This is a genomic window from Jiella marina (assembly GCF_024359545.1).
In the GTDB taxonomy this organism is placed as follows: domain Bacteria; phylum Pseudomonadota; class Alphaproteobacteria; order Rhizobiales; family Rhizobiaceae; genus Jiella.
This window is the reverse complement of the sequence record NZ_JAKQZG010000001.1, coordinates 624574-681916: the sequence shown is the minus strand read 5'-3', so window position 1 is coordinate 681916 and position 57343 is coordinate 624574. Positions and strand designations below refer to the sequence as shown.

The window sequence follows — 57343 nt, the reverse complement described above, 5'->3', positions numbered from 1 at the left end:
CACCTTGCCGATCCTCGACAAGACGCCGGACAAGTTCAAGGAAGCGATGGAAGGCGATGCGGGCAAGGTGATGACGCCGGCGGTTGGCGAGCCTTTCGACATGTAAGCAGCCCGCGTCGCATCCGATCCGTGAGTCAACGTCGCGCTAAGACCTGGCCGGCGTTGCCTCGCGGCGCCGCCGTCGTTATGAGAGCGGGAAACGCGAAAACCAGCCGTCAGGTTCAAGATGTCCGTCGATTCCGCCACCGTCCGCCGCGTGGCCAAGCTCGCCCGCATTGCCGTCAGCGACAATGACGTCACGGCGATGGAGGCCGAACTCAACGCCATTCTGGGCTTTGTCGAACAGCTTTCCGAGGTCGACGTGACCGGTGTCGAGCCGATGACGTCGGTCATTCCGATGGAGATGAAGAAGCGCGCCGACGTGATCGCCGATGGCGACAAGGCCGACGACATCGTCGCCAATGCGCCCGCGAGCGAGGATCACTTCTTCATGGTGCCCAAGGTCGTCGAATAGGCGATGATCTGGTCGCTCGCCGTCGAATCTCCTCTCCAAGACGAGCTCCGCGTGATGGTCGCAAGCCTCAACGCCTATCTGAAGCCGCTGTCACCGCCGGAATTCCAGTTCCAGTTGACCGTGGAACAGATGGCGGGTGCCGATTCCACCGTGATCGTCGCGCGCGATGCGGCGGGAACGGCGGTCGGGATGGGCGCGCTCAAGGTGCATGACGGCGAGACCGGCGAGGTCAAACGCATGTTCTGCGAGCCGCGCTTGCGGGGCCAGGGGCTCGGACGGCAGATCGTCACCGAGATCGAGAGCCAGGCCCGCGAGAAGGGCCTCGATCGCCTCGTGCTCGAAACCGGCAACACGCCCGGCTTCGAGCCGGCCTGGGCACTCTACGAAGGCGCTGGCTTCCGCCGCTGCGCCGCCGTCCTCGACTATCCCGATTCCGAATATAGCCGCTTTTACGAAAAGAGCCTTTCCCGATGAGCGACCTTCTTTCCCTCACCATCGCCGAGGCGCGCGACAAGCTGGCGTCGAAAGAGACGAGCGCCGTCGAACTGACCGACGCCTATCTGTCCGCCATCGACGCGGCTAACCCGATGCTGAATGCCTATGTCGCGGTGACGCCCGACAAGGCGAAGGCGATGGCCAAGGCCTCCGACGATCGGATCGCCAAGGGCGAGGCGGGCGCGCTGGACGGCATTCCGCTCGGCATCAAGGATCTCTATGCGACCGAGGGCGTCCACACCCAGGCCTGCAGCCACATTCTCGACGGCTTCGAGCCGCGCTACGAATCCACCGTGACGTCCAATCTCTGGGCCGACGGCGCGGTGATGCTCGGCAAGCTGAACATGGACGAGTTCGCCATGGGCTCGTCCAACGAGACCTCCTATTACGGCCCCGTGAAGAACCCGTGGCGCAAGGAGGGATCGAATGTCGATCTCGTGCCCGGCGGCTCTTCCGGCGGTTCGGCGGCTGCGGTCGCCGCGCATCTGTGCGCTGGCGCGACGGCGACGGACACCGGCGGTTCGATCCGCCAGCCCGCAGCGCTGACCGGCACCGTCGGCATCAAGCCGACCTATGGCCGTTGCTCGCGCTGGGGCATCGTCGCCTTTGCCTCGTCCCTCGATCAGGCCGGGCCGATCGCGAGGGACGTCCGCGACTCCGCGATCCTGCTGAAGTCCATGGCCTCCGTCGATCCGAAGGACACGACCTCGGTCGACCGCGAAGTGCCGGACTACGAGGCGGCCGTCGGCCGTTCGATCAAGGGTCTGAAGATCGGCGTGCCGAAAGAATACCGCATGGACGGTATGCCCCAGGAGATCGAAACCCTGTGGCAGAAGGGGATCGAGTGGCTGAAGGAGGCCGGCGCCGAGATCGTCGACGTCTCGCTGCCCCACACGAAATACGCCCTGCCGGCCTATTACATCGTCGCTCCCGCCGAAGCCTCGTCGAACCTCGCGCGCTATGACGGCGTGCGCTACGGCCTGCGCGTGCCGGGCAAGGACATCGTCGACATGTACGAAAAGACCCGCGCCGAAGGCTTCGGCCGCGAGGTCAAGCGCCGAATCATGATCGGCACCTATGTGCTGTCGGCCGGCTATTACGACGCCTATTACCTGCAGGCCCAGAAGGTCCGCACCCTGATCAAGCGCGACTTCGAAACCGTCTATGGCGAAGGTGTCGACGCGCTTCTGACGCCGGCGACGCCTTCGGCCGCATTCGGCATTGCCGATCAGGAAATGGCCTCGGATCCCGTGAAGATGTATCTGAACGACGTCTTCACCGTGACGGTGAACATGGCCGGCCTGCCCGGCATCGCGGTTCCCGCGGGACTCGACGCAGGCGGACTGCCGCTCGGACTGCAGCTCATCGGGCGCCCCTTCGACGAGGAAACGCTGTTCTCGCTGGGCTCGGTCATCGAGAAGGCCGCAGGTCGCTTCACGCCGGCGAAATGGTGGTGATGGCGGCAGGCGCCAACGAGCGCTGACGCGGGCGCTGCAGGCATATTGTCGTGAGGGAGAGGGCACCCGATGCGTCTTTGGCCTTTGAGTGGTTTCCTGCTGGGGGCGGCTCTCGTGTCCGTACCCGCTGCGGCGGCAAGCTTCGACTGCGACAAGGCCTCGACGCCGGCCGAAGAAACCGTCTGCGGCGACATGCTCCTGTCGGCTCTCGATGGCCGGTTGGGCAAGGCCTACGCGGCCGCAAGAAAAGCTGGCGAGTTCTCCGAGGAGGTGCGGCAGACAGCGCGTGACTTCCAGTCCAACCGGGCGAGTTGCGGGACGGACAAGGGCTGCATCCTCGCCACCTATATCGCAGTGCTCCAGAACTTCGGGAGCATGGGAAAACCGGACCCGCTGCCGTCTCTCGTCTCTGCGGACCTGATCGCGGACGGCGATGCACCGCGATCGAATGACTTGCCGAACAGGATCGGCGAGTGCGTGACGACGCAGATCGAAAGCGTCCATCCGCGCCTCGCCGGAGACGGACCGCCAACGGACGAGGATTACGACTTCGGCACGGGCGTCGAATATTCCAATGGCGGGGTTGGTGTCTCCTATGAGCGCGAAGACGAGATCATTCGCTCGAAGCCGGGCGACAGCGTGACCCTCTGCCTGATATCGATCCCCCGCAACTGCCCGCCGGGCGACGATCGCGGCCGGTTCTACACCGCCACCAACAGCCGGACCGGCGGGACCTGGACGCTGCCGGACTCGCAGCATATGTGCGGTGGTGCCTGACGGTTTACGCTGGCCGTCGCACCAGAGGATGAGAAAGCCCATGGCCGACACGTTGCGCATGGCGCTCGACGAACTCGCCGAGGGAAACTGGGACGCTGCCCACGGGATCGTCCAGGACGATCCTTCGCCGGAAGCCGCCTGGATCCATGCCCATCTTCACCGGATCGAGGGCGACCTCGGCAATGCCGCCTACTGGTATCGCCGAGCCGGCCGGCCGGTGGCGACGGAAAGCCTGGAGGATGAACGCGCCACGATCACGCGCGAATTGGGCGGGTGAGGCCGCTCGCTGCCCCATTGAATACGCAACGGAAAAGGCGCCGCAGGTTCAATCCCGCGACGCCTCATCGATACTGACTTTCCTCGATATTGGCCGCCGTGCGCCGTCCATCTGTGGACCTGCGATCGTTTCCGATTCCTGCGGCTGATATCGCTGTTTCTGCTGCGCCGGAAATCACTTCCAGTCGGAACGCCACTCGATGCGCTCGGCGGCGCGCAGCGCTTCGTCGCGCGTGACGCCGATATCCTTGAGCTGATCGTCGGTGAGGCCGAGCATGTCGTTGCGCATGCGTTCCCGGCGACCGAAGCTGCCGATGACGAACATGACGCTCGCGACAAGGCCGCGAACGGCTTCGGACAGGGTCGGCAGGGCTTCGGTGCGGGGCCGAGCGCGGCTCAGTCCCTTGACAGGTCCGTCTTCGATCATCGCGACCCTCGCATGATGCATTGTCATGGTGACATTCTCCTTTCATTGCATCGATTGCACCATTGTGTCCCTTGTATCTCGATTTTTCACTGCTACAATCGAAAAGGAGTGAGGGTGACAAAGAGAGGTGTCAGGGTGACAATTCGGTTCGACGTTTCCGACGACCAGCGGACGCCTTTCTATCTGCGGCTCGCCGACGCCATCGAGCGGGCGATCATCGACGGCGTGCTCAAGCCCGGCGACAAGCTGCCCGCGCAGCGAGACATCGCCTTCGACCTGAAAGTGACGGTCGGGACCATCGGCCGGGCCTACCAGATCGCCCGCGAGCGCGGTCTGACGACGGGTGAGGTCGGGCGCGGCACCTATGTGCGCAAGCACGAGCCGGAGACCGCGAAATCTGACGGACCGGCGCTCCTGCGCAACTCGACCGTCGACTCGATCCCCGGCCCCGAAAGCGGTGATGCCAAACTCGACTCGACGTCCGCCCCGCTTGTGGGCCAGGCCGACGAGATTGCCTCGGTCTACGCTGCGGTCTTGCGGGATTCGCCGGCCAAGGCACTCGATTATGTGCGCGGGGTTCCCGAGAGCTGGGTCGAGGCGGGGGCCGAATGGCTCGCGACCGGCGGATGGCGCCCGGTCAACGAGAACGTGGTGCCGACGCTCGGGGTCAATGCCGCCATTCAGGGGATCATTGCCACCGCCACTCGTCCGGGCGACCGGATCGTCTTCGAGGATCTTTCCTACGCGGCCGTCGCGCGGGCGGCAACGATGATCGGCCGGGCGCCGCTCGTGGTCGCCATGGACGAGGACGGCATGCTGCCGGAAGAGCTCGAACGCTGCGCAGCGCGGCAGCATCCGCGCATGATCTTCCTCATGCCAGCCGTCAACAACCCGACCGGGCGGACCATGCCCTTGAAGCGGCGCGAGGAGATTGTGTCGATTGCACGACAGTACAATCTTCTGATCATCGAGGACAATATCTACGGCAAGATCACCGATGTCGACGTGCCGCCCATCGCTGCATTGGCGCCGGAACGGACCTTCTTCGTGAGCGGATTGTCGAAGAGCGTTGCGGCGGGCCTTCGCGTAGGCTGGGCCGCTTGTCCCCGCGGGCAGGCCATTCGCGTGACGGTCGCGCACAATCAGCTGACCGGCGGGCGCCCCTATCTCAACATGGAAGTCGCCGCCCGGCTGGTGCTCTCGGGCCGGGCCGAGGCGATCCGGCAGGCTGTCATGGCGGAAATCGCCGAGCGCAGCGCATTGTTTGACCGGATCTTCAACGTGACGACCACAGGACAGGCTGCGGCAGTTCCCTATCGCTGGGTCTCCCTGCCGGCGCCCTGGACGTCTCCGGCCTTCCAACTGGCGGCCCGCAACCATGGAATCCGGATCGATGGCGAAGACGAGTTTCAGAGCGTGCGGGGCGACCGCGCCCATCATTGCGTCCGCTTCGGCCTGTCGGCAGTCGGGGAACGGGACATCCTCGCCAATGCGCTGGAGGTTTTGAAGGGGCTCATCGACAGCGGCAGCATCACCTATGTGAGCGTCGCCTGAGAAAGGCAGAGTGACTCGTCGGGTAGACCCGCGGGGCTTCCCGGGGGTTTGGCGCGCCGGCTCCCATCCGCTACGTTTCCCTCGACAACGAACCGGTCGATCGGGAGGGATATGCGATGTTGCGCCCGTGTCTGGCACTGCTTCTCGCGGCCCTGCTGTCGACAGCTGGTGCCGCACGCGCCGGGCCGACATCGGCCCCGAGCGCCGCACCGCAAAATTCGGCCACGGCCAGTTCCCCGATCGGCTTTCGCCAACTCGTCGATCCGGGGTTCGAAGCGGCATCGGGGAATACTTTGCCGGTCGAGGTGCTTGAGGTTCCGAAGCCTCGTGCCAATCCCGGGCCGCAGCCGGACATCGCCATCACGAAGATCGGCGCGGGCGACAGTCTGGCGAGCCTCGCGGCGGACAATCCCGCGCTCGCTCCGGCCATTGCTCTCGGCGAGCCCTGCCGTATCGACTGGATCGAGCGGTGCGCCTGGGTGAGCGAGAAGCTGGCCGACACGCTCTACGAGGCTTTTCGTCGGGTGGGAAGCGAACCGAGCGCCCATAGCGAGCCTTATTATTATCTGTCGCGCTTCGGTCCGCAGGACCGGCTGATCATCTCGCGCACGGAAGCTTTCGGCGAGGGGGGCGTTTCGCTTGTCAACGCTCTCGCCGATCGCGAGGGAAACGTCCTCAAGATCTTCGAAGTCCCGTTTTCAAGGTCTCGGCATGGCTTCGAGGCGGGCAGCGCGGATGCCAATGTCGCGGTCCTTTCGGCGGCAGAGGACGACACCGGTGCGGTTTACCTGACCATCGACACGCCATCACGCTGCAGCAATCGCAGCCGCAAGGCGGGTCTTCTCGTCAAGGCCGACAGCGATCTGACGAGCGTCGCCTGGGTCAGCCCCTTCAATGTCTCCGACACGAACGTCGTCTTTCGCGGCGACAGGATCTATGCGGCGAGCGGGGGAAGCTGCGAGAAGGACTATCTTTACGAACTCGACCGGCAAAGCGGCCGCGTGACCGCCCGCAACGTCTTGTCGACCGCAGCCGATTTCCTCGTCGCCACCGACGAGGTCCTGCTTGTCGATCTCTACGAGGGTGCCGAGGCCTATCGCTTCCGCTAGGGCCGGCGAGGGTCTGCCGCGCCTGCTGGCGCGGCGGCGGGCGGCGCCATCACGCACATTTTGCATCGGCACAATTGGGCAGCTTACAACACGGTTGCGCCAAGCCGCATTTTACGGTCACGTAAGGATACCGCAACGTCATTATAGACCTGACCAATGCTTCGATATATCGGCACTCTTCTGGTTCTGTGTCTCTTCGGTGTCCGCCTCGTCGTTGCGCAAGAGCTGGAAGAAAATCTGGAAGTCGACGAGGAAGTCGGCGAGGACACCGAATACTCGATCCCGATCGACCCACCGGCAGCCCTGAACGGCCGCGACGGTGAGCCTTTACCCTCGGAACCTCCAACTTCTCCGACCCTTCCAAGCGATGCCGCTCAGAGAGGCATCTCGTATCGGCAGTTCATGTCGCTGGAGTCACTTCGATCCATTTCTCAGGACCTTGGATCGAGCGCTTCGGTCCTGAACCTGCCGAAGCCGCTGCCCAACCCGGGGCCACAACGCGATATCGCGATTACCAGGATTGCCAGTGTCCCCAGCCTGGCGGCGCTCGCCAGTGAAGTCCCGACGCTCACAGTCGATCGGTCGGCCGACCAGCCCTGCCGGCTGGATTTGAGGGGGCGATGCGAGAATCTGCCGCGCCTGTTCGTCTTGAGAGTGCGGCGGGAACTCGACACCGCAGGGAAGGGCCTCGACGCCCGTGCGCAGGCGCAGCGCTATTACCTCTCGCGACTGTCCTCCGACGATCGGTACCTGCTCTCCCGGGAGACCTATTTCGGAGACGGGGAGCTTTCCATTCTCAACGCTGTCATCGACGGGGACGCGCGGATCGAGAAGATCTTCGAGATCCCGATCTCGCGCAGGTTTCACGGCGTCGACCTGGGGATCGAAAGCGCGCGCATCGCCGTGCTTTCCGCCACACTGGGCGGCGACGGCGCCTATCTGACCATCGACGGGCCCTGGCGGTGTCAGGATCGGCCGCGACAGGCCGGCATTCTCGTCAAGACCGACCGCACATTCTCCCGCGTCGTCTGGGTGAGTCCGTTCAACGTCTCGGACACCAACGTCATCCTCCACGGCGATCGCGTCTATTCCACGAGCGGCGGGAGTTGCGAGAAGGACTATCTCTACGAGATCGACACGGCGTCTGGCCGCGTGACGGCCCGCAATCTTCTGCCGAAGGCGGCTGATTTCCTGGCGGCCACCAGTGCCGGTTTGATCGTCCAGCTCTATGACAGTGTGGAGGCCTACCGGTTTCGTTAGGCGGGGGCGATCGGTTTTCCGCCACGAGCTCGTGGACTCCGCGAAAGATCTCGGCGAGCGGCAGGGTAACGTCCAGGTGCCCGAGGGCCACCTCGGCTGAGGTGGCTACCGACGGCTCATGTCGGCACGTGCGGTTCCGCTTGAACCCTCGCCATCATTCCGTTAGCGAAATCGCTGAATCGAAAAAGTCCGGACGCCCTTTCATGACCATCGTCGACACCCGTACGCCCGACCCGAAAAACTTCCTTTCCGGCGCGACCGGTGACTGGGAGATCATCATCGGCATGGAGGTGCATGCCCAGGTCAAGTCGGAGGCGAAGCTGTTTTCCGGCGCCGCCACCAGCTTCGGTGCCGAGCCGAACTCCCATGTGAGCCTCGTGGATGCCGCCATGCCTGGCATGCTGCCGGTCATCAATGAGGAATGCGTGCGCCAGGCGATCCGCACCGGCCTCGGGCTGAAGGCGGCGATCAACCACCGCTCGGTCTTCGACCGGAAGAACTATTTCTATCCCGATCTGCCCCAGGGCTATCAGATCTCCCAGTACAAGGATCCGATCGTCGGCGAGGGCACGGTGATCGTCTCGGTCGGGCCGAACAAGCAGGGCGAGTTCGAGGATATCGAAGTCGGCATCGAGCGGCTGCATCTCGAACAGGATGCCGGCAAGTCGATGCACGACCAGCATCCGACCATGTCCTTCGTCGATCTGAACCGCTCCGGCGTCGCGCTGATGGAGATCGTCTCGAAGCCCGACATGCGCTCGGCCGACGAGGCCAAGGCCTATCTCACCAAGCTGAGGACGATCCTGCGCTATCTCGGCACCTGCGACGGCAACATGGACGAGGGCTCCATGCGCGCCGACGTCAACGTCTCGGTGCGTCGTCCGGGCGGCCCGTTCGGCACGCGCTGCGAGATCAAGAACGTCAACTCGATCCGCTTCGTCGGTCAGGCGATCGAATCGGAGGCCCGGCGACAGATCGCCGTCATCGAGGATGGCGGCGTCATCGATCAGGAGACCCGGCTGTTCGACCCGGTGAAGGGCGAGACGCGGGCGATGCGCAGCAAGGAAGATGCGCACGACTATCGCTATTTCCCCGATCCGGACCTTCTGCCGCTCGAATTCGACCAAGCCTATATCGACGCGCTCCTCGAGAAACTGCCCGAATTGCCGGACGACAAGAAGGCGCGATTTATGGAGAAATTTGGTCTTTCAGAATACAATGCCGCTGTTTTAACTGCTGATCTAAAAGAAGCCATTTATTTTGAAGAATGTTTGAAAGCCGCTGAACAAGAAGGGTTGGGGTTAGCTGACAAGCAAAGCAGTGGGCATACTGTAGCGCATGGCATCTCCAACATGGTAGTAAACGAACTTTTTGGGGCGCTAAGGGGTGCTAACCTTAGTATTGCCGAGTGTCCGGTAACACCTGCTCAGTTGGCCTCCATTGTTTCTCTTGTCCGCGAAGGCACGATCTCCGGCAAGATTGCCAAGGATCTCTTCGAGATCGTCTGGAACGAAGGGGGCGACCCGAAGGCGATCGTCGAAGAGCGCGGCATGAAGCAGGTGACCGACACCGGCGCCATCGAAAAGGCCGTCGACGAGGTCATCGCAGCCAATCCGGACAAGGTCGAACAGGCCAAGGCCAAGCCCTCGCTTGCCGGCTGGTTCGTCGGCCAGGTGATGAAAGCGACGGGCGGCAAGGCCAACCCGCAGGCGGTGAATGCGCTGGTCAAACAGAAGCTCGGGGTGGAATGACCTTTTTCGTTCGCACCGCCAGCCGGAACGATCTCGAGGCGATCAGCTCGCTGCTAGGTGAGACCTGGCATGCGACCTATGACGCGATTTACGGACCCGAGAAGGTCTCGGAGATCACCACCTCCTGGCACAGCGTGAAGGCGCTGGAAACGCGGCTGACGCGGCCCGAGTCGGAATTTATCGTCGCCGACGATGCCGAGCGCATCGGCGGTGTGGCGTTTGCCGCATCCTCCGACCCGGAACGCAAGCTCGTCATGCTGCACCAGCTCTATGTCCATCCGGATCTGCAGGGGCAGGGGATCGGGACAGCGCTGCTCGAGGAAGTCATCGCGGCCTTTCCTGACGCCACGACGATCCGGCTGGAAGTGGAAGAAGCCAATAGCGGTGCCGTGGAGTTCTATCGCGCGCACGGCTTCGAGGCCATTGGCCGCACCGAGGATTGCGGCGGCGACAGCGGCATTCCGGCCGCCGTCTACGAACGCAGGCTGTCCGCCTGACATTCCGGCATGCGCCATGTGCGCTGCAAGATGGAAAGCCGTTCTGGCTACTCCAGCTTCCTGATGGTCCGTGGCGTCCATGGACGGCCGAACCGGGAGCGGTGCTGTCATGCAGTTTGTGAAGCTCTATTTCCGATTCGAACGTCTGATTGCCCATCTGTTGCTGATTGGCATGGTGGGCGTCGTGCTTCTGGCGCTCTGGAGCTTCTTGCGGGCCACCGGACTGGCTATCCTCGATTTCGATCAACAGCTGGAATACACGTCTTTTCAGACGCTTTTCGACCGCGTGCTGGCCGTCGTCATCGCCCTGGAACTTGCACACTCGATCCATCAGATGGCGACAGGCGATCATCGGCTGGCCCAGGTGAAGACGGTGATCGTCATCGGTGTGCTTGCCGTCGTGCGGAAACTCATCCTGCTGGAGGTCGATGACACGACGGGTTCTTTCCTCATCGGGCTTGCCGGTGCGATGATCGCCCTCGGTCTGTTGCTGATGATGGTTCACTGGGTGGATCAGCGCGAGCAGAGCGGAAAGACGGGAACGATCACCGGCGGCGAGCATGACCCGCGCAATTCGGACTGAAGCGAGGAGGTTGCCTGGCCCTCTCCTGGAGGATCGGCCGGGGTCGGTTCCGGGTGGACATTTGCCGGCAGCGGACGCATAACGAGCCCGGTTTTGAATGGATCGGAATCTCCATGAAGGAATGGCTTCTGCAGATCTTCACCTGGTGGAACGGTCAGACGATCGGCACCCGCTTTTCCACCTGGCGGCATGGCAAGAAGGTCGGTGAGGATGAGTTCGGCAACGTCTATTACACCAATGCCGACGGCTCGAAGCGCTGGGTGATCTTCAATGGTCCGGTCGAGGCGTCCGCCATTCCGTCGGGGTGGCACGGCTGGATGCATCACCGCGTCGACACGCCGCCGAGTGGCGAGAAATACGTCCCGCGCGACTGGCAGAAACCGTTCCAGCCCAACCATACCGGCACGGCCAAGGCGTATCGCCCCTCGGGATCGTTGCTGCGTCCGGGCAAGGAACGCCCCAGGGTCACCGGCGAATACGACGCCTGGACGCCGTGAGGGCCGATGCCCTGTCAAAGCGGCCTTCTGTTGCCCGCCCCGGCACGTCAGTCTTGCAGTGCGGGATTGAGGTGCGGCGGCATAATGTTGGCATGATCCGGATGAAGCGAAATTTGAGCCTGCTGGCGGCCTTGGCGCTTGGCGCGTGGACATGGACCTTGCCCGCCTTGTCGCAGGAGGATTTCTCGCTCGACGGCGCGACGGCGACGCAGGATCGCGTCCGCAATCCGGTCGCCGTGTTCTCCGGTCTCGACAAGATCACCGGCCGGATCACCACGTTCGACGTCTATGTGGACGAGACGGTCCAGTTCGGCTCGCTGCAAGTCACACCCAAGGTCTGCCTGACCAGCGCCGAGGGCGAGGCGGAAAGCACAGACGCCTTCGTGCAGGTCGACGAGATCACCCTCGATCGCAAGATCCAGCGGATCTTCTCCGGCTGGATGTTCGCCGATTCACCCGGCCTCAATGCGGTGGAACACCCCGTCTATGACGTCTGGCTGAAAAGCTGCAAGACCGAATCCGCCGTGCCCGCCCCCGAGGGATAGAAGGTCGCGTCCACGGACAGCGCCTCTGCGAGGCGCGACTGGTAGCTCTCCCGATCGATTTCGATCGCCCCGAAGCGCTCCAGATGATCGGTCAGGAACTGCGTGTCCAGCAGGGTGTAACCGCCGCGCGTAAGCCTCTCGCAGAGATAGACGAGCGCAACCTTCGAAGCGTCGGTCTGTCGCGAGAACATGCTCTCGCCGAAAAACGCCCCCTGCAAGGACACCCCGTAGAGCCCGCCGACGAGGCGATCGTCCATCCAGGTCTCGACCGAATGGGCGAAGCCGTTGCGAAACAGCGAAAGATAGAGGGAGCGGATCGGTTCGTTGATCCAGGTCTGGTCGCGGCCGGGAGCGGGCTCGGCGCAACCGTCGACCACGGCGGCGAAAGCCGTATCCACCCGAACCTCGAACCGGCGGCGCCGGATCACCTTGCGCAGGCTCCTTGGAAGATGAACCCCGTCGAGCGGGAGGATGCCACGTTCGGTCGGGTCGACCCAGAAGATCTCCGGATCGTCGGCCGATTCGGCCATCGGGAAGATGCCGCAAGCGTAAGCCTTGAGAAGCAGCGCCGGCGAAATTTCCGCTCCTTCACCTCCGCGCGACGCCATGGTCTCACCCCTGGGCGTCGCCTGCGAGATAATGCTCCAGCCAGTGGATATCGTAATTGCCCGCTCCGACATCGGCATTGTCCACGAGGTCGCGGAACAGGGGCAATGTCGTCTTCACACCGTCGACGACGATCTCGTCCAACGCCCGACGAAGCCGCATCATGCATTCGGTTCGGTTGCGGCCATGAACGATCAGCTTGCCGATCAGGCTGTCGTAGAAGGGCGGGATCTTGTAGCCCTGATAGACGCCCGAATCGACGCGCACGCCGAGGCCGCCCGGCGTGTGGTAGTGGCTGATCGTTCCCGGCGACGGCGCAAAGGTCTTCGGGTCTTCGGCATTGATCCGGCATTCGATCGCATGGCCGGAAAACACGATTTCGCTCTGCTTGGCCGACAATCCCTGGCCCGAGGCGACCCGGATCTGCTCATGCACCAGGTCGAGGCCGGTGATCGCTTCGGTGACCGGGTGTTCGACCTGCAGCCGCGTATTCATCTCGATGAAATAGAACTGGCCGTCTTCATACAGGAATTCGATCGTGCCGGCGCCGCGATAGCCGAGCTCGGCGACCGCATTGGCGCAGATCTCGCCGATCTCGGCACGCTGCTGCGGCGTGAGGGCGGGCGAATTCGCCTCTTCCCAGACCTTCTGGTGGCGGCGCTGCAGCGAGCAGTCGCGCTCGCCCAGATGGATCGCATTCCCGGCACCGTCGCCGAACACCTGGATTTCGATATGGCGCGGCTTGCCGAGATATTTCTCGATATAGACCGCGTCATCGCCGAACGCGGCGCCAGCTTCGGCGCGGGCCGTCTGCAGTGCGACAGGCAACTCCGCGCGGCTGCGGGCGACCTTCATGCCGCGCCCGCCGCCGCCGGCCGACGCCTTGACCAGAACGGGAAAGCCGATGTCGTCGGCGATGCGCGCTGCCTCGTCGTCGTCCGTGACGGCGCCGGGCGAGCCGGGGACGACCGGGATGCCGAGGCGCTTGGCCGTGCGCTTGGCCTCGATCTTGTCACCCATCACACGGATATGCTCGGCGGTAGGGCCGATGAAGGTGACGCCGTGGGCCGCGAGGATATCGGCGAATCGGGCGTTCTCGGAAAGAAACCCGTAGCCGGGATGGACGGCGTCGGCACCGGAGATCTCGCAGGCCGCCAGGATCGAGGGGATGTTGAGATAGCTGTCGCGCGAGGGCGGCGGGCCGATGCAAACGCTCTCGTCGGCGAGGCGGACGTGCATGGCCGCGTTGTCTGCGGTGGAATGGACGGCCACCGTCGAGATTCCGAGCTCCTTGCAGGCGCGCAGGACTCGAAGGGCGATCTCGCCGCGATTGGCGATGAGGACCTTCTTCACCATGGTTCAGCCCTTCTTACGCGATGACGACGAGAGGCTCGCCGTATTCGACGGGCTGGGCGTTTTCCACCAGGACCTTCGTGACCTTGCCGGATCGCGGCGCCGGGATCTGGTTCATCGTCTTCATGGCTTCGATGATCAGCAGGGTCTCGCCTTCCTGAACGCTCTGGCCCACCTCGACGAAGGGACGGGCCCCCGGCGCGGGTGAGAGATAGACCGTTCCCACCATGGGCGAGGGGACCGTGCCGGGCTCCGGTCCGGTGGCAGCTGCCGGAGCGGGCGCCGAAGCGGGTTGCGGCGGCGGCGGCGCGGCATGCGCCGGCTGGTGCATCGGCGCCTGCTGATAATAGGCCGGCGCCTGCATGGCGGCCGCCTCTCTCTGGCGCGACACGCGCACCTTCATCGGGCCGTGCTCGACCTCGATCTCGGTGAGGTCGGTTTCGTTCAGAATCGATGCGAGTTCGCGTACGAAGATCGGATCGACGGTCGTGTCTTCCTTGGGCATCGTCTTCCTTAGGCCGATTCGGCCAGACATTGGCAACAGGGGCAGCGGCAGACCGCTGCCATGATGCGGGAACTCGAAACCTGAATGCGGCCCGAATTCAAGCCGTAAAACGTCTGCCGACGCCCTGCGATCCGTCGTGATCGTGGTTTCTTGCGCCTGGCCGCTAGGGACAGACGCTTGAACGCGACCCTCTATCATTGCCACCGCAGGAAGCGCCGGAGCCATTCCGGTCTGCCGTCCATGGCCGGTCCCGGTTCCTCGCACCGCGACATTCGCAAACGCCTATAGGGCGCATACGCCGTCTCGCAAAGCGCTAATTGGAAAAATACCCGTTTCCTTGGCGTGTCTCAGCAGACGGCGGTGCCGCAGGTGCGGACGTTGGAAACGGCGCTGGCGAGGTTTTCAAGCCCGATCGCACCCGGCATCACCTGATTGCTGATCACGTAGCTCGGCGTGCCGCTGATGCCGAGCGCTTCGGCGATTTCGCTGTCCTTGCTGAGTTCCGCCACGACCTCCTTGGAATCCATGAGCGGCCGCAGTGTCCCTTCTTCGACGCCGAACTCCTCGGCGACGGCAAGCGCCTTGTCCGCGTCCACCATGCCGCGTGCGCTCAGAAGCTTGCGATGAAATTCGGGATAGAGGTCCGGCTTCACCTGACGAAAGGCAAGGCTGACACGCGACGCTCCGAGGGATTGGGGCCCGAGAACCGGAATTTCCTTCAGGATGAACCGCACGTCGGAATCGCTTTCCACGAGCGCGTCCATGTCGCTCAGAGCCTGCTTGCAGTAGCCGCAATTGTAGTCGAAGAACTCGACCACCGTGACGTTCCCGTCCGGATTGCCGATGACCGTGCCCTCGGGCGCGCTGAACAGAGCGTCGGAATATTTCTCCAGCGCTTGCTCCTGAGACGCGACAAGCGCTTCGGCGCGCTTGGCCTCCAGCGCGTCGATCGTCTCGACCAGGATCTCCGGGTTGGCGAGCAGATACTCGCGGACGATCTTTTCGATTTCCTGGGTTTCGGCGGCGTCGAAGCGCGATTGCGCCACCGCGGCCGGCATGGCGACGCTGGCCGTGAAGACCAGGGTGAGGGCGGCGGCGATCGATCGTTTCAGGGCCATCGGGAACTGTCCTTCGTGGGCTTAGCGGGTCTTGGTTGAGAGAATGTCCTGCGCCTTGCGCCAGGCCGGCGTGCCCGGCTTGAGCTTCTGCTGGGCGCGGGCGGCGAAGATCTTGGCGTCGCGGAACGCACCGCCGTGCCAGTAGCCTTCGGCGGTGGCGAGTTCGGCCCGCCCGACATCGCCCATCCGCCCATAGGCCATCGCGAGGAAGCGGTAGGCGAGTGCGTTCATCGGGTCGTCCTTCAGGCCGGCCTGGATGAGTTCCACCGCCTTGTCGAGGTCGGCCGGATTGCCGCTCGACACGAGGGCCTGGCCCACCTCTGCCTTCAGGATGCCGGAATTCGACCGGTCGAGGCGCATCGCCTGGCTGTAGGCGCGCGCTGCTTCCCCGCCGCGTCCGGCCGCCATCAGGATTTCGCCGCGCATTTCGTGGAACCAGGGATTGTTCGGTCGGGCGGCGATCAGCCGGTCGATCTTCTGGAGCGCGCTGGCCGTGGAGCCGGCGAGAAACGTCGCGATGGCGTCGCCATAGGCGGCAGGCAGGCCGCGCGGGTCCTTGGCGAACATGCGCCGAACCGCGCCCATGCCGCCATTGTAGGCGGCGATCTTGGCGCGCGCCATGTCGTGGCGCTCGACCAGCGCGGGCGGATCGGCCCGCCCGAAGCTCGGGCTCTTGCGGGCCGCCTCCTCGATGGCGGCGATGCGATCACGCGGCATGGGATGCGACGACAGATAGGTGCGACCCTGCGACCCGGAGAAGAGATTGCTGCGGTCGAGGATCTGGAACGTTTCGATCAGCCCGCGGGCGGATTGCCCGGTCTTGTTCAGATAGGAGATCGCCGCGCGGTCGGCCGTTGCCTCTTCGCCGCGCTGATAGGCGAGGATCGATCGCTGCGCCATGTTGGCGCCGCCGCTGAAGATGCCTGCGCCAACGCCCGGAGCGCCGTCGACGCCGGACGCGGCACCAGCAGCGGCGACACCTGCGCCGAGAAGCGCAGCGACGATCGCGATCGCCTGCGCCCCTTCGAGCTTCTCGCGCAGCCTCTGCTGATGGCCGCCGGCCAGATGGCCTATCTCGTGGGCGAGAATGCCGATCAGCTGGTTCGGGGTTTCGGTGGCGGTGATGGCGCCGGTGTTGACGAAGATGCGCCGACCCAGGACGAAGGCGTTGAAATCCCCCGAGTTGACGAGAACGGTTTCGATGCCGGAGCGGGAAAGCCCCGCCGCGTTCAGGATCGGCTGGGCGTATTCGCGGACGAGGCTCTCGATCTCGGCATCGCGGACGATGGGAAGGCTGGCCTTCTCGCGGCCCGCCGCAAAGGCGCTGGATGGTACCGCAAGGCTGATTGCGGCCGTCAGGCAGACCAGTTTTCCAAACAGGGAGAGCAGGAAAGATTGCATGTTCGGTCCTTTTTTCTCACCCGCTAGTGGACCGGAACGGCGTTTCGTATCAAGCACGCGATTTCAATCTTTCGTCAGCGTTCGCCGCCAATCGGCGCGGCGTGGATTTCGAAACACAAGTGGAAAAACGAAGCGCAAATATGGTGAGCATGAAAGCCTCCCGCCGATCCGACGTCGATCCGTTCCGCGCCATGGACGTTCTGGCCGAAGCCAATCGCATGATCGAGCGCGGCGAGCCGGTGATCTCGCTGGCGGTCGGCCAACCCGCGGCACCGGCGCCGCGGGCCGCGCGGATGGCGGCCGACGCGCACCTCACCCGCGGCCGCATTGCCTACACGGACGCTCTCGGCCGGATGGATCTGCGCGAGCGGATCGCCCGCCACTATGAAGAAGCCTACGGCGTCGATCTCGATCCCGCGCGGGTCATGGTCACGACCGGTTCGTCTGCCGGCTTCAACCTGATCTTCCTCGCCGCTTTCGATCCGGGCGCGCGGATCGCCATCGCGTCACCCGGCTACCCGGCCTATCGCAACATCATCCGGGTTCTCGGCCTTGAGCCGGTGGAAATCCCGGTCGGCGTGGAAAGCCGTTACGTCTTCACCGCGGATCATCTGGCGGCGGCCCATGAGGAGCGGCCAGTCGACGGCGTGCTGGTCGCCAGTCCGGCCAATCCGACGGGCACCGTCACGCCGCCCGAGGAACTGAAGCGCCTGATCGACTATGCCGACGAACATGGCATCCGCTTCATTTCCGACGAGATCTATCACCGGCTGGCCTATACGGGCGGGGAGGCGACGGCGCTCGCCTTTTCCGACGCGCCCTTCGTGGTGAATTCCTTCTCCAAATACTACTGCATGACCGGGTGGCGCGTCGGCTGGCTGGTTCTGCCGCCGGAGATGGTGCGCGTGGCCGAGCGGATCGGCCAGAGCCTCTACATTTCCGCGCCGGAACTCTCGCAGGTCGCCGCGAAGGCGGTGTTCGACGCGACCGACGAACTCGACCGGGTTCGCGACGGCTATGCGAAAAACCGCGATCTCCTGGTCGAAGCATTGCCGCGCCTCGGATTTCGTGACATCGCGCCGATCGACGGCGCCTTCTATGCCTATGCAGCCATTCCTGAGGGTCATGCAAGCGCGAGCGAGTTCGCCCGCACGCTCCTTGCCGAGTGCCATGTGGCGATGACGCCCGGCATCGATTTCGACCTCACGAGGGGCGAAGGCTTCGTCCGCCTATCCTATGCCTGCGACCATGCCGATCTGGTCGAAGCGGTGAGGCGGATGGAGGCGCATCTGGCCCGGTGATCCGGGCGGCGCTCACAACCAATTCTTGTAGCGGAAGAAGGCCAGCGGCACGACGGCAGAGACGATCATCACGATCAGCGCATAAGGATAGCCGAGCTCCCAGCCGAGCTCCGGAATGTGCTGGAAATTCATGCCGTAGACGGATGCGATCAGTGTCGGCGGCAGGAACGCCACCGCGGCGACGGAAAAGATCTTGATGATCGCGTTCTGCTCGATCGAGATCATGCCGACCGTCGTGTCGAGCAGGAAGGTCGTCTTGTTCGACAGAAACGAGACGAAGTCGTTGAGCGAGTGAATGTCGCGGGCCATGACCTTCACCCGCGCCCGGCCGTCCTTCATGCCGCCCTTGCGATTGTCGAGCACGAGCTGGAGGAACGGCAGCAGCCGGTCCAGCGTCGCCAGGCTTTCGCGGACCCGAGAGGTGAGATCGCCGGCCGCGCCGATCCGCTGCAGCAGCTTCTTGAAATCCGCCGTGCCGGTCGGCTTCTTCCTGGCGGAGGAGGAGAAGATGTCCTCGCCGATCCGGTCGAGATCTGCCGAGATGGTTTCCAGAAGGTCCGCCATCCGGTCCACAACCGTCTCCAGCAGGCCGACGAGCAGCGTTTCCGCCGTGGGGCGCTTGCCGGCCGCGCGGATCACCTCGTCGGCAGGGGTGTCGACATGCTGGGGCGGAATGGTCGCGGGATCCCGGCAGAGCTTCGCAACGAAGATCTTGAAGCTCCGCGGCTCGCTGTAGCGGACGGTGATCAGGCGTCCGCGCGTCAGGATGAAGGTGATCGGCGCGAAGCCCGGTTTGCCCTCGTGCATGCCGTGGACGACGCTTGCCGTCATGACGTCGGCGCCGGGCTCCGAATAGAGCCGGCTCGAGACCTCGATCTCGCTCATCTCCTCACGCGTCGGGATCGCAATGGCACACAGCCGCTCGACCGCCTTGACCTCCTCCGGGCTTGGCGAGTGGAGGTCGATCCAGATCGAGTCCTCGGCAAGATCGGAGGCATCTTCCGCGCGCTGGACGATCTTCTTGCTGTCGAAAGCGTAGGTTTCGATCATCGAGGCGTCTTCAATCCAGCTGCCGGGCCGCCGAGGGCATAAGGATCAAGCCGAAACATCGGCGCTCGGATCGGGTCGTGGTGTCACCGCCTCGGCGGGCGCCGTCAGCGTCCAGACCACGCCGGTTTCCGCATAGTCCATGTCGACGTTGCCGCCGAGGCCGCGGGCCGTCATCTTCTGCGTCACCAGCGTTCCGAAGCCGGAACGGCTCGGCGGCGTCACCGGCGGACCGCCACTTTCCCGCCAGGTGAGGACGAGGTTCTCATCGATGCTCCAGGAAATCGACACCTGTCCTTCGGGCCTCGACAGTGCGCCGTACTTTGCCGCATTGGTCGCCAACTCATGCAGGGCGAGGCCGATCGTCTGGGCCGCAGCGGGGTTCAGCGGCACCTGCTCGCCCGCGAGGACGATCTGGTCCGTTTCCACGCCGAACGCCTTGAGCTGGCTCTTGAGCAGGTCGCTCAAGGTCGCGCTTTCCCAGTTGCCGCCTGCCAGGAGTTCGGCCGAACGCGCCAGCGAGTTCAGCGCTTCGGACAAGGTGTCCAGAAATTCCGTCGTATCCGCGCTTTCCTTGGCCGCGCGCCGGGCGATCGCCGCGATCAGGGCGTACTGGTTCTTGGTGCGGTGCGACATTTCGCGCATCAGGAAGTGGTTCTGCTCCTCGGCTTCCCGCCGCTCGCGCGAGGCTTGTGCGAGAACCTTCGAGACCTGGCCGATCTCGGCGATGTCGGTGCCGATCACGGTCGCGGGCTTGCCCTTGCCAATCCGCTCGGCCTGCTCGGCGAGTTTGAGGATCGGATCGGCGAGGCGCCGTCCGAAGGTGATGCCGAGCGCGATCGAGAAGGCCAGGAGCAGCGCCCCGGCGCCCAGCAGCAGGAGCCAGGAGCGTGTCACCGGCCGGTCGATAACCGCACTCGGCACGGCGACGGTCGTGGTCCAGCCGGTGAGGTTCGACACGGTCGACGCCTCGATCAGATCGGCGCTCATGCGCGTGTCGCCGATGGTCTCGATGATCGAGGGATTGTCGTAGGACACGCTCTGGCGCGCCCGCATCCGGCCCTCGCTGGTGACCGCGGCGAAGACCCGTTTGCCATTGGCATCCTGGATGATCGCCGACCATTCGCGCGGCAGGTTGCGGTCCGCGATCACCGCCTCGAACGAGGTCGTCGCCTTCGACAGGACGAGCACGTAGCGGATCGCGTCGCCGACCTTCACCGGCACCGCGACATGATAGACGAACTGACCGCGCTCGTCCCGGAAGCTCACGCCGGAGATGGAGGCGCGCTGGGTGTCGATCACGCGCTGGATCGTTTCGGTATCGGCAAACTGCGTGCCCGGCGGCGGATAGTCCGGGCGGGTCGCCACGAGCACTCGCATCGAGGGATCGACGAGTTCCGCCTCCGTTCGCGTCCCGACCAGGGCGGCGATGCTGCGTTCGTTGAACTGCTCGAGCCGGTCGGTGCGCAATGTCGGGGAGGCCGCCAACACGCGGCCGGCGGTCAGAAGTCCGTAGATTTCCCGGTCGATGGCGTTCGACACGATCTCCGCCGTGTCATTGACCTGGGCCGCGGCAATCTCCTGCTGCTGCTGGGAGAACTGCAGGATCAGGAAGGCGCTGAACAGGAGCGCGGGGATCAGAACGGTCAACGCGAAGATGACGAGGTGCACGAGCAGGGGCGGACGCCGCCAAAGGCGCGTCAGCCTGCCGCTTCGCTTTCCAGCGGACCATTCCGAAGGACGCGCTGCGCCTCCGTGTGTCTCTGCGTGGATGATCACGTCCTGCATACCGTACGCGGTTGCGACCCTTGCGGATCGGCGCGCCGGCCCCCGATTTTGTCGATTTCCCCACTCCGACGCCATCTTACGCCAGAAGCGGGATTTTTACCATAAGTGGCGGGAGAGAAACGTGCGATCGACTCGGCCGGGTCGGGCGGAGCGAATCTGCCGCGCTTCGGCCGGATCCCGCATCGCTTGTTTGGCCCGCTGCGTGCCGTATAACCGGTGGGGTAGGCGAGAGGTGCGGTGATGGTTGGAACGAACAGGATCTTGCTGGGCGCGAGCCGCGATCCGTCCGATGTGCTCAAGAAGCAGGAGCATCTCAACCTCAAGCTCGCCAATCGCCATGGTCTCGTGACGGGAGCGACCGGCACCGGCAAGACGGTGACGCTGCAGATCATGGCCGAGGGTTTCTCGGAGGCCGGCGTTCCGGTCTTCTGCGCCGACATCAAGGGCGATCTCGCCGGCATCTCCCAGCGGGGCGAGCCGAAGGACTTTCTGGTCAAGCGCGCCGCCGATATCGGTCTCGAGCCCTACTACAACGATTTCTACCCGACCGTCTTCTGGGACATTTTCGGCGAGAAGGGCCATCCCGTCCGCGCGACGATCACCGAGATGGGACCGCTTCTCCTGGCGCGGCTGATGAATCTCACCGACGTTCAGGAAGGTGTTCTCAACATCGCCTTCAAGATCGCCGACGACGAGGGCCTGCTTCTTCTCGATCTGAAGGATCTTCAGGCGATGCTCGCGCATCTTGCCGAGAACGCCGGCGAGATCTCTCAGCTCTACGGCAATGTCGCGAAATCCTCCGTCGGCGCGATCCAGCGTTCGCTGCTCGTCCTCGAGCAGCAGGGCGCGGCGCATTTCTTAGGCGAGCCGGCGCTCAAGATCGAAGATCTGATGCGGACCGATCGTGACGGGCGCGGCGTGATCAACGTGCTTGCCGCCGACAAGCTGATGATGAGCCCGCGGCTCTACGCGACCTTCCTGCTCTGGCTCCTCTCGGAACTGTTCGAGGAACTGCCGGAGGTCGGCGATCCGGACAAGCCGAAGCTGGTCTTCTTCTTCGACGAGGCGCATCTCCTGTTCGACGACGCTCCGGACGTCCTGATCGACCGGGTCGAGCAGGTGGTGAAGCTGATCCGCTCCAAGGGCGTGGGCGTCTATTTCGTCACCCAGAACCCGCTCGACGTGCCGGAGGGCGTCCTCGCCCAGCTTGGTAATCGCGTGCAGCACGCGCTGCGAGCCTATACGCCGCGGGAACAGAAGGCTGTGCGGACGGCGGCCGAGACGTTTCGGCCCAATCCGGAGTTCGACTGCTTCGAGGCGATCACTCGGCTCGGCGTCGGCGAGGCGCTGGTCTCGACGCTGGGCAAGGGCGGTGTGCCGTCGGTGGTGGAACGCACGCTGATCCGACCGCCGTCCGCACGTCTCGGCACGATCACGGACGAGGAACGCGCCGAGAGCATGCGCCGGAGCCCGGTCGCCGGTCTCTACGATCATGCGATCGATTCCGAATCCGCCTATGAAATGCTCGTTCAGCGGGCCGAGGACGAGTTGAAGCGCGAGGAGGAAGAGCGCGCCCGCGAAGCCGAAGAGGCGGCAAGGCGCGAGGCCGCCGAACGGGCCCAGCAGGAGGCGCGGGCCGAAGCCGCGCGGCATCGGGCGGAGGAGGCGGAACGCGCCGGTTCACGGCGCACCCGCACCGGGTTTCAGATCCCGGATTTCGGCTCCGGCGGGACCGGGCGCGACGACGCGGCCGACTATGCCGAGGATTACGACACCCCGCGCCGCAGAGCACCCCGTCGCCGTGCCTCGCGCTCCACCAGCTACAAGCGCCAGTCCGTCACCGAGACCGTGATGAAACAGGTGGGCCGCACCGTCGCGTCGACCGTCACCCGCGCAATCGTCCGCGGGATTCTGGGAAGCTTGAAGCGCGGGCGGTAGTAGATACGTCTTGGGGCTTAAAAATCATACTGCAGCATGTAATAATTGCTTCGTTTTAAAAATCTAAATCTGAAGAAAACGCTCGAATTCGTCGACTGCATCGACCGATAGATAGGGATGGATGCTTGATTTGAGCGGATTTCTGGTGTTGTTCTCAGTTCTTTTCAGTGGACCGTGGTGTCGATATGTTTGCCTCAGAATAATGGCGCCATATTGAATCGGAAAAATTCCTTTTTTCATAGAAAATTCTCGAAATTTTGTGTGATCCTCCACTCCGATGCCAAAAGATTGGGCATAAATCCTGCATGGGGCATATTGTCTGAGCGTATTGGATGATGCCTGGAGGATGCCAGCCTCCCATTCGTCCTCGTCACGTTCGTATGGCTTGCCATCGTTGGCACTTTGATCAATTCCTTCTTCCCAATCCCACGAGCTCTCAAAGCCACATAACGTTCTGAGAACTTCGAGCATTACGGCTTTGCGATGACGAAGAAAATCCGATCCTTCTTTCCACGGACCGAGTTTGTATCGAACCCAGGAGTAGACATCTGGATTATCGTTATATTCGAACAAGGCGTCGGGCGCTTGTTTTGCCCAATCGATAATGAAGTCAAGAAAGGATTCAGGAGCGCGCCCTCTATTATAAACAGTCTCGCGCGTATGAACGAACTGCCTAGTCATCGCAAATTCTCCCTATCCAATCCCGGGGGATAGTCAGCGGACGGCTCAGAGTGTCAAAAAACTACTAAAACATATCAGGGTGGAGGCTTGTTTCAAGCGAAAGTTGTTAGCTTGTCAATTTTGCCCCGAAGATAGTGGAAATATCGTCAGGTCAGTGAGAACCTTTTCATAGAGTGTATCGGTCATGGAGGTCCCTGCTTTCGAGCGGTCTTTTTCAGTTTTGAACGCGCCATAGGGAGACCTGCGCGTGCATACCGTTCGCATGGGCCGGGTGCGAGTCACTTGAAGCAATTCGGAGAGCGAGGCGAACTAAGCATGTGCCGCAACTGCGACTACACGATCCACCGCCACCGGCATCATTTCGGCTGGGACAACAGCTTCGCGCCGGTCGAGCGCGTGGCACCCGGATCGACCATCGAATTCGAGTGCCTGGACTCCTCGGGCGGGCAGCTGACGCCGGAGTCGACGGTGAACGACGTGGGAAGCGTTCCCTTCGAGCGGATCAATCCCGTGACCGGGCCGATCTTCGTCGAGGGCGCGGAACCGGGCGACGCGCTGAAGGTCACGATCGAGAGCTTCAAGCCGTCCGGCTTCGGCTGGACGGCCAATATTCCAGGCTTCGGCCTCTTGGCCGAGGATTTTCGCGATCCTGCACTGACCCTTTGGAAATACGACGCGGCCACGCTGGAGCCGGCGCTCTTCGGCGAGGCCGGCAAGGTGCCGCTCAAGCCCTTCGCCGGCACCCTCGGCTGCGCGCCGGGAGAGCCGGGCCACCATTCGATCGTGCCGCCGCGTCGGGTGGGCGGCAATCTCGACATTCGCGATCTGGCCGCCGGAACGGAGCTCTATCTGCCGGTCGAAGTGGCGGGCGCGCTGTTTTCCGTCGGCGACACCCATGCCGCTCAGGGCGACGGCGAGGTCTGCGGCACGGCCATCGAAAGCCCGATGGACGTCGTCCTGACGCTCGATCTGGTGAAGGATGCCCGGCTCGCCATGCCGCGTTTCACGACCCCGGGACCAGTGACCCGCCATCTGGACGCCAAGGGCTACGAGGTCACGACGGGCGTCGGCTCGGATCTGATGGAGGGTGCGAAGACCGCCGTCCGTCAGATGATCGAGCTTCTCTCGTGCCGCTACCAGATGGACCCGGTCGAGGCCTATATGCTGGTTTCGACCTGTGGCGACCTTCGGATCTCGGAGATCGTCGACGCTCCAAACTGGGTCGTTTCCTTCTACTTTCCGCGCTGCATCTTCGAATAGCCCGTCAATTCGACAGCGGTCCGTCCCCGACCACCGCGCCTCGCATTCGGATCGTCTCCGAGGGCGATTGACCGCATGATGTCCCGGCGCGACAACAAGCGGGCGCCGGGCAAGGAGGTCGAGCTCCTCGCATTCCCCGTCACGCGCAAATGGAGCGTCCCATGACCGTGCATCCCAACTCGATCGAAGGGCGGGACATCGCCTATCACCTCCACAGCTACACCAATGCCCGCAAGCACGAGGAGGTCGGCCCGATCGTCATCGAGAGCGGCGAGGGCATGTTCGTCACCGATACGGATGGGCGCCGCTATGTCGAGGCGATGGCGGGGCTCTGGTCGGTGGCCGTCGGCTTTGGCGAGAAGCGCCTGGCCGAGGCCGCGGCCCGGCAGATGCAGAAGCTGAGCTTCTATCACACCTTCACACACAAATCGCACGGACCGGCGATCGAGCTCGCTGAGAAGCTGATCGGCATGGCGCCCGTACCCATGTCGAAGGTCTATTTCACCAATTCCGGTTCGGAAGCGAACGACACGATGATCAAGCTCGTGCGCTATCGCTCCAATGCGCTCGGCAAGCCCGAGAAGAAGAAGATCATCAGCCGCATCAAGGGCTATCACGGCGTGACGCTCGCCTCCGCCAGCTTGACCGGATTGCCGAACAATCACCGGTCCTTCGACCTGCCGATGGAGGGCGTTCTGCACACGACCTGCCCGCATTATTGGCGGGAGGGACGCGAGGGCGAGAGCGAGGAAGAGTTCGCGACCCGCTGCGCGGCCGATCTCGATGCCCTGATCCAAGCCGAGGGACCGGACACGATCGCCGCCTTCATCGGCGAGCCGGTGATGGGGGCAGGGGGCGTGATCGTGCCGCCGAAGACCTATTGGGAGAAGATCCAGGCGGTTCTCAAGAATTACGACATTCTTCTCGTCGCCGACGAGGTGATCTGTGGGTTCGGCCGGACCGGGTCGACCTTCGGCTGCGAAACCTTCGGGATCGAGCCCGACATCATGGCGGTCTCGAAAGCGCTGTCTTCATCCTATCTGCCGATCTCGGCGCTTCTCATCAACGACCGCGTCTATCAGCCCGTGGCCGACGAATCGGCCGAGATCGGCACCTTCGGTCACGGGTTTACGGCCTCCGGCCATCCGGTGGCCGCTGCGGTGGCGCTCGAAAACCTGTCGATCATCGAAGAGAAGGGGCTGGTCGATCATGCCCGTGCGATGGCGCCGTATTTCCAGGATTCGCTCAGCACCCTGGCTGATCATCCGCTGGTGGGCGAGGTTCGGGGCGTGGGGCTGATTGCGGCCGTCGAACTGGTGACCGACAAGCCCTCCAAGACGGCAATGCAGCCGCCCGGCGCCATGGCGGCCCGGGCTTTCGGGTTGGTGCAGCAGCAGGGGGTGATTTCGCGCGCGATCGGTGACTGCCTGGCGTTCTGTCCTCCGCTCATCGTCGAGCGGGAACATATCGAGACGATCGTTGCGGCGACCCGCAAGGGGCTCGACGAGCTCGCGGCCGAACTGGGGTCAGCCGCTACTGGCTGATCACCCGGCCTCCGCGCTCGCCGCCGAGCCGGTCCAAGTCGTCGGCAGCAGTCGCATTGATGGCGATCCGCTCGCCATGTCCGATCGGGGCTCCGCCCACGAAGCGGAAGCCTTGTTCGGTTGTCGAGTAATAGGCTGGGCCCGTCTCACCCTGCATGGTGACGACACGAATCATCAGCGGCGCCGGCGGTCCGGCCGGCAGCGCCATGGCGCAAACCGTGGCAATGCATGCCACTCCAAGCAGAGTCCTGCGCATCCTCGTCCACTCCAACCTGCCTGTCGGGAAGCCTGTCTCGATCATGGGGCGCCGAGACTTGTGAACTTCCCTACCGTGAAACGTCCTTAGACGTAGGCCATCGATACTAGAATGGAATATCTGGAAAGAGGTTGCACGTTATGCTTAATTTTTCGTGAGGGTAAACGAGACTGCTTAAAACCCGGGCGGGAGTGATGCGGCGAGGTCCTTGTGCTGCTGCGAAAAACCCTTTGACAGGAGGGGAGGCGGTCAACATGATCTCGGCCACGCGCTGGCGGCGGCTGAGCCCGAGGCCTTCGCGCTGCAACATTCATGAACGGCTGAGGTGCGACCCAATCCGGGGTGCCGGTCGACCAGATTCTGAAGGGACAAGATGCCGAAACGCTCACTCATTGCCGCCGCGACGCTCCTTGCAAGTGCTGCTCCCGCCTTCGCCCACCTCGATCCCGCTGCCCATGGCTCCACACTTGCCGGTGCCACCCATCCGCTGACGGGGCTCGATCATCTCCTGGTGATGGTGATGGTCGGTGTCTGGGCGGCCACTTTTCGCGGCACGACGCGCTTTGTCATCCCGGCGGCTTTCGTCGTGACGATGCTGGCAGGCTTCGGGCTCGCCATGGCAGCTGTCGCCCTGCCGTTCGTCGAACCGGCGATCCTCGCCTCGGTCGTGGCCGTCGGCCTGCTCCTGGCGACGGCGGTGCGCGTTCCGGCCGGTGCGGCGGTCGGCTTGGTCGGCGCCTTCGCCCTGTTCCATGGCTACGCCCACGGTTCGGAACTCGGCGCTGCCGGCGCGCTCGCTTTCGCTGGCGGATTCGCTGTGGCAACCGCACTCCTGCACGGGCTCGGCTTGTGGCTGGCGACGTTCGCCATGCGCCACGCCCATCCGCTGGCCCTGCGCATCGTTGGGGTCGCCACGGCGCTTGCCGGCGCGGCTCTCTACGCGGCTGCCTGACAGGCAGGTTCATTCACCCGGCGGTTTGCTCTGCCGGGTGAATCACGCTCGAGACAGAGCGCAATGCACGGCTTTTCGGTTGTCGGCCCCCAGAGGAGGTTGCTCATGATCCCCGGTGAAATCATCACGGTCGACGGCGACATCACGCTCAACGAGGGTCAGACAGCTCAGACGGTGACCGTCAGCAATACCGGCGACCGGCCCATTCAGGTCGGCAGTCACTATCATTTCGCCGAGACCAATCCGGCTCTTCAGTTCGATCGGGAGACCGCCCACGGCATGCGCCTCGACATCGCTGCCGGAACGGCGGTCCGCTTCGAGCCCGGCCAGACCCGGGAGGTGAACCTCGTGCCCCTGCGCGGCGACCGCAAGGTTTTCGGCTTCAACGCCAAGGTCATGGGCGCACTCTGACCGCATCCCCTCAGCCGGTTCACAACAATTTCCACCGGCGGCGTTCTCCCCCTTGCGAAGGCTGAGGCAAGTCAGTAGGTAGAGCGCCCACGGGGCCTCGTGGCGGAGTGGTTACGCAGAGGACTGCAAATCCTTGCACGCCGGTTCGATTCCGGCCGAGGCCTCCAATTCACTGCCAGCTCATGCCGGCTCGAGCAGGTGCTCGGCACGATTTCCGGATCACTGGGGAAGTGCCGTGATCCATGAGCACTATGGTGGTTCTTTCCGCGAAATCTCATTAGCGCAGCGTGAGATCCGGCAGACCCATCCACGCGGGCCGAATTCGAAGACCAGACATCCCTGAGATCCGGCATCCATCATGACGACGCAGGACCCGTACGAATCTGAAGGACACCGGCTTTTCGCCGTTGCGCCGATGATCGACTGGACCGATCGTCATTGCCGGTTCTTCCACCGGCAACTCAGCCGGCATGCCCGGCTGTTCACGGAAATGATCGTCGATCAGGCGATTCTCCATGGCGATCGTGAGCGTCTGCTCGGCTTCGATCCGGTCGAGTATCCCGTCGTGATCCAGATCGGCGGCTCGGACCCGGAGCGGCTTGCAAAGGCCACGGCGATGGCGGCGGCGTGGGGCTATGACGAGATCAATCTCAATGTCGGCTGCCCGTCGGATCGCGTACAGTCCGGCACGTTCGGCGCCTGTCTGATGCGCGAGCCCAACCTCGTGGGCGAGTGTCTGGCCGCGATGGTCGAGAGCGCTGGTGCCGTCCCGGTGACGGTCAAATGTCGTCTCGGCGTTGACGATCAGGACATCGAAACGGCGCTTGATGCGCTCGCTGATGCGGCGGTCTCGGCCGGCGTCGCCGGCATCTGGGTGCACGCCCGCAAGGCCTGGCTCGAAGGGCTGAGTCCCCGCGAGAATCGCGATATCCCGCCACTCGACTATGACCGTGTCCACCGGCTGAAAGCTCGGTTGGGCGGCATGTTCGTCGGATTGAACGGGGGTCTGCGCACCATCGATGACGCCCTGTCGCAATCGCACGGCCTCGATGGCGTGATGCTTGGGCGGGCCGCCTACCAGACGCCGGACATCCTTGCCGAAGTGGACGCGGCCTTTCATGGCGACGAGGCGCGTCCGATCGATCATGCCGCCTTGATCGAGACCATGATCGACTATGCGGCCGGGCACATGGCGAAAGGCGGGCGCCTCAATCAGGTGACGCGCCACATGACCGGACTGTTCTCGGGAAAGCCCGGCGCCCGGCGCTGGCGCCAGATCCTGTCGGAAAATTCCACCCGCCCGGACGCGCGGCCGGACCTCATTCGCGAGGCGTTCCAGGCTGTCAGGCTCGACGAGTCGAAGGTCGAAGCGGCCTGATCGGGGGCTTCTCTCCAAGAACACCCCTGCGGATGAATTCTCAATGCGCGTCGACCGTGTCGCTCCAGATGATGGCGATGCCTTCGGGGGCCGGGATCAGTGCGACGGATTTCTGACCGGAGAGGATCTCGACCGCGCGGCGGACGCCGTTGACGGGTTCGCCGTGGAAGCCGCCGATCTGGGCAAGCAGGAACACCGAGAGAAAGATCCGGTGGAAATTGCTGAAATGTCCCTTCATCTCCCTGCCTCCCTTGTGCCCCTCGTGGCCGCGGCCGTTCTTCGATGAGGAGACGCTAAGGCAGTGGAAGGCTTAGAGCTGTGTTCCCCGTCACAGCCCCGATGGGTCAGGAACGAGGCAGAGAGGGGAAGGCGTGGTCAGTACGCCGCTTCGGTCTTGAGCAGGCTGATCGGGGTCATCGCGATGATGTAAAGGTCGAAGAGCAGCGACCAGTTCTCGATATATTCGAGGTCGTATTCGAATCGTTTGGTGAGCTTCGCCGGATCGTCGATCTCGCCGCGCCAGCCATTGACCTGCGCCCAGCCGGTGATGCCGGGCTTCACCTTGTGACGGCCGAAATAGCCGTCGACGATCTCGGTGAAGGTCTCGTTGCGGCTCGACAGCGCATGGACCGCATGGGGACGGGGTCCGACGATCGACAGATCGCCGCGCAGAACGTTGAAGAGCTGGGGGAGTTCGTCGATCGAGGTCTTGCGGATGAAGCCGCCGACCCGGGTCACGCGCTTGTCGTTCTTGGTCACGACCTGCCTCGCGTCCGGATCGCTCATCTCGTGATAGAGCGATCGAAACTTGAAGACCTCGACCACCTGATTGTTGAAGCCGTGCCGCTTCTGCCGAAAGATGACCGGGCCAGGCGAGTCGAGCCGTACGGCGATCGCGGTCGCCAGAAGCAGGGGCGACAAGAGCACGATGGCCACCGTGGCCACAACCAGGTCGAGGACGCGCTTGGCGATGGCGTCCCAATCGGCCAGCGGCCGGTCGAACACGTTGATCAGCGGCAGATCGCCCAGGGCGGAATAGCTGCGCGGCCGAAACTTCATTTCGGTCGAATGCGCCGACAGGCGGATGTCGAGGGGCAGGATCCAGAGCTGCTTCAACAGCGTCAGCAGTCGCTTTTCCGCCGACAGCGGCAGCGTCACGATCAGCATGTCGATGCGGGTGCGACGGGCGAATTCGACGAGCTCGGCGATCGTGCCGAGTTTCGGATAGCCGGCGACCAGCGGCGGAGAGCGCCGGTCATCGCGGTCGTCGAAGATGCCGCAGATTCGGATGTCGTTCCCGGGCTGCATCTCCAGGCCGCGGATCAGCTTTTCCGCATTGGTTCCGCCGCCCACGATCAGCGCCCGGCGCTCCATGCGGCCGTTGCGTGCCCACTCCCGCAGCTTCCATTTCAGAACGAGCCGGCCAAGGGCGATGGCCGCGAGCGCGAGGGCGAACCATGCGAAGAACTCGCCTCCGGCAAGCAGTTCGGCCCCGAACAGGGCAAGTGCGGTCGTCAGAAGGCCGACCGTGAGGCCCCAGCCGAGCACGATGCGCCAGAATTTGGAGATCGGCCCGCGAAGGAATGTCAGCTCATATCCGTGAACGCCTTCGATCGCGGCGACACCCAGGATGGAACCCAGAAGCACGACGCCGATCTGGCTCAGCCGGACATCGCTCAGATCGGCTTCGCCCAGAACAAGCGTCACAAGGCCCGCGATCAGAAAAAGGCCGAGTTCCACCCCCCGCCAGATGCCGCAGAGCATTCGGGGGCTGACGAAGTCGTCGCGCAGATGCGCGATCGCGCTCAAAGCCTGGGAATTCAGTTCCACGGTCTCGGCAGCCATCGGCGTTTCCGACTGAAACCGTCTGATCGCGTCTTTGGAAAAGGGCAGGGCGTGATCGATATCGCTCATGTGCCTCACGTCCAAGCCGGGCCAAGGTGTCGTTGGTGCCCGGCCGTTTCTGGGGTCCGCCAGGGGGCAGGCGGGCCGGATGATCGGACCGGACAGGCCCAATCCTACGCCGAAGGCTCTAAGAATCGGTTGCCGCAAAAGATCAGGCGCCGTGCATGCCGCCTCACGCATGGCTTTCAACCCTCATCTGTCGTAAGGTCAGCGCACATTCGATGTGCATGGCGGGGCGCCAACGGCTCTGGAGAATTGATGGTGTCTGGGATCTGGTACGCGAGGCTTTTGAAGATTCGCCGCCTCATGGCGCGACCTGCTGTGATGGTGGCGATCGCGGGCGCGCTTTTGGCCGCGTCGTCGTTTTCGGCTCCGGTTCGCGCCCAGGAGATGCCGGGATGCTCCTTGACCACCGCATCCGACCCGGAGCGGCAGGTGTTCGACTGCGGGAACGGCCTGATCATCGAGGCCGAGGCGGCGGAAGCCGTTTCGGGGTCGGACCCCTCCCAGTCGGTGACGGTGACAGATCAGGCGATTCTGATCGATGTCGAACCGCGTTCCTCCTTTCAGATTCTGACGCCGCATGCGATCGCGACCGTGCGCGGCACGACTTTTCTCGTGGATGTGGACGAAGGCTCAACCTCGGTGTTCGTCGTTGAAGGGTCGGTCGACGTTTCGCGGCTCGACGGCTCGGATACGGTCGTCTTGAATCCAGGCGAGGGGGTCGACGTCGCGCCCGGCGAGCCGATGACGGTGCGGCAATGGCCCCAGCAGCGGGTCGACGCGCTCCTGGCTCGCTTTGCCCGCTAGGCGACCGAGCCGGCAGACCGCAAGACTGCCCTGGCTGATCACCCTGCTCCTTGCCCTAGTGGCGGGGGGTTGGGCCGGCTGGCTGGTGCTCGGTCATGTCGAAGGGGTGGGAGGACAGCTCGATCGGCTGGAGGCGACCAGTTTCGATTGGCGGCTCTTGATGGCAGGGGAGTTGCCGCCGCCCCAGAATATCGTCGTCGTGGCGATCGACGATGCGACCGTCCATCAGGAGGGGCGTTACCCGATCGATCGCGGCCGTCTCGCCCGGATCATAGACAATGTCGGCGCGAGCGGTGCGCGGGCGGTGGCGATCGACATGCTGTTCCTCGAAGCGGGCGAATCCCCTGCGGATGCGGCTCTGGCTCAGGCACTGGCGGGATCGAACGCCGTCGTTGCCCAAGCCGCCTCCTTTCCGCGCGGTGCTGCCAGGCTGGTGCCACGCGCGGCCAGTGTCCTGTCGCCTCTGCCGATGTTCAGCCAGTCGGCCAGAACCGGCCTCGTCAATCTTTCCAGCGACCGGGCCGGCACGCCGCGCCACATTCCTCTGTTCGTCCTGACCGCGGAGGGGCCGACGCCGTCACTGGTCTTGCAGGCTGCCGGGCTCTTCGTGGGCAGCGATCCTGTCCTTTCGCGTGAATCGGTTCGGCTCGGGGAAACCGCTCGGGCTCTCGACCTCGGATGGCACTTGCCGCTGCGCTTTTACGGCCCGAGCGGGCAGATCAAGACGGTCAGCGCGACTCGACTGTTCGACGCAAATGTGCCCGAGCTTTCCGGCAAGCTGGTCTTTCTGGGCGTTACCGCCACGGCCGTTGGCGACAGCTTTTCGACTCCGTTCGACCCAGGCCTGCCGGGTGTCGAGGTTTTGGCCACGGCTGCGGCCAATCTGCTCGAAGGCACGTCACCGCTTCGTACGAACTTCGTGCGCAAGGTCGATGCCGTCGCGGCCCTTTGCCTGGCTGTGATCGGGGTGCTGATCGTTGGTCTCGTTCCCTTGCCTTACGGCCTTCTGGCGGCGATCGGGCTGTTGCTGGTCTGGCTGGGCTTCGTCATCTTGCAGTTTTTTCAGGGCGTCTGGTTCGCCGCCGTCCTGCCGGTCGCGGCCTTTGTTCCGCCGGTCGCGCTGGCCGGGTCGATCCGGCAGTTTCAGGACCGGCGTGTCGCGAGGGCGCTCGCCGAATCCGAAGCGGCCTTGCGCCGGTTCCAGCCGCGGGCGCTGGCGGTCCATATTGCGGCCAATCCTGATTTTCTGATGGTACCGGAAGAGCGAAACGCGGCGATCGTGTTCATCGATCTGGCAGGCTTTACCGGCATGAGCGAGCGGCTCGGCGCGTCGGGCACACGAGAACTCCTGAAGGAATTCCACACGCTCGTCGTCGAGGAGATCGTGCCGCGGGACGGCGTGGTCCTGAGCTTCATGGGCGATGGTGCGATGGTCGTCTTCGGCTTGCCAGAAGCCCATGACACGGACGCCGCCAACGCAGTCGCCGCGAGCTTCGGCATGATCGAGACCGTGCGCAAATGGATCGCCGAGCGGGGCAGCGAGACGCGCCTCACCGGCGTGCGTGTCGGCGCGCATTACGGCCCCGTGGTGATGTCGCGGCTCGGCCATGACGAGCAGCAGCACATCACCGCCACCGGCGACAGCGTGAATGTCGCAAGTCGTCTGATGGAGGTGGCCAAGGAGCATGGCGGCGCGAGCATGGCGATTTCGGAGGAGCTGTGGGCTGCGGCCGGCCCGCTCAAGGGCCGAGAACCCGAGCGCTGGGAGGTGGTCTCGATTCGTGGTCGGGAGAAGGCAATGAAGGTGGCGCTCTGGCGATAATTCTCGGGCCGTCGGAATTGCCATGATCAGTGAAAATTCCGCGATTTCACCCGGATCGTGTTGAGAGGCAGGTCACGGATATAGATATCGCGGGTGCGCGTTGCCTTTTGCGCCTTGTCGCGCGGATCCGGCGTCGGCGAGCCGTGGTGGAACTCGTCGCCGCGCCCATGTGGCAGGGGAAAGGCCGGTGGCGGCGCGACGCCGCCGCGATCGCCGACAGAGGCGAGGTCTCGTGAGAGATCGGCGAGCCTGTGCACCACGAGATGCACCACATCGCCCTCGCGCTGAATGCGCCCGGTCGCCGCGATCATGCTGGCGGTCAGGACGATGCGGCGGTACTTCTCGAACACTTTCGGCCAGATCACCAGATTGGCGATGCCGCTCTCGTCCTCCATGGTGATGAACATCACGCCCTTGGCGCTGCCGGGCCGCTGGCGCACCAGCACCAGCCCCGCCGCCTCCACCCAGCGCCCGCCCGGCGCGGCCATCGCCTCGGCACAGGGGATCATCCGGCGCTTCTTCAGATCCTGGCGCAGGAAGCTCACCGGATGTTCGCGGAGCGACAGGCCGACATGGCGGTAGTCGCCGACGACCTCCGCCCCTTTGGTCATCGGGCGGAGGCTGACGGTGGGTTCGGCGAACTCGTCGGTTCGGGTTTCCGCGCTCTCTCGCTCCTCCCGCTCCGCCGCCGCGGCAAAGAGCGGCAGCGGCGCATCGCGCAGCGCCTTGACCGCCCAGAGCGCCTCGCGGCGATTGAGCCCGAGCGCCGAAAAGCCATCCGCTTCGGCGATTTTCGTCAGGGCGGCGACGGGAATGCGGGTGCGACGCCAGAGAGCTTCGGGCGATGAAAACGGCGCGGTCTCACGCGCCGCGACCAGCGCTGCCGCGTCTCGTTCGGACAGCCCTTTCACCATGCGCAGGCCGAGCCGGACGGCTAGGCGATGATCGTCTCCGTCAGGTGATTGGTTGAAGAGAGCAGCGCTAGGCGATTGGCCTGATCTCCCCCCTTGCGGGGGAGATGCCCGGCAGGGCAGAGGGGGGTACCCTAGTGGCAGGTCTCCAACCGATGGCGCTGCACCCCCCTCTGGGTTGCCACCCATCTCCCCCGCAAGGGGGGAGATCGAAGCGTCGCTGCCGGCTCCTACCCTCAAGCAGTCGCCTTGACCGTTACCGAGCTGCTCACAGGGCTCCAAAGTGCAGTCCCATTGCGAATTCACCACGCAGACCGGCCGGATTTCCACGCCATGCTCCTTCGCATCGCGGACGATCTGGGCGGGGGCGTAGAAGCCCATGGGCTGCGAATTGAGGAGGGCCGTGCAGAAGACGTCCGGGTGTCGGCATTTCAGCCAGGCCGAGGCATAGGCGATCTTGGCGAAGGAGGCGGCGTGGCTTTCGGGAAAGCCATAGGAGCCGAAGCCTTCGAGCTGGCGGAAGGTGCGCTCTGCGAAGTCCCGCTCGTAGCCGTTTTCGACCATGCCGGCGACGAGCTTGTCGCGAAAGGCCGAAACGCCGCCGGTCATCTTGAAGGTCGCCATGGAGCGGCGCAGACTGTCGGCTTCGGACGGGGTGAAGCCGGCGCATTCGATCGCCACCCGCATCGCCTGCTCCTGAAAAAGCGGCACGCCGAGCGTCTTTTCGAGAACCTTCCGCAATTCCGGCTTCGGATAGTCCGGCTGTTCCAGGCCCTCGCGGCGACGCAGATAGGGATGGACCATGTCGCCCTGGATCGGCCCCGGCCGCACGATCGCGACCTGGATGACGAGGTCGTAATAGGTGTCGGGCTTGAGACGCGGCAGCATCGACATTTGCGCCCGCGATTCGATCTGGAAGGTGCCGAGCGTGTCGGCCTTCCGGATCATCGCATAGGTCTTCTTGTCCTCGTCCGGGATCGAGGCGAGGCTAAGCTCGACGTCCTTGTGCTCGGCTAGAAGATCGAGCCCGCGCCGCATGCAGGAGAGCATGCCCAGCGCCAGGACGTCGACCTTCATGAACTTCAGGATATCGATGTCGTCCTTGTCCCATTCGATCACCTGGCGATCGTCCATCGCCGCCGGCTCGATCGGCACCAGATCGTCGAGGCGGTCGCGGGTGAGTACGAAGCCTCCGGGATGCTGCGACAGGTGGCGCGGGGCGCCGCGAAGTTCGCCCGCAAGCTCGAGCGCCAGCCGGAGCCGGCGATCGTCGAGATTGAGGTTGACCTCCTTCAGGTGCTTCGGGTCGATGGGCCCCTCGGACCAGCCCCAGACCTGGGCGGAGATCGTCGAAATCACGTCCTCCGGCAGGCCGAGCGCCTTGCCGACATCGCGTAGCGCCCCCTTGGTGCGGTAGCGGATGACGGTCGCGCACAGGGCGGCCCGGTCCCGCCCATAGGTGTCGTAGATCCACTGGATGACCTCCTCGCGCCGCTGGTGTTCGAAGTCGACGTCGATATCAGGCGGCTCGCGCCGTTCCTCCGAGACGAAGCGCTCGAACAGGAGATTGATGCTCTTGGGGTCGATCGCGGTGATGCCGAGCACGAAGCAGACGGCGGAGTTCGCCGCCGAGCCGCGCCCTTGGCACAGGATCTGCTGCGACCGTGCGAAGCGGACGATGGAGTGCACCGTCAGGAAATAGGGGGCGTATTCGAGCTTGGCGATCAGCGCGAGCTCGTGTTCGAGGCTCTTGCGGACCTCGTCCGGCACCCCCTCCACATAATGCTCGGCCGCTCCCGCCCAGGTGAGCTTTTCCAGCGTTTCTTGGGGCGTGAGCGCCGGGTCTTCGCGCTCCTCCGGGTATTGATAGGCAATGTCGTTTAGCGTGAACCGGCAGCGCTCGACGATCTCCATCGTGCGGTTGAGGGCCTCCGGATGCTGAGAAAACAGCCGGTGCATCTCTTCCGGCGGCTTCAGATGCCGGTCGGCATGGCGCTCGCGGCGAAAGCCCAACTCGTCGATCGTGACATTGTGGCGGATCGCGGTGACGACATCCTGCAGGATGCGCCTTGAGGGCGCGTGAAAGAGAACGTCGTTGGTGACGATCGTTCTCACCCGCCTTTGGGCTGCCAGATTGGACAGGCGATGAAGCCGCAGCCGGTCGCCCGGTCGCCGGCGGAGCGTCAGCGCGAGATAGGCCCGGTCGCCGAACGTTTCCGACAGGCGGTCGAGTTCGCGTATGCAAGTCTCATTCGCCGCGTCGGGTAGGAGCACGGCGAGGAGCCCGCTCTCGAAACGCGCAAGATCCTCCCATTCGAGATGGCACGCGCCCTTGCCGGCGCGTTTCTTGCCCAGCGACAAGAGCCGGCAAAGCCGGGCATAGGCGGCGAGATCGGTTGGGTAGACGAGGAGCGGCAGGCTGTCCGCCAGATCGAGCCGGCAGCCGACGACGAGGCGCACCCCGGTGTCCTTCGCCGCCTGATGGGCGCGCACGATGCCGGCGAGCGAATTGCGATCGGTGATTCCGAGCGCCCCGATCCCCATCAGCGCGGCGGTGGCGAAGAGTTCCTCCGCCGAGGAGGCGCCGCGCAGAAAGCTGAAATGCGAGGTGACCTGCAATTCCGCGTAAGCCGGTTGACGCCGCGAAGGTGCGATCATGCGAAGAGGCCATGCAGAAACCAGCGCTGCGAGCCGGTCACCTGATCTTCGCCATTGCCGGAGCGAAAGATCCAGAAGCGCTCGCCGCCTTCGTCTTCGACATGGAAATAGTCGCGCACGGCGGCGAGTTCGGCGTCGCGCTTCCACCATTCGCCGAAAATGCGTTCCGGCCCGTCGGCGACGCGCACCCGCCGCCTAACGCCGCGCCAGGTGAAGAAGGCCGGCGGATGGTCGGGCAGGAGCGCCATGGTCTCAATGGGCTCGGGTCGGCCGAGAAGGCGCGAGGGACGGGGCCAGTCCATGCGCCAGCTTTGCCCGGTTTCCGGTGCCAGTGCCGGAACGCGCCGAACCGCGCGCTCGGGCACGTCGCTTTCCACCGGCGCCAGACGATAGAGCCGCTCTTCGCCCACCCGGTTGGCGAGCGTGTCGATCAGGCTGTCGACATCGGGATGGATCGCATCGGCAAGCGGCGCGAGCTTCTGTTCGGGCGCCAGCGGTTCTGCCAGCGTGGCCACGAGTGACATCGTCTCGATGCCAAAGCCAGGCGCGATCGTCTCGATCTTGTCGCAAAGCAGCCGGGTGAGCCGCCCGACATCGCGCACCGGCCGCGCGGTGGTGACGCGCACCGCCTCGTTGCGATTGTCGACGCGCCGGCAGATCAGATCGAGCCGGCGGACGCCGAGGGACTTTCGTTCCAGATCCGCGCAAAGCGTCACGACCAGCTTGCCGACATAGCGGGCGATGGTTTCGGCGGCGCCGATCGGTTCGGCGAAATTCCGCAGGGCCGAAACCGTCTCGGGCGGGCTCAGCGGCGTGATCGGCTCGGCGAGCCAGCCGGCTGCCTGGCCCAGCCTTCTGCCGAAGGTTTCGCCGAAACGCTTGACGAGCGGTGCGCGGGGCTGGGCAAGGCAGTCGCCGACCGTCTGAAAGCCGAGATCGCGTAGCGCTCCCGCCGTTTCGCCGGGAAGGCGCAGAGCTTCGACAGGCAGGGGGGCAAGGATCGCCGATCCGTGGCCGGGGGGCGCGACGAGGCAGGGATCGGCCCTGTAACGGGCGAGCGCATAGGCTGTGGCACGATTATCCGCGATCGCCGCGCGGGCCGTTATGCCGGCTGCCGCAAGCCGGGTGACCAGCGTGTCGAGCATCGCCGCCTCGCCGCCATGAAGATGGTCGGCACCGGTGGAATCGATGACGATCCCGTCCCGCCCGTCGACGGCGACGATCGGAGCGAAGCGTTCGCAAATCCAGATCGCGAGGCGCTCGAGCGCCTGGCCGTCACCCGCCGCGTCGAAAGGGCGAAGGGCAAGGCCCGTCATCATCGCCTCGGCCTTTGCCGCCGGCATGCCGATGCGAACGCCTTGCGCCTGAGCCGCGCGATCGGCGGCCATCACCACACGGGTGTTCTTCTCCCGCCCGACCAGGACGAGCGGTTCGTCTGTCCCCGTGCTCCCGGTGCCCGGATCATCCGCTGGCGCGGCGTTTGGGTCGGCCAGTTCGCGCCGCAGCCGATCCGTCGGCCAGGTGGGAAGGAAGAGCGAGACGACCCTTGGCATCGCAGGCCTCCAATTCGTGGACGGCGGTCTCTCCGCCGCGACAACGCAACAATTCCACCCGCCAGCGCGGGCGCCCGATACCCGGTGTCGGCAAGGGCGCCGAGGGCAGGGCGGTGATCTTCCAGCGGGTGGCGGCGGCGGTCGGCTGGCCGAATTCGGCCGCATCCTTCGCCCGCGACCAGCGCCGGAGCGCGATCGCGAGGCAACCGGTCTTTTCCGCCGCGAGATTGAGCCGGCGCGAGGCCACCATGGAAAGCCGCGCGACCTCCGCCACCACCACGGCCGGGCCGCCATGGGCGAGCCCTTCCTCCATGCAGGCGAGAACCGTCTTGTCGTTCCTCGCCTCGACATAGATCACCCGGTCGGGGTGCAGCCCCGCCTGGGCGAGCGCCGGCGCGAAGAGATCCGGCCGCGACAGGCACCACAGCACCTTGCCCTTCGTGCGCGCCGCGATGCCGGCGGCAAACAGCGCCGCCGCCGGGCCATCACCGGCCCCGCTGCCACCACCCGCGATCTCGTGCAGCGCACCCAGCGCCAGGCCGCCCTCCGGCAGCTTCGAATCGAGGCTGGCGACGCCGAAGGGCAGCGTCGACTTCTCATGTCTGTTGCCGCTTTCGATCGCCTGGATACGGGCACGCAACGACTCTATGGCAGCTTCCGGCGACACCTTCGGCTCGACCCTTCGACGAAATGAATGTTCCTATTTTGTTCTATAAAATCGCTCCCTGAGTCAAGCGGTCGCAGGAACACCAACTGTGGCGAAATGCAGCGCTTTTCGGGCTTGCCCAATAGAGAATCCCGGAGTCGCAAGGGTTCGAAAACGTGGCGCGTCGGACGTAAATTTTGCTAAAGCTGGCTCATGAACAAGCCGCTTCCCATTGCCACCGGCCATAGTGCCTGTCCCCATGACTGTCCGTCGACCTGCGCGCTGGACGTGGAGATACTGGAAGGAGGGCAGATCGGGCGCCTGCGCGGCGCGGCCGAGAACGATTATACGGCGGGGGTCATCTGCGCCAAGGTGGCGCGCTATGCCGAGCGGATCCATCACGCGAACAGATTGCTGAAACCGCTTCAGCGCGTTGGCGAAAAGGGCGCCGGCGAATGGCGCGAGATCGGCTGGGACGATGCGCTCGACCTGATTGCCGAGAAATTCGTGCAGGCCGAGGCGCGGCACGGCTCGGAAACCGTATGGCCCTATCAATATGCCGGGACCATGGGTCTCGTACAGCGCGACGGCATCCACCGTCTGCGCCATGCCAAGCGCTATTCCGGCCAGTTCGACACGATCTGCACCAACATGGCATGGACCGGATGGTTCGCCGGGGCGGGGGCGATGCGCGGCTCCGATCCGCGCGAGATCGCCAAATCCGACTGCGTGGTGATCTGGGGCACCAATGCGGTGGCGACGCAGGTCAATGTGATGACTCATGCGGCCAGGGCCCGGAAGGAGCGCGGCGCGAAGATCGTCGTTATCGACATCTATGACAACGCCACGATGAAGCAGGCCGACATGGCCCTGAAGCTTCGGCCGGGCACCGATGCGGCATTGGCTTGCGCGCTGATGCACATCGCCTTTCGCGATGGCACCGCCGACCGTGACTATCTCGCTCGCTATGGCGACGATCCGGCCGGGCTCGAAGCGCATTTGAAGACGCGGGGACCGGAATGGGCGGCTTCGATCACCGGCCTTTCGGTCGAGGCGATCGAGGCCTTCGCGGCGCTGATCGGCAAGACGCCGAAGACCTATTTCCGTCTCGGCTACGGCTTCACCCGGCAGAGGAACGGCGTTCTGGCCATGCATGCCGCCTCGTCGGTTCCGGTCGTCTACGGTCATTGGCAGCATGAGGGCGGCGGCGCGTTTCACTCCAATTCCGACATCTTCGGCCTCGACAAGTCCGAGATCATGGGAGCGGCCAATCGCGACCCGTCGATCCGGTTTCTCGATCAGTCGAGGATCGGCGCTGTCCTGACTGGCGATGCCGCGGCTCTCCCGAATGGCCCACCGGTGACGGCGATGCTGATCCAGAACACCAATCCGGTGAATGTCTGTCCCGAGCAGCGGTTGGTGAGGCAGGGCTTCATGCGTGACGATCTCTTCGTCGCGGTGCATGAGCAGTTCATGACCGATACGGCCAAGCTCGCCGATCTCGTCATCCCCGCGAGCATGTTTCTGGAGCATGACGACATCTATCGCGGCGGCGGGCAGAACCACATCGTGCTCGGGCCGAAGCTGGTCGAGCCGCCGGCAGCGGTGCGGACCAACCATTTCGTCATCGAGGAACTCGCCAAGCGACTCGGCGTGGCGGATCGGCCGGGCTTCGGGCTCACCGAGCGCGCGCTGATTGACAACATGTTGAAGAAGGCCGGCTATACGGCCGGTTTCGACGGGCTGAAAGGGGATCGCTGGATCGACAAACAGCCGGATTTCGAGACCGCACATTTCGTGCGAGGCTTTGCCTGGCCCGACGGCAAGTTCCGCTTCAAGCCGGACTGGACCGGGGCGATGGCGCCGAACCGGCCGCCGGAAAGCCTCGGCCCGCAAGGGCCGCATACGAGGCTTCCGGCTTTTCCCGACCATGTGGATCTGATCGAGACCGTCGACGAGGCGCATCCCTATCGTCTGGCGACCTCGCCGGCGCGGCAGTTTCTGAACTCGACCTTTGCCGAAACGCCCGGCTCACGAAGCCGCGAAGGCGGGCCTGAACTGATGATCCATCCCGATGACGCTGCGCGCGAGGGGCTGGACGAGGGCGCGATCATCACGATCGGCAATGACCGCGGCGAAGTGCGGCTGAAACTCAAGCTGAGCGAGACGGTCCGCCCCGGTGTCCTGGTCCATGAAGGTCTTTGGGCGAATTCCGATTTCCTCGACGGCGAGGGCATCAACACTCTCACCGGCGCCGATCCCGTCGCGCCTTTCGGCGGCGCGGCGTTTCACGACAACCGGGTTTGGCTCAGGGCAGACTCTGATCCATCTATGACCGAGAGCCATCTGAAGACGGGACGGGTGGAATGATCAGACACAACCATGGCGTCATCGTGCTTGAAGCAGGCAAGCGTGGTGGTCGGCCGATCATCCGGGGCACTCGCATCTCTGTCGCCGACATTCTCGGCTGGCTCTCCTGTGGTATGACGGAGCAGGAGATCATGTCCGACTTTCCGGAGATCAAGGAAGCGGACATTCGTGCCGCCCTCGCTTTTGCTGCGGATCGCGAACGGCAAATCCTATCCGCTGCCGAATGAAGCTCCTGTTCGATCAGAACTTGAGCTTCAAGCTCTGCAGTCATCTGGCTGACGTCTTCCCGCATTCGACCCAGGTGCGGTTGATCGGCCTGGATCAGGCAAGCGATCGAGACGTGTGGGAATTCGCCGGATTGAACGGATACATCCTCGTCTCACAGGACGCCGATATGGCCGAGATGGCGACATACTATGGATCGCCCCCAAAAGTGATATGGCTGCGGATGGGTAACCAACCGACAGCGAGCATTCACCAGAGCTTGCGTCGTCATCGTGATGTGATCGAGCGCTTTTTCCTCGATGACGAATTGTCATGCCTGGAGATTTTTTGATCTCGCGGAAGGAGGTCAAACCACGGCGGTCGTTTCAAGCGGCTATTGACTGGCCTCGATTGCTCGAAAGGCCGCGTTTCAGTGCATACACAACCAGAGCCGAATCCACTGTGTCTCAACCCGATCGAGCGGTCATTCCCCCGTTCGGCGCTCCATAGGTCTCGACAAATTCCGCAAAGGCCGCGTCGAGTTTTTCGGCGTCGGCCAGGGAGTCGAGATTTTCGAGCAGGACCGTCAGCAGATAATTGTTGGAGAGCGACCATTTTTCATTGAGCGCCCGGAGCCGATCATAGGCAGCTTCGCTCAGGGCGGCGTTGAAGCGTCTGGGCAGGGGATAGTGCTTCGGCATCGCTCTCCTCCTCAGTTCCAGCGGCGCCGCCCGCCTTGTGGCTCGTGTCTTACAGGGACAACGCGCCCGCCACCAAAGCTGCCAGAGCGGCTCCCGCCATGGCGAGCAGGGACAGGCTCGTGCCAGCGAACCGTTGCCAGGCGGGCGCATCGGCGGCCGTGAAATGCAGGGCGTGAACGAAGCGACCGATGGTGAGCAGGACGCCCAGAGCGTGGAGAATGAGCGCCGGCGTCCCAAGAAGCGCCGCGCCGAGCATCGCGATCAGCGTCATGGGAATGAACTCGATGGCGTTGGCGTGGCCCCGCATCACGCGGATCATGCGCGGGTTGCCGCCATCGCCCATGAAGACCTTCTCCTGCTGACGGATCCGGCCGGTCTGGACGGCGAGCCAGATCAGGATGAACGTGTTGAGGCCCGCATAGAGGGCGACCGCTGCCACCGCATCCGTATTCATTGTGCTGCCAAGCCCTTCCGCATACTTCCTTTGCCGGCTGTCTCGTAGCAAAATCGCGGCGATGGTCAATTGCGCCGGCTGACTGGAGCCGATTGCAAAAGCCGGTCTGGTGCCGGCCATCGGCGGGCGTGCGCCCAGGAAGGGGTTTGAACGTGGTCGCACTGGTTCTGGGGCTCGTGATCTTTCTCGGGCTGCATTCCCTACGCATTTTTTCCGAAAAGGGCCGCAACGCCATGCTCGAGCGCTTCGGCGAAGCGCGTTTCAAGGGCATCTACTCGATTCTGTCCCTGATCGGCGTGGTGATGGTCGTCCACGGCTATGGCCTGGCCCGCATGGAGCAGTCCGCTCTCTACACCCCACCAGCCGGGTTGCGGCATCTGGCGCTGGTTCTTGTGCCGGTTTCGCTCATCCTCGTCGGTGCGGCCTATGCGCCGGCCGGCCGGATCAAGCAAAGCGTGCATCATCCGATGGTGCTCGGCGTTGCCATCTGGGCTTTCGCGCATCTTCTCGCGAATGGCGGAACGGCCGATGTCGTCCTGTTCGGCGCGTTCGGCGTCTGGGCGGTGGTCGATTATGTCAACGCCCTCGGCCGGCCGGAGACTTCTGCTGGAGCCGTGCCAGCGTTTCGCGGGGATATCGTGGCCATCGTGATCGGCCTGGCGTCGAGCGCCGTTTTCATTGGCGGACTCCACGCCTGGCTGTTCGGCGTCTCGCCTCTTCCGTGACGCGCTTGTCGCTCTGCCCTTTCAACGGCGTGAAAAATCGTTAGAAGACGCCTTGATTTTCGCCGGTTTGGCTATTCCGGTGCCGCGCCGACGAAAGAGGAGGAAAGCGAAGGCATGAGCGACGACAGTTTTATTCGCGAAGTCGATGAAGAGCTTCGCCAGGACAGGGTGAAAGCGCTCTGGACCCGCTTTGGCGCCTATCTCCTCGGCGGTGTAGTGCTCGTTCTGGCCGTGACGATCGGCTATGTGTCCTATGAGCGCTATACGACCTCCCAGGCGAATGCGGCGGGAGATCGCTACGCCGCCGCCCTCACTCTGGCCGAAGAGGGCCAGAACGAGGAAGCTATCGCCGCTCTTGAAGCGATCGTCGCCGAGGGCGTCGGCGCCTATCCCGCGCTCGCCCGGATGAGCATTGGCGGGATCGAGGCCGAGATGGGAGATGCGGCGGCCGCGGTCTCGGCTTTCGACGCCGTGGCTTCCGACAGCGGCGCGCCTCAGACCATGCGCGATATGGCCGCAATCCGTGCAGCCTACGTTCTTGTCGACTCGGGTAGCTTGGAGGAGGTCCGTTCGCGGGTCGAGCGCTTGTCCGGCGACAGCGAACCCTTGCGCTTTCCGGCGCGCGAAGCGATCGCCCTCGCTGCCTGGAAAGCCGGAGACGCCCAGACGGCGCGACCGCTTCTCGAATCTCTCGTCAACGATGGGGGCACGCCTTCCGCCATGTCCAGCCGGGCGCGCATTCTTCTGGACCTGATCGATGGGGGTGCCGACAGTCCGGACGTGGCCGCATCTGGCGAAGGCGCCGCGGCGCAGGGCCAGGCGGTCGCCCCGACCGGCGTGGCGGAGGGATCCGATGAGGTCTCGCCGGCGATCTCGACCGATGCGCCGGCTCAGGCAGAGGGCGGTGCAATCGGCGTTCCGCAGATGCCGACCACCAATCTGGGAATTTCCGGTGACGCTCCGACGGACCCGGATGGCGTCGCCGCGCCGGCCATGGATGGGGGGGCAGCCAGTACCGGGGATGAGGCGGCAGAGGACCCGACCGCGAACCCCGGGTCGGGCGAGGCCGCTGACGCTTCCACCTCGCCGGACGACGCTGCACCGGACGCATCCGACCCGCAGCCCGGCCCCGCGGAACCCGCGAACTGAGCCGGAGGCTCGATACCAAGCCAGGAGTTTTCGCCGACATGGTCACCATCGCTATCATCGGTCGACCGAATGTCGGAAAATCGACCCTGTTCAACCGGCTGGTCGGGCGTCGGCTTGCCCTCGTCGACGACCAGCCGGGCGTGACCCGCGACCGGCGGCTCGGCGACGGCCGGCTCATGGACCTGACCTTTTCCATCGTCGATACGGCGGGCCTGGAGGAGGCCGGCGCCGATACTCTGGAAGGTCGCATGCGGGCCCAGACGGAGGCCGCGATCAAAGAAGCCGATCTCTGTCTCTTCATGATCGACGTGAAGAGCGGCCTGACGCCCCAGGATCACGACTTTGCGGATCTGCTGCGCAAGTCGGCCCGGCACGTCGTCCTCGTTGCCAACAAAGCGGAGGCGCGGGGTTCCGACGCGGGGCTTCTCGATGCCTATGCAATCGGTCTCGGCGAGCCTGTGGGGATTTCCGCCGAGCATGGCGAGGGGATGGGCGAACTGCGCGATGCCATGGTCGAGGCTCTTGGCCGGAACGCCTTCCGTCCCGAGCCCCGGCCGCGACGCGGCGGCGAAGATGGGTCGGAGGAAACCGACGCCGAATTGTCAGCCCTGCCGCCTGCTGACGAGGAGGAGGAAGAACCGGCCTACGACCCGACGAAACCGCTACGCATGGCGATCGTCGGCCGGCCCAACGCCGGCAAGTCCACCCTCATCAACCGCTTCCTCGGTGAAGACCGCCTGCTGACGGGGCCGGAGGCCGGCATCACACGGGATTCGATCTCGGTCGAATGGCAGTGGCGGGACCGGTTGATCAAGGTGTTCGACACGGCCGGCATGCGCCGGAAATCCCGCGTTCAGGAGAAGCTCGAAAAGCTCTCGGTCGCCGATGGTCTGCGGGCCATCCGCTTTGCCGAGGTGGTGGTCATCATCTTCGACGTCACCATACCGTTCGAACGTCAGGACCTGTCGATCGTCGATCTGATCGTCCGAGAAGGCCGGGCGCCGGTCATCGCCTTCAACAAATGGGACCTCGTCGAGGATCGCCAGCAGCTTCTGGCGGATCTGCGCGAAAAGACCGACCGTCTCCTGCCGCAGGTACGTGGCATCAAGGCGATCACGGTGTCGGGCGAGACGGGCGAGGGGATCGACCGCCTGATGCGCGCGGTGACCGAGACCCATGAGGTATGGAACCGCCGAATCGCCACCGCCAAATTGAATCAATGGCTTGAGGGGATGGTGGCAAAACATCCGCCGCCGGCGGTCGCCGGACGACGGGTTAACGTCAAGTATATGACGCAAATCAAGTCGCGACCACCGACTTTCATCATCTCCACGGCGCGTCCCGAAGCGCTTGGCGCAAGCTATACGCGCTACCTCGTCAACGGTTTACGCGAGCAATTCGGGTTCTTCGGCGTGCCGATCAGGTTAGCCCTGCGCAAGCCTCAGAACCCATTTGCCGGAAAACGCAAGCGGTCGTCTTGAAATCACCAAAATTCCTTAACCAAAAGACAAGGTTAATGGGGGATGTTTTCTAGGCATCTGTGGAAAGTTTGTAACACGCAATTGGGGGCGTGATGACGGATGAGGGGCGAGCGGCTGTCGGCCGTGGGCGACGTCGTCTAGGTCGTATGGCCGGTCGGATAGGGGTGATCATGTTGGCGGGCACGGTGCTTGTGGGGACAAGCGCCACGCGGGCCGCCTATCAGGACATGACGAGCTTCGTTGGTGGGGTTCACAAGATCGAGCGTTGGCATGCCTTCCTCGTTCCGGCCTCTTCGGGCGGCATCACGATCGCCGATCTTGCCTATTCGGCAGACGAGGGTGCGAAGAAGATCGCCGCTCGCGAGGCGGCCGAACGGTTTGCCAAGCGCATGGCTCAGATCGCCGAAGGCGACGAGCCGCGGATCGTCCGCACGGCCAAGTCTGGACGCGTGGTCGCCGAACGCCTGAATGGAAGCATGCCCCCGCGCGGCTTCTCGGCGGGTTCGATCCTCGATCGGCAAAGCCTTCTCGGGTCGCGGGTCGCGGGTGGCGAGGCGCGCATTCGCAACGCCTTCTCCAAGGTCGAGCAATCGACCAAGGACTCCGTCGCACTGGCGATGAGCTTTCAGCTCCAGGGACCGCCGAGGTTCGAGACGCCGAAGAACCGCAAGCTCAAGGTTGAAGACAAGGTGATGCTTGCATCCCTGAAGCCTTCGGTCGACGACACGAATGCCCTCGGCTACGCGCCGTCGGAATCCTCTGCGACCGGGCGTGCCTCCTCGATGTTCGAGCGGGTGCTGAAGGATCAGCCGGAAGTCTTCATTCCGCCGATTTCGGAGAAGGATCACGCCTGGGCCGCGACGCCTCTGCCGGAAAAAGCCTACAGCAAGGCCGAACAGAAATGCCTCGCCAATGGCATCTATTTCGAGGCACGCGGCGAGTCCTCGGAAGGGCAGGCGGCGGTTGCCCAGGTCATCCTGAACCGGGTCCGCAATCCCGCCTATCCGAATACGATCTGCGGCGTCGTCTATCAGAACAAGAATTGGCGCAATCGCTGTCAGTTCTCCTTCGCCTGCGACGGCGCGAAGGACCGCATCCGCGACGCTGGGTCCTATTCACGGGCCAAGAAGATCGCCGACAAGGTCACAAACGGTGAAATCTGGCTCGCCGAAGTCGGATCGGCTACGCATTACCACGCCAATTACGTGAGCCCCCGCTGGGCACGGGCGATGGAGCGGGTCGACAAGATCGGCCGCCACATCTTCTACCGCACCTACAACGGCGGAATGTGAGGCTGTAGAAACGGCCTCTGCCCGCCATCGGTGCGGAGTTCATGGGGTCTCGGCGGATATCCGGCGAGGCCGTGCTTGGAACTTGCCCCTTGAGCGGCAAGTGGCGGCGGAATTTTCTCCGAACGGCTTTCCAGCCCGGTACGCGATCGTCTAAGTCTTTGCCCGAATCGAGAAATCGCGGCGGGCAGGGACCATGGCTCAAGACACCAAGAAACTCCATCAGATCCTGACGGCGCAGCCGGTCGTGCCCGTGGTCGCCGTCGAAAGCGCGGCCGCGGGTGTTTCGCTTGCCCGGGCGCTTGCGGCCGGTGGGATCCGCTCGATCGAGGTGACGCTCAGGACGCCGGCCGCCCTCGAGGCCATCAAGGCCATCCGAAGCGAGGTCCCCGAGGCGATCTGCGGGGCTGGCACGATCCTCTCGCCGAAGCAGTTCGAGGCCGCCGAGACAGCCGGAGCGCAGTTCATCGTCTCGCCGGGCGCGACGGTGGAGATTCTCGACGCGGCGCGCGACAGCGATATCCCGCTTCTTCCCGGTTCGGCGACGCCGAGCGAGATGATGGCGATGCTGCAGGAAGGCTACGAGATCCTGAAATTCTTCCCCGCCGAGCAGATCGGCGGAGCGGCGCTCCTCAAGTCCCTCGCGCCGGTCATCCCCTCCCTGAAGTTCTGTCCGACCGGCGGCATCTCGACAAAGAATGTCGGCGACTACCTGGCGCTGCCGAACGTGCTCTGCGTTGGCGGCTCGTGGCTCGCGCCGAAGGACAAGGTCGCGGCCGAAGACTGGGCAGGCATCGAGGCGCTGGCCCGCGAAGCGGCTGCTCTCGGCAAGGCGTAATGGGGTCGGGGCAATAACGCCCGTGCCCGGAGAATAGCGCTTGACGCTCGCGCCGTCCGGCGGCAATGTCCGGTTCGGTCGCGGGTGTAGTTCAGTGGTAGAACGCAAGCTTCCCAAGCTTGATGTCGTGGGTTCGATCCCCATCGCCCGCTCCAGTCTTCCTGAGGGAAGGACCGAACGTTTGCCAGCCTCGTCTTGCGGGCGAATGGGAGCAGGTTCGAGCTTCGAGTTCGGATTTTGATAGCGGCATCGCCCGCAGCGTCTTTTCTTGAAACACTTTTTTCGCGTCTTCACTCTCGAGGTGTGCGAGTCGGCGAGGGCGCGGACTGTGCGCCACGATCAGTCCTTCACGCGTGGACTAAAGAGCATTGACACTTCCGTTGGGTTAGCCGTATTTTTCGCCGGCTATCTGGGAGTTCTCCATGCCGCCGAAATCGCGCAATGCCAAAGTACTGCTGGCCGCCTGTACCTCGCTGCTGGCGGGAAGCGCCTGCACGACAACGGCTGAGCAACAGGAGGAGGTTCGCCAGCCCTATCGCATTCAGACGCCGCGCGAGGATTTCGAGGAGCAGTCGCGAAAGAGGGCAAACCAGAGACAGAATGTGATGGAGCGTTTCCGCTCGCAATACTGAGTGGAGGCAATATCGATATTCCAGCTTCTGTGTCTTGAGTACGCGCCTGCAGTTTTCTGTCGTTGTCACGAACTATAATTACGGGCATTTTCTTTCGGAGTGCATCGAGAGCGTTCTCGGGCAGACGGTGCCCGCTGCAGAACTGATCGTCGTCGATGACGGTTCGACGGATAGTTCCGGTGCAGTGCTTGATGGTTATGAGCGCAATGGTTCGCTCAAGGTCATTCGGCTCTCGAATTGGGGGCAGACGGGCGCGATCAATGTCGGCTTCGCAGCTACGACCGGCGAGGTCGTGCTCTTCCTCGACGCCGACGACAGGCTCTATCCCCACGCACTGGAGACACTGGCGCTGGCATGGTCGCACGACCTTGCCATGCTCTCTTTCCCGCTGAGCCTGATCGACAGCTTCGGCAAGACCGTCGGCGCCTATCGCGAGGTGACGATCGATGGCGACAACCTTCCGCCGCTGATCGCGCGCGGAACGATCGCGCACTATCCGACCTCGGGCAACGCGTTTCGCCGGTCGGCGATCGCGCCTGCGTTCCCGATCCCGGCGGCGGACTGGCCGATCTCCACCGATGCCCTGCTCATCCGGCTGGCGACCCTTTCGGGCAAGACGCGGGTCCTGCCCCAAGAACTCGGCGCGTACCGGGTTCACGGCGCCAACAACTATTTCACTTCGGGTCTCTCGGATCGGCTCGTGGAGGAGCGAGCGCTTCGGCACATGGCGCTCGCATCGCGCTACCTCGCCTTCGACGCGCCCCCGGCCACGCATCCCGATCCGGCATCCGTGAGGCTTGCCTTTGCGATCCAGGCGGTAAAACTCACCTTGTGGCGGGCCTTGGTCGCCGACAATTTCGGCGGATCGGCGCAGGCCGTTCGCGCCATTCTCCGAGGTCTGTCCGAGCGACGCGGTCTTCCACCAGTGCGATGGCGGGTTCTGACGGCCCTGGCGCCGCTCGGGATCAGCGACCGGGTGAACCGCAGACTGGCCGAGCGGGTGCGTTTCCGCGAGTCGCGCAGCGCGTTCCTTGACGATTTCGTCCATGCGGTTCTGGGGCGGCGGCTCAGGGGGCTGATGCGAAGCGCTGAACGACTGCGCCAAGCCGAGCCGGTCATCGGACGGCTGGAAGCCGAGCGGGACCAGGTGCGGCTTTACCGTTTGCTTCCCGCTGTGGATTGGCATTTCTCGGCCTATGAAAGCGGCTTCGTCACACGCGGCCGCGACGCGGCGATCACGATCGCCCTTCCGGCCAGCCATCAACCGCTGCTCGTCCGATTGGAACTGCGAGCACTGGCCTGGGCCAAGGAGGAGGGTCTGCGCGCGATCCTCTTGCAGGACGGCGTCGCGATGGCGTCTCGCGAGTTCTCCGGCCGCACCGCGATCGAAATGACGGTGCCGTCCTCGATGCTGCTCGAGCCCCGGAGCCTTGATCTCGAATTGCGGGTGGAGCCGCTCTTCGGTTCATTTGCCAGATCGCTGAAACGTCTCGGCCAGCAGCCAGGGATCGTGACGCTCGATGCGCTGGAAGTGCTTCCGGCCGCAAAGCCCCAGCCCGCCAAGACGCTTTCCATGAACGCGATGGTGCCCTTCGACGCGATCGGCCCTTCGATCTCTGCCGAAGCCGACGATACCGGCTCTGGCGGCTGTGTGCTTTCGTCCTCGCCTGCCACGCTTTCGGTGGTGCCGCCCGACATGGCGAGGCCGCCGGATCTCGCCATCCGCTTCAGGCAGGATCAGCCGCCGGCCTGGCTCAACATCTTCCAGGAAGGCGATCTCGTGTTCGACGGGACGGCGCTACCTGGTGGCACGATCCGCTTCGCGCTTCTGCCTGCAGACCGAGCCCGCGAAACGCCGCTCGCCATCGACCTTCTCGTGAATTTCCAGGAAATCGACGCGCCGGCTGCATCAAAGCAGACGCTCGCGATCGACTCCCTCGGCTTTGCCGGCGCGGCCTATGGCGGCCGGATGTTCGTCGGCTGGTCGGACGAGGAGGGGGCCTGGCCGCTTGCTCTCGGCGCCCGGCTGACCGGAAAGGATGAGCGGCAGTTCGAGCGCCACTTCATCGAGGGCTGGCTGCGGGCCGAGGATGGGGCCGTCACGTTGGCCGGATTGATGGGCGCGATCGTCCTGCGGCGGGCACTCGGCGAAACCGGACACGTGCGCGTTCACCTCTCCGTCGACATTCCGCCCGAGCGCCTGGCGGCGGGCCGGCCTCTTCTGGCCATTGAGATCGGCGACGAGCGTGTCTTCGAGGATTTTGTCGGCGAGCATGTCGAGCTTTCTCTCGACATGCCCGAGACGGTTCATGGGCGCGAAATCCAGATCGAACTCTTCGCCGGGCTAATCATCGCAGGGCCGGAAGCCGAGCCGTTTCCGTCGGGCCTCATCTTCAACTGGCTCGAACTGCAACCTGTGCTGATCGAGGAGGGACAACGCGCGGAGCTGGCATCTGCTGGGATGCGCCCGAAGGGAAATGCACCTCTCGGGTCTGTCGAACTGGCAGGCGCCCATGTTCGCCAGACTTCGTCGAGCGGCTCTCTATTGGTGACCCTGGGGGCGGTGGGCCAGGACGAATTGTCAGACCCGGCGCATGGATCGGCCGCAGGGGATTACCAGGCTGAATTGGCCGGGTTGAGCGCAGGGGCGATCCGGGCTCTCGCCAGCGATGCGCAGATCATCCGACGCTTACTGGCGCTCGCATCAGCTTCGAGTGAACGCGCCGCGGCGGGGGGGCGCTGGTTTTCGCACTCACCGGACGACCCGGTAGAGCTCCGTCTGCGCATGCTGTTTTCGGCCATCCTCTCCGGTCCCGCCTGGCGGTGCTTCGATCCAAGCGCGCTCGCGGGCATTCCCGAGATCCTCATTCTCGAACCCGATCCCTTCGCCGCCTATCTCACGGCGCCTGGCGGCATCCTCCGTGCGCCCGCCGATCAACGGGCCTTCATGGACTATCTGCTGGCTCTGGTCGAAGCTGTCCGAGCCCGACTGCTGGCCTGTCCGCCCGATAGTGCCGGGTTCCGGTTTGTCAGATCCGTGCTCCGGCACATGGCGGGGCGTCCTTTGCTGTTCGGAGACGCCAATCTCCGGCCTTTCGTTGCGGCCTATGGACGTGCGGAAGCGACGTTGCTTCTGATGTCGGGCGTCGACGTCTTCACTCCTCCGCTGCCTGAACTGCGGCGGGCGGGCAATGATGGCCGCTTGAGCGTGGGAGTCATTCTTCGCAATCTCGCGGATTCGCCGGAAGCAGCTCTGCTTTTCGGCATGTTTGGTGGTCTCGATCCCGACAGATTCGCCGTCACCGTCTACACTGACGCGTCGGGCCCTCGACTGGAGGAAGCCAGCCAGACCTTCGCGCGCGTGGTCGACATCTCCGGCATGCCGATCGACCATCTGCCGGTCGCGATCCAGAATGCCCGGCATCACATCGTGGCGCTCGGCAGCTTCACCTGCGGATACAGTGACATCAACCATGTCTTCGCCCATCGACTGGCGCCTGTGCAGTTGATCACGAGCGGGGTCAGCCCGGCGAGCAGCGGTCTGCCCTCGGTCGCTCACGCGCTTTCCTCCCGCCTCTGCGAGCCGCCGGACGCGGCCGAGCACTACACCGAGCGCCTGACGCTCTGGGACGAACCGGCCCAGTGCTTCGCCTTCAGCCCCGAGACCGAAAGCATCCTCACAGACCCCGGCACCAACCGGGCGATCCTGCGGCGCCGGCTCGGCGTGCCGCTCGATCGAACGCTCGCCGTCAGCGGTGCGATGGCGGAGAAGATCGGCGAGCCGCTTCTCTCAAGCTGGATCGAAATCCTGAGCCGAACGCCCGGCGCGGTTCTCGTCCTCTATCCCTTCGCAGCGAACTGGGCCGGGACGCGGTGGAGTGACGAATTCCGCGCCGATGTCTCGCGGCATCTTGCAGGTGCCGGGCTTGGCGAAGACCGCATACTCATCCTCGACACGATCTCCCATGCCGACGTGATCCGGCTGCTGCTGGCTGCCGATCTCTATCTCGACAGCTTCGCTTATGCGGGCGCGACGACGGTGGTCGAGGCTTTGCGCGCGAGCCTTCCGGTCGTGGCGTTGCGCGGGACGACGCAGAGGGGTCTGCAGGGTGCGGGATGGCTCGACGCCCACGGGCTTTCGTCCTATGCGGCGGAAACGGCCGAAGCCTATGTCGAAACCGCCTGCATGCTGCTCTCCTCGGCGGAGGCGCGCGACAATGCGCGGCGCGAGGTTGCCGATGCAGTCGCATCTCACGAAGCGCTCCACGATCCCAGGGTTTTTGGCAAGCGCTTCGGTTGGTGGCTGGAGACCATTGCCGAAGAAGCCGGCGTTCCGGCACGGCAACGAAGACCTGCGCCGCGACAACGCCAACCGCTCTACCTTTTCCATCATCTTCCCAAGACGGGTGGAACGAGCGTCACACAAGCGCTGAAGAGTGGCTTCGAGATCGTCTATGATTATCGCGAGCCTTGGTCCGATGTGGCGCCCGAGCGGAAGGACCTGGACATGCTCACTCCTCGCCAGCTTCTATGCGGGCATTTCGACGCGCCAGAGGAGATGCGACTCTGGCGGCGCTATCCTGAAATTCTGGCCAGTCCGGACTGGCGCGTTTTCACCTTCGTTCGCGACCCGCTCGAGCGCGCGATCTCGGATTATTTCTACCAGAAGCATCACCGCCGTCAGGATCCGGCGTTTCGGGCTGAAAGCCTTTCGGATTATCTCCGGGTGTACGAGGGAGGCCTGGCCGACCACTTCGGTTGTGCCGAGACCGATTGGCGCGAGGCGCTGGACCGGTACTGGTTCATCGGAACCCAGGAGCGTCTGGACGAATGCCTGATACATCTGGCGAAGGTCATGGGGCTTCAACTTCCAGATGTCTTGCCGCGCGCCAATGTTTCGCTGCGTGATGAAGTCTCTTGCGATGAAGCGATCACGGTGTTTGCACAAAATCATGCTCTTGACTATGAAATATACCGCTTCGTAAGTTCGAAACTCGACCGCCTCCTTTCGAAAGCTCGTCGGTAACGGGAGGAGTTTTACTCGATGACTGATAGTTCTGCTGCCATGCACAAAGTCATCGCCCCGATCAGGGCCGCAACCTCTTCGCTCTGGCCGCGGCTTCGCGGCGGCTTCCGGTCGTTGTTCCCAAGCCGCTCGCCCGTTCTGCCGCGGGCGGCTCTGAAGCACGTGGCGGCTCTTTGCACCGGCGTTTTAGTGGTGCTTGCCGTGGCGCAGACCTCGCTGGCCTCGGAGGGGCAGCGGCGTGTCGCTCTCGTGATCGGCAATGGCGCCTATTCAGATATCAATGCACTTCCCAATCCCGCCAATGATGCGCGTGACCTTGCCGCCAAGCTCGAATCGATCGGTTTCGAGGTGACGCTCGGGATTGATGTCGGCCACAGCGCGTTTCGCGACAAGATGCGCGAGTTCGTGCGCAACATGGAGAATGCGAAGGTCTCGCTATTTTTCTATGCCGGCCATGGCATCCAGGCGAATGACGAGAACTATGCGATCCCGATCGACGCCGATATCGAGCGGACATCGGATCTCGACATCGAAGCGATTGCCATCGAGCGCGTTCTCGAACTCATGGAGCGGATGACGGAGACGAGCATCGTCTTTCTCGACGCCTGCCGTGACAATCCGCTGTCGCGCCGCTTCGCCGTCCGCGGCGGCAAGACGCGTTCGACGGGCGGCGAGCAAGGGCTCGCGCCGCAGGAGATCGCGACCGGGACCTATCTCGCCTATTCGACCGCGCCCGGCCATGTCGCGCTCGATGGAACGGGTCGGAACAGCCCGTTCACCACGGCGCTCCTCAAGCACATCGGCACGCCCAACACGGACATCCGCCTGATGATGGACGACGTGCGCGAGGACGTCTACGTGACCACCAAGGGCTCGCAGCTTCCCTGGGAGCGCAATTCGCTGATCGGCCGCTTCTTCTTCGTGCGCGATGATGCCGACCGCGAACGCCAGCAGCGGATTGCCGCGGCGATCGAGGCCGAGAACCAGGCGCTGCGGGCATGGAACGAACTCAGCCAGAGCCGCGACGTGGCTGCGATCGAGGCCTTCCGCCAGCGCTTTCCGGGCAGCGCCTTCGACGACATCGCCGCCGCTCGCATCGCGTCGATCGAGGAGATGAAGCGCCAGTCGACGGCTCGCGCGCTGGGTGACCAGGAACTGGCCTCTTGGCAGGAAGCGCTGCGCCTGGGCTCGAAGGAGGCGCTGAACGGCTACCTTCGCGATTATCCCGGCGGTCAGTTCGCCGAACTTGCCGAGACTTATCTCGAGACGATCGACAAGGCTGCCGTCGTGAACGCGGACGCCCTTAGGGTTTCGGCAGAACGCCAGGCCTTCGAGGCGGCTCTCCGCCAAGGCACGAGCGGGGCTTTCGAGGCGTTCAAGCGCGCTCACCCTGCCAGCGCCTATGGCGAACTCGCGGACGAGCTTTTGGCAAAGCTCGATGCCCCCGTACCGGCAGCGATTGCCGATAATACGCCGGCAGCGCCTCCGGATTTCGAGACGCTCTACTGGCAGACGATCCGCGACAGCACGATGGCTGCCGATTTTGCAACCTATCAGCGGCTCTATCCCCGGGGCAAATACACCGATCTCGCCTCCGAACGCCTGCAGGCCCTGGAGCGCTCCGGTGAGGTGAAGGATTATTTCGGGGCCGACAAGAACGAATTCCTGACCCGCGCGCAGCTTCGCGCCAAGGCCATGGCGCAATATGACCGGCTCCCGGTCCAGTTCGTCCAGTACGGGCTGGTGTCGCTGGGGTTCCCTGTCGGCGAGGTCAACGGCATTCTCGACGGGCGCACGCGGCGCGCCATCCGCCAGTATCAGGCCTCGATCAGTTCCGAGCAAAGTGGCGTGCTGACGGCCCAGCAGACCTTGAACCTTCTGTTCGAAGCGGCCTCCGCGGGGGACGATTTCGCCCAGACGGGCATCGGCACCATGCTGGCGGAAGGTTTCGGCATCGAGCAGGATTATGGGCTTGCGCGGCTCTGGTTGGAACTGGCGGCCGGGCAGGGTAACCCCTACGCCAAGGCCAATCTCGGACTTCTGTATCGCGATGGCCTCGGCGGCGGAAAGGATGTCGAGAAGGCGCGGGGGCTTCTCCGCGAGGCCGCGGCAGCCGGGATCGAGCCGGCCGCGCGGGCGCTGCGGGCCTTGTGAGGGCAGGGGACGCATGACGGCGTTGCCCGAGAATATCCGCGTGTTTGCGTGCGTTTTCATCGCCGCGCTGCTCGGCACTATTGCCGACAGCGATGTCGCTCACTCCCAACTCATCCTCCCCGCACCCGAAACCGTCGAAGCCCGCGACTGCGCCGAATGTCCCGAACTCGTGCAGCTGCCGAGCGGGCTGTTCATCAGCCGCGCTCCGATCACGCTTGAGGAGTTTCGCGTCTTCGCGGCCGAAACCGGCTACGGGCGTGGCGGCTGGGGTTGCAACTGGGATTACGCCCATATCGAGCAGGAGCCGGACCATCCTGCCGTCTGCCTGACCTTCGAGGATGCGTCCGCCTACGCCGACTGGCTGGCGAAGAAGACCGGCCGGGCCTACCGCCTGCCCAGCTTGAGCGAGATGCGCTATGCGGCGCTCGCCAACAGCCCGGACAGCTATTGGTGGGGCCGCAGCGTCGGCAAGAACCGCGCCAATTGCGTGGTCTGCGGCTCGCCATACGACGGCAAGGGCACGTCTCCTGTCTCGACCTTCCCGCCAAACGATTTCGGCCTCTACGACGCGGTCGGAAATGCCTGGATCTGGACCGGCACATGCGTTGCCGAAGACGATTGCTCGGAGCATTTTCTCGTCGGGGGTGGTTGGTCGAGCCCGCCGGCCGATCTGCGGGTTTCCAAGACGATCTCGAACACCGCCAACGTGCCCTATAACAACTACGGAATGCGGG

52 protein-coding genes and 2 tRNA genes (2 of these 54 running past the window's edge) are annotated in these 57343 nt (G+C 64.2%); 37 read left to right on the top strand and 17 right to left on the bottom strand.

Translation table 11 applies throughout. The features are described 5' to 3' along the window. The 6 genes from MF134_RS03195 to MF134_RS03170 form a co-directional block, all read left to right on the top strand. Window positions 1-106, top strand: the end of a protein-coding gene (locus tag MF134_RS03195; protein WP_255337931.1) for a metal-dependent hydrolase. 599 nt of this gene lie to the left of the window's left edge; only the last 106 of its 705 coding nucleotides appear in the window; its start codon lies beyond the left edge, outside the window; the stop codon is at window positions 104-106. A gap of 120 nt (window positions 107-226) precedes the next feature. Then, window positions 227-514, top strand: coding sequence for an Asp-tRNA(Asn)/Glu-tRNA(Gln) amidotransferase subunit GatC (gene gatC, locus MF134_RS03190; protein ID WP_255337930.1), 288 nt, complete (start codon window positions 227-229; stop codon window positions 512-514). Window positions 515-517: 3 nt separating this feature from the next. After that, window positions 518-988: a GNAT family N-acetyltransferase gene (locus tag MF134_RS03185; protein ID WP_255337929.1), complete on the top strand. Its 471-nt coding sequence runs from the start codon at window positions 518-520 to the stop codon at window positions 986-988. Continuing rightward, window positions 985-2466: an Asp-tRNA(Asn)/Glu-tRNA(Gln) amidotransferase subunit GatA gene (gatA, locus tag MF134_RS03180; protein WP_255337928.1), complete on the top strand. Its 1482-nt coding sequence runs from the start codon at window positions 985-987 to the stop codon at window positions 2464-2466. The genes MF134_RS03185 and gatA overlap by 4 nt, the downstream gene beginning before the upstream one ends. 69 nt (window positions 2467-2535) lie before the next feature. Further along, window positions 2536-3243 (top strand): lysozyme inhibitor LprI family protein, encoded by a 708-nt coding sequence (locus tag MF134_RS03175; protein WP_255337927.1) that lies wholly within the window; start codon window positions 2536-2538, stop codon window positions 3241-3243. A gap of 40 nt (window positions 3244-3283) precedes the next feature. Continuing rightward, window positions 3284-3520, top strand: a complete 237-nt coding sequence (locus MF134_RS03170) for a hypothetical protein (RefSeq protein WP_255337926.1) — start codon at window positions 3284-3286, stop codon at window positions 3518-3520. Window positions 3521-3694: 174 nt separating this feature from the next. Here the strand turns inward: MF134_RS03170 and MF134_RS03165 are convergent, their stop codons facing one another. After that, window positions 3695-3973, bottom strand: a complete 279-nt coding sequence (locus MF134_RS03165; RefSeq protein ID WP_255337925.1) for a DUF1127 domain-containing protein — start codon at window positions 3971-3973, stop codon at window positions 3695-3697. A 108-nt stretch (window positions 3974-4081) separates the two neighbouring features. Between MF134_RS03165 and MF134_RS03160 the strand changes: the two genes are divergently transcribed. From MF134_RS03160 to MF134_RS03125, 8 genes are all read left to right on the top strand, one after another. Beyond that, a complete protein-coding gene (locus MF134_RS03160; RefSeq protein ID WP_255337924.1) occupies window positions 4082-5500 on the top strand; it encodes an aminotransferase-like domain-containing protein in 1419 nt (472 codons plus the stop codon). Between the two features lie 116 nt (window positions 5501-5616). Then, window positions 5617-6609, top strand: a complete 993-nt coding sequence (locus tag MF134_RS03155) for a hypothetical protein (protein WP_255337923.1) — start codon at window positions 5617-5619, stop codon at window positions 6607-6609. Between the two features lie 156 nt (window positions 6610-6765). Then, window positions 6766-7869 carry a hypothetical protein gene (locus tag MF134_RS03150; protein WP_255337922.1) on the top strand — a complete coding sequence of 368 codons (1104 nt, stop codon included), beginning with the start codon at window positions 6766-6768 and terminating at the stop codon, window positions 7867-7869. Between the two features lie 203 nt (window positions 7870-8072). Continuing rightward, a complete protein-coding gene (gene gatB / locus MF134_RS03145; protein ID WP_255337921.1) occupies window positions 8073-9620 on the top strand; it encodes an Asp-tRNA(Asn)/Glu-tRNA(Gln) amidotransferase subunit GatB in 1548 nt (515 codons plus the stop codon). Beyond that, window positions 9617-10117 carry a GNAT family N-acetyltransferase gene (locus MF134_RS03140; RefSeq protein WP_255337920.1) on the top strand — a complete coding sequence of 167 codons (501 nt, stop codon included), beginning with the start codon at window positions 9617-9619 and terminating at the stop codon, window positions 10115-10117. The genes gatB and MF134_RS03140 overlap by 4 nt, the downstream gene beginning before the upstream one ends. A 109-nt stretch (window positions 10118-10226) precedes the next feature. Continuing rightward, window positions 10227-10700, top strand: a complete 474-nt coding sequence (locus MF134_RS03135; RefSeq protein WP_255337919.1) for a phosphate-starvation-inducible PsiE family protein — start codon at window positions 10227-10229, stop codon at window positions 10698-10700. 113 nt (window positions 10701-10813) lie between these two features. Continuing rightward, window positions 10814-11197 carry an NADH:ubiquinone oxidoreductase subunit NDUFA12 gene (locus tag MF134_RS03130; RefSeq protein WP_255337918.1) on the top strand — a complete coding sequence of 128 codons (384 nt, stop codon included), beginning with the start codon at window positions 10814-10816 and terminating at the stop codon, window positions 11195-11197. Window positions 11198-11289: 92 nt separating this feature from the next. Further along, window positions 11290-11742: a DUF2155 domain-containing protein gene (locus MF134_RS03125; RefSeq protein WP_255337917.1), complete on the top strand. Its 453-nt coding sequence runs from the start codon at window positions 11290-11292 to the stop codon at window positions 11740-11742. On the opposite strand, the gene aat is transcribed toward MF134_RS03125, so the two are convergent. From aat to MF134_RS03100, 5 genes are all read right to left on the bottom strand, one after another. Continuing rightward, the gene (gene aat, locus MF134_RS03120) at window positions 11682-12350 is read right to left on the bottom strand and encodes a leucyl/phenylalanyl-tRNA--protein transferase (protein ID WP_255337916.1); all 669 of its coding nucleotides are present in this window, start codon (window positions 12348-12350) and stop codon (window positions 11682-11684) included. The genes MF134_RS03125 and aat overlap by 61 nt on opposite strands. A 4-nt stretch (window positions 12351-12354) precedes the next feature. Then, window positions 12355-13704, bottom strand: a complete 1350-nt coding sequence (accC, locus tag MF134_RS03115) for an acetyl-CoA carboxylase biotin carboxylase subunit (protein ID WP_255337915.1) — start codon at window positions 13702-13704, stop codon at window positions 12355-12357. Between the two features lie 13 nt (window positions 13705-13717). Further along, window positions 13718-14206, bottom strand: coding sequence for an acetyl-CoA carboxylase biotin carboxyl carrier protein (gene accB, locus MF134_RS03110; RefSeq protein ID WP_255337914.1), 489 nt, complete (start codon window positions 14204-14206; stop codon window positions 13718-13720). Window positions 14207-14553: 347 nt separating this feature from the next. Continuing rightward, window positions 14554-15324: a DsbA family protein gene (locus MF134_RS03105; protein WP_255337913.1), complete on the bottom strand. Its 771-nt coding sequence runs from the start codon at window positions 15322-15324 to the stop codon at window positions 14554-14556. Window positions 15325-15345: 21 nt separating this feature from the next. After that, window positions 15346-16725: a M48 family metalloprotease gene (locus MF134_RS03100; protein WP_255337912.1), complete on the bottom strand. Its 1380-nt coding sequence runs from the start codon at window positions 16723-16725 to the stop codon at window positions 15346-15348. A gap of 140 nt (window positions 16726-16865) precedes the next feature. Here MF134_RS03100 and MF134_RS03095 point away from each other — a divergent pair, with 140 nt between their 5' ends. After that, window positions 16866-18026 (top strand): pyridoxal phosphate-dependent aminotransferase, encoded by a 1161-nt coding sequence (locus MF134_RS03095; protein ID WP_304363584.1) that lies wholly within the window; start codon window positions 16866-16868, stop codon window positions 18024-18026. Between the two features lie 12 nt (window positions 18027-18038). Here the strand turns inward: MF134_RS03095 and MF134_RS03090 are convergent, their stop codons facing one another. Next, complete coding sequence (locus MF134_RS03090) at window positions 18039-19076, bottom strand: magnesium transporter CorA family protein (RefSeq protein WP_255337911.1); 1038 nt, start codon at window positions 19074-19076, stop codon at window positions 18039-18041. 45 nt (window positions 19077-19121) lie between these two features. Next, window positions 19122-20723 carry a sensor histidine kinase gene (locus MF134_RS03085; RefSeq protein WP_255337910.1) on the bottom strand — a complete coding sequence of 534 codons (1602 nt, stop codon included), beginning with the start codon at window positions 20721-20723 and terminating at the stop codon, window positions 19122-19124. A 378-nt stretch (window positions 20724-21101) separates the two neighbouring features. Between MF134_RS03085 and MF134_RS03080 the strand changes: the two genes are divergently transcribed. Then, window positions 21102-22799, top strand: coding sequence for a helicase HerA-like domain-containing protein (locus tag MF134_RS03080; protein WP_255337909.1), 1698 nt, complete (start codon window positions 21102-21104; stop codon window positions 22797-22799). Between the two features lie 63 nt (window positions 22800-22862). Here MF134_RS03080 and MF134_RS03075 read toward each other — a convergent pair whose 3' ends face one another. Then, window positions 22863-23480: a hypothetical protein gene (locus MF134_RS03075; RefSeq protein WP_255337908.1), complete on the bottom strand. Its 618-nt coding sequence runs from the start codon at window positions 23478-23480 to the stop codon at window positions 22863-22865. Between the two features lie 315 nt (window positions 23481-23795). Between MF134_RS03075 and MF134_RS03070 the strand changes: the two genes are divergently transcribed. Continuing rightward, on the top strand, window positions 23796-24740 hold the full coding sequence (locus MF134_RS03070; RefSeq protein ID WP_255337907.1) for an acetamidase/formamidase family protein: 945 nt from the start codon (window positions 23796-23798) through the stop codon (window positions 24738-24740). Between the two features lie 161 nt (window positions 24741-24901). Next, window positions 24902-26284, top strand: a complete 1383-nt coding sequence (locus MF134_RS03065; protein WP_255337906.1) for an aspartate aminotransferase family protein — start codon at window positions 24902-24904, stop codon at window positions 26282-26284. Here MF134_RS03065 and MF134_RS03060 read toward each other — a convergent pair. Further along, on the bottom strand, window positions 26274-26519 hold the full coding sequence (locus MF134_RS03060) for a hypothetical protein (protein ID WP_255337905.1): 246 nt from the start codon (window positions 26517-26519) through the stop codon (window positions 26274-26276). The genes MF134_RS03065 and MF134_RS03060 overlap by 11 nt on opposite strands. A 394-nt stretch (window positions 26520-26913) precedes the next feature. Here MF134_RS03060 and MF134_RS03055 point away from each other — a divergent pair, with 394 nt between their 5' ends. From MF134_RS03055 to dusA, 4 genes are all read left to right on the top strand, one after another. Beyond that, on the top strand, window positions 26914-27492 hold the full coding sequence (locus tag MF134_RS03055; protein ID WP_255337904.1) for a HupE/UreJ family protein: 579 nt from the start codon (window positions 26914-26916) through the stop codon (window positions 27490-27492). A gap of 105 nt (window positions 27493-27597) precedes the next feature. Next, window positions 27598-27903 (top strand): urease subunit beta, encoded by a 306-nt coding sequence (locus MF134_RS03050; RefSeq protein ID WP_255337903.1) that lies wholly within the window; start codon window positions 27598-27600, stop codon window positions 27901-27903. A 93-nt stretch (window positions 27904-27996) separates the two neighbouring features. Beyond that, window positions 27997-28070 (top strand) — tRNA-Cys (locus MF134_RS03045). Window positions 28071-28261: 191 nt separating this feature from the next. Continuing rightward, window positions 28262-29281 carry a tRNA dihydrouridine(20/20a) synthase DusA gene (gene dusA, locus MF134_RS03040; protein ID WP_255337902.1) on the top strand — a complete coding sequence of 340 codons (1020 nt, stop codon included), beginning with the start codon at window positions 28262-28264 and terminating at the stop codon, window positions 29279-29281. Between the two features lie 40 nt (window positions 29282-29321). Here dusA and MF134_RS03035 read toward each other — a convergent pair whose 3' ends face one another. Then, on the bottom strand, window positions 29322-29519 hold the full coding sequence (locus MF134_RS03035) for a hypothetical protein (protein ID WP_255337901.1): 198 nt from the start codon (window positions 29517-29519) through the stop codon (window positions 29322-29324). Window positions 29520-29656: 137 nt separating this feature from the next. Continuing rightward, window positions 29657-31195, bottom strand: a complete 1539-nt coding sequence (locus tag MF134_RS03030; RefSeq protein WP_255337900.1) for an undecaprenyl-phosphate glucose phosphotransferase — start codon at window positions 31193-31195, stop codon at window positions 29657-29659. A 297-nt stretch (window positions 31196-31492) separates the two neighbouring features. Between MF134_RS03030 and MF134_RS03025 the strand changes: the two genes are divergently transcribed. Continuing rightward, window positions 31493-31996 carry a FecR domain-containing protein gene (locus tag MF134_RS03025; protein WP_255337899.1) on the top strand — a complete coding sequence of 168 codons (504 nt, stop codon included), beginning with the start codon at window positions 31493-31495 and terminating at the stop codon, window positions 31994-31996. Further along, the gene (locus tag MF134_RS03020) at window positions 31986-33818 is read left to right on the top strand and encodes a CHASE2 domain-containing protein (protein ID WP_255337898.1); all 1833 of its coding nucleotides are present in this window, start codon (window positions 31986-31988) and stop codon (window positions 33816-33818) included. Before MF134_RS03025 ends, MF134_RS03020 begins: the two co-directional genes overlap by 11 nt. A gap of 26 nt (window positions 33819-33844) precedes the next feature. Here MF134_RS03020 and MF134_RS03015 read toward each other — a convergent pair whose 3' ends face one another. From MF134_RS03015 to MF134_RS03005, 3 genes are read right to left on the bottom strand one after another with little or no spacing between them, the layout of a single operon-like run. Next, entirely contained in the window at window positions 33845-37387 is a 3543-nt protein-coding gene (locus tag MF134_RS03015) for an error-prone DNA polymerase (protein ID WP_255337897.1), read from the bottom strand. Beyond that, on the bottom strand, window positions 37384-38940 hold the full coding sequence (locus tag MF134_RS03010; RefSeq protein WP_255337896.1) for a Y-family DNA polymerase: 1557 nt from the start codon (window positions 38938-38940) through the stop codon (window positions 37384-37386). Before MF134_RS03010 ends, MF134_RS03015 begins: the two co-directional genes overlap by 4 nt. Continuing rightward, window positions 38849-39580 carry an ImuA family protein gene (locus MF134_RS03005; protein WP_255337895.1) on the bottom strand — a complete coding sequence of 244 codons (732 nt, stop codon included), beginning with the start codon at window positions 39578-39580 and terminating at the stop codon, window positions 38849-38851. The genes MF134_RS03010 and MF134_RS03005 overlap by 92 nt, the downstream gene beginning before the upstream one ends. 219 nt (window positions 39581-39799) lie before the next feature. Between MF134_RS03005 and MF134_RS03000 the strand changes: the two genes are divergently transcribed. From MF134_RS03000 to MF134_RS02990, 3 genes are read left to right on the top strand one after another with little or no spacing between them, the layout of a single operon-like run. Next, window positions 39800-41956 (top strand): molybdopterin oxidoreductase family protein, encoded by a 2157-nt coding sequence (locus MF134_RS03000; protein WP_255337894.1) that lies wholly within the window; start codon window positions 39800-39802, stop codon window positions 41954-41956. Continuing rightward, on the top strand, window positions 41953-42183 hold the full coding sequence (locus tag MF134_RS02995; protein WP_255337893.1) for a DUF433 domain-containing protein: 231 nt from the start codon (window positions 41953-41955) through the stop codon (window positions 42181-42183). Before MF134_RS03000 ends, MF134_RS02995 begins: the two co-directional genes overlap by 4 nt. 20 nt (window positions 42184-42203) lie before the next feature. Beyond that, window positions 42204-42512 (top strand): DUF5615 family PIN-like protein, encoded by a 309-nt coding sequence (locus tag MF134_RS02990; protein ID WP_255337892.1) that lies wholly within the window; start codon window positions 42204-42206, stop codon window positions 42510-42512. Window positions 42513-42627: 115 nt separating this feature from the next. Here the strand turns inward: MF134_RS02990 and MF134_RS02985 are convergent, their stop codons facing one another. Both MF134_RS02985 and MF134_RS02980 read right to left on the bottom strand, forming a co-directional pair. Then, the gene (locus MF134_RS02985; RefSeq protein WP_255337891.1) at window positions 42628-42861 is read right to left on the bottom strand and encodes a hypothetical protein; all 234 of its coding nucleotides are present in this window, start codon (window positions 42859-42861) and stop codon (window positions 42628-42630) included. A 49-nt stretch (window positions 42862-42910) separates the two neighbouring features. After that, complete coding sequence (locus tag MF134_RS02980) at window positions 42911-43315, bottom strand: MAPEG family protein (protein WP_255337890.1); 405 nt, start codon at window positions 43313-43315, stop codon at window positions 42911-42913. 152 nt (window positions 43316-43467) lie between these two features. Here MF134_RS02980 and MF134_RS02975 point away from each other — a divergent pair, with 152 nt between their 5' ends. The 10 genes from MF134_RS02975 to MF134_RS02930 all read left to right on the top strand — a co-directional run. Continuing rightward, entirely contained in the window at window positions 43468-44040 is a 573-nt protein-coding gene (locus MF134_RS02975) for an NnrU family protein (RefSeq protein WP_255337889.1), read from the top strand. Window positions 44041-44154: 114 nt separating this feature from the next. Continuing rightward, window positions 44155-45189 (top strand): tetratricopeptide repeat protein, encoded by a 1035-nt coding sequence (locus MF134_RS02970; protein WP_255337888.1) that lies wholly within the window; start codon window positions 44155-44157, stop codon window positions 45187-45189. Window positions 45190-45227: 38 nt separating this feature from the next. Next, window positions 45228-46670, top strand: coding sequence for a ribosome biogenesis GTPase Der (gene der, locus MF134_RS02965; RefSeq protein WP_255337887.1), 1443 nt, complete (start codon window positions 45228-45230; stop codon window positions 46668-46670). Between the two features lie 170 nt (window positions 46671-46840). Next, window positions 46841-47962 carry a cell wall hydrolase gene (locus tag MF134_RS02960; RefSeq protein ID WP_255337886.1) on the top strand — a complete coding sequence of 374 codons (1122 nt, stop codon included), beginning with the start codon at window positions 46841-46843 and terminating at the stop codon, window positions 47960-47962. A gap of 193 nt (window positions 47963-48155) precedes the next feature. Beyond that, window positions 48156-48797 (top strand): bifunctional 4-hydroxy-2-oxoglutarate aldolase/2-dehydro-3-deoxy-phosphogluconate aldolase, encoded by a 642-nt coding sequence (eda, locus tag MF134_RS02955; RefSeq protein WP_255337885.1) that lies wholly within the window; start codon window positions 48156-48158, stop codon window positions 48795-48797. 80 nt (window positions 48798-48877) lie between these two features. Next, window positions 48878-48952, top strand: a tRNA-Gly gene (locus MF134_RS02950). Window positions 48953-49219: 267 nt separating this feature from the next. After that, window positions 49220-49429, top strand: coding sequence for a hypothetical protein (locus tag MF134_RS02945; RefSeq protein WP_255337884.1), 210 nt, complete (start codon window positions 49220-49222; stop codon window positions 49427-49429). A gap of 34 nt (window positions 49430-49463) precedes the next feature. Then, window positions 49464-54455 carry a glycosyltransferase gene (locus MF134_RS02940; RefSeq protein ID WP_255337883.1) on the top strand — a complete coding sequence of 1664 codons (4992 nt, stop codon included), beginning with the start codon at window positions 49464-49466 and terminating at the stop codon, window positions 54453-54455. 18 nt (window positions 54456-54473) lie between these two features. Then, window positions 54474-56609 carry a caspase family protein gene (locus MF134_RS02935; RefSeq protein WP_255337882.1) on the top strand — a complete coding sequence of 712 codons (2136 nt, stop codon included), beginning with the start codon at window positions 54474-54476 and terminating at the stop codon, window positions 56607-56609. Window positions 56610-56622: 13 nt separating this feature from the next. Continuing rightward, window positions 56623-57343 carry the 5' portion of a formylglycine-generating enzyme family protein gene (locus MF134_RS02930; RefSeq protein WP_255337881.1) on the top strand. It continues 17 nt past the right edge of the window, so the window shows 721 of its 738 coding nt (coding positions 1-721); its start codon is at window positions 56623-56625; its stop codon lies off the right edge, out of view.

Bases quoted from the DNA above. Each gene is read 5' to 3' on its own strand.
- MF134_RS02995 (WP_255337893.1), top strand. From the start codon at position 41,953: ATGATCAGACACAACCATGGCGTCATCGTGCTTGAAGCAGGCAAGCGT.
- MF134_RS03150 (WP_255337922.1), top strand. From the start codon at position 6,766: ATGCTTCGATATATCGGCACTCTTCTGGTTCTGTGTCTCTTCGGTGTC.
- MF134_RS03155 (WP_255337923.1), top strand. From the start codon at position 5,617: ATGTTGCGCCCGTGTCTGGCACTGCTTCTCGCGGCCCTGCTGTCGACA.
- MF134_RS03165 (WP_255337925.1), bottom strand. From the start codon at position 3,973: ATGACAATGCATCATGCGAGGGTCGCGATGATCGAAGACGGACCTGTC.
- MF134_RS03175 (WP_255337927.1), top strand. From the start codon at position 2,536: ATGCGTCTTTGGCCTTTGAGTGGTTTCCTGCTGGGGGCGGCTCTCGTG.
- MF134_RS03090 (WP_255337911.1), bottom strand. From the start codon at position 19,076: ATGATCGAAACCTACGCTTTCGACAGCAAGAAGATCGTCCAGCGCGCG.
- dusA (WP_255337902.1), top strand. From the start codon at position 28,262: ATGACGACGCAGGACCCGTACGAATCTGAAGGACACCGGCTTTTCGCC.
- MF134_RS03030 (WP_255337900.1), bottom strand. From the start codon at position 31,195: ATGAGCGATATCGATCACGCCCTGCCCTTTTCCAAAGACGCGATCAGA.
- gatA (WP_255337928.1), top strand. From the start codon at position 985: ATGAGCGACCTTCTTTCCCTCACCATCGCCGAGGCGCGCGACAAGCTG.
- accB (WP_255337914.1), bottom strand. From the start codon at position 14,206: ATGCCCAAGGAAGACACGACCGTCGATCCGATCTTCGTACGCGAACTC.
- aat (WP_255337916.1), bottom strand. From the start codon at position 12,350: ATGGCGTCGCGCGGAGGTGAAGGAGCGGAAATTTCGCCGGCGCTGCTT.
- MF134_RS03170 (WP_255337926.1), top strand. From the start codon at position 3,284: ATGGCCGACACGTTGCGCATGGCGCTCGACGAACTCGCCGAGGGAAAC.
- eda (WP_255337885.1), top strand. From the start codon at position 48,156: ATGGCTCAAGACACCAAGAAACTCCATCAGATCCTGACGGCGCAGCCG.
- MF134_RS03070 (WP_255337907.1), top strand. From the start codon at position 23,796: ATGTGCCGCAACTGCGACTACACGATCCACCGCCACCGGCATCATTTC.
- MF134_RS02980 (WP_255337890.1), bottom strand. From the start codon at position 43,315: ATGAATACGGATGCGGTGGCAGCGGTCGCCCTCTATGCGGGCCTCAAC.
- MF134_RS03015 (WP_255337897.1), bottom strand. From the start codon at position 37,387: ATGATCGCACCTTCGCGGCGTCAACCGGCTTACGCGGAATTGCAGGTC.
- MF134_RS03185 (WP_255337929.1), top strand. From the start codon at position 518: ATGATCTGGTCGCTCGCCGTCGAATCTCCTCTCCAAGACGAGCTCCGC.
- MF134_RS02945 (WP_255337884.1), top strand. From the start codon at position 49,220: ATGCCGCCGAAATCGCGCAATGCCAAAGTACTGCTGGCCGCCTGTACC.
- MF134_RS02985 (WP_255337891.1), bottom strand. From the start codon at position 42,861: ATGCCGAAGCACTATCCCCTGCCCAGACGCTTCAACGCCGCCCTGAGC.
- MF134_RS03035 (WP_255337901.1), bottom strand. From the start codon at position 29,519: ATGAAGGGACATTTCAGCAATTTCCACCGGATCTTTCTCTCGGTGTTC.
- MF134_RS03095 (WP_304363584.1), top strand. From the start codon at position 16,866: ATGGTGAGCATGAAAGCCTCCCGCCGATCCGACGTCGATCCGTTCCGC.
- MF134_RS03140 (WP_255337920.1), top strand. From the start codon at position 9,617: ATGACCTTTTTCGTTCGCACCGCCAGCCGGAACGATCTCGAGGCGATC.
- MF134_RS02960 (WP_255337886.1), top strand. From the start codon at position 46,841: ATGTTGGCGGGCACGGTGCTTGTGGGGACAAGCGCCACGCGGGCCGCC.
- MF134_RS03000 (WP_255337894.1), top strand. From the start codon at position 39,800: ATGAACAAGCCGCTTCCCATTGCCACCGGCCATAGTGCCTGTCCCCAT.
- MF134_RS03050 (WP_255337903.1), top strand. From the start codon at position 27,598: ATGATCCCCGGTGAAATCATCACGGTCGACGGCGACATCACGCTCAAC.
- accC (WP_255337915.1), bottom strand. From the start codon at position 13,704: ATGGTGAAGAAGGTCCTCATCGCCAATCGCGGCGAGATCGCCCTTCGA.
- MF134_RS03075 (WP_255337908.1), bottom strand. From the start codon at position 23,480: ATGACTAGGCAGTTCGTTCATACGCGCGAGACTGTTTATAATAGAGGG.
- MF134_RS03105 (WP_255337913.1), bottom strand. From the start codon at position 15,324: ATGGCCCTGAAACGATCGATCGCCGCCGCCCTCACCCTGGTCTTCACG.
- MF134_RS03025 (WP_255337899.1), top strand. From the start codon at position 31,493: ATGGCGCGACCTGCTGTGATGGTGGCGATCGCGGGCGCGCTTTTGGCC.
- MF134_RS03080 (WP_255337909.1), top strand. From the start codon at position 21,102: ATGGTTGGAACGAACAGGATCTTGCTGGGCGCGAGCCGCGATCCGTCC.
- gatB (WP_255337921.1), top strand. From the start codon at position 8,073: ATGACCATCGTCGACACCCGTACGCCCGACCCGAAAAACTTCCTTTCC.
- MF134_RS03125 (WP_255337917.1), top strand. From the start codon at position 11,290: ATGATCCGGATGAAGCGAAATTTGAGCCTGCTGGCGGCCTTGGCGCTT.
- MF134_RS02935 (WP_255337882.1), top strand. From the start codon at position 54,474: ATGACTGATAGTTCTGCTGCCATGCACAAAGTCATCGCCCCGATCAGG.
- MF134_RS03100 (WP_255337912.1), bottom strand. From the start codon at position 16,725: ATGCAATCTTTCCTGCTCTCCCTGTTTGGAAAACTGGTCTGCCTGACG.
- MF134_RS03065 (WP_255337906.1), top strand. From the start codon at position 24,902: ATGACCGTGCATCCCAACTCGATCGAAGGGCGGGACATCGCCTATCAC.
- MF134_RS03055 (WP_255337904.1), top strand. From the start codon at position 26,914: ATGCCGAAACGCTCACTCATTGCCGCCGCGACGCTCCTTGCAAGTGCT.
- MF134_RS03135 (WP_255337919.1), top strand. From the start codon at position 10,227: ATGCAGTTTGTGAAGCTCTATTTCCGATTCGAACGTCTGATTGCCCAT.
- MF134_RS03130 (WP_255337918.1), top strand. From the start codon at position 10,814: ATGAAGGAATGGCTTCTGCAGATCTTCACCTGGTGGAACGGTCAGACG.
- MF134_RS03010 (WP_255337896.1), bottom strand. From the start codon at position 38,940: ATGCCAAGGGTCGTCTCGCTCTTCCTTCCCACCTGGCCGACGGATCGG.
- MF134_RS02970 (WP_255337888.1), top strand. From the start codon at position 44,155: ATGAGCGACGACAGTTTTATTCGCGAAGTCGATGAAGAGCTTCGCCAG.
- der (WP_255337887.1), top strand. From the start codon at position 45,228: ATGGTCACCATCGCTATCATCGGTCGACCGAATGTCGGAAAATCGACC.
- gatC (WP_255337930.1), top strand. From the start codon at position 227: ATGTCCGTCGATTCCGCCACCGTCCGCCGCGTGGCCAAGCTCGCCCGC.